Source organism: Paracoccus aeridis (assembly GCF_004923205.2).
GTDB classification, from domain to species: domain Bacteria; phylum Pseudomonadota; class Alphaproteobacteria; order Rhodobacterales; family Rhodobacteraceae; genus Paracoccus; species Paracoccus aeridis.
Genome location: NZ_SELD02000018.1, coordinates 112,000 through 167,871, shown reverse-complemented (window position 1 = coordinate 167,871; position 55,872 = coordinate 112,000). Strand labels below are relative to the sequence as shown.

At 69.3% G+C, this 55,872-nt stretch carries 54 protein-coding genes, 1 tRNA gene and 1 pseudogene (1 of these 56 only partly in view); 26 read left to right on the top strand and 30 right to left on the bottom strand.

The window, feature by feature from the left end; genetic code table 11:
• Positions 1–92 precede the first annotated feature (92 nt).
• The 3 genes from mgtE (at position 93) to ELI80_RS07485 (ending at position 6,074) form a co-directional block, all read left to right on the top strand.
• A complete protein-coding gene (mgtE, locus tag ELI80_RS07495) occupies positions 93–1,475 on the top strand; it encodes a magnesium transporter (RefSeq protein ID WP_136650486.1) in 1,383 nt (460 codons plus the stop codon).
• On the top strand, positions 1,472–2,014 hold the full coding sequence (locus tag ELI80_RS07490) for a 5-formyltetrahydrofolate cyclo-ligase (protein WP_136650485.1): 543 nt from the start codon (positions 1,472–1,474) through the stop codon (positions 2,012–2,014). The genes mgtE and ELI80_RS07490 overlap by 4 nt, the downstream gene beginning before the upstream one ends.
• 403 nt (positions 2,015–2,417) lie before the next feature.
• Positions 2,418–6,074, top strand: a complete 3,657-nt coding sequence (locus ELI80_RS07485) for a vitamin B12-dependent ribonucleotide reductase (RefSeq protein ID WP_136650484.1) — start codon at positions 2,418–2,420, stop codon at positions 6,072–6,074.
• A 583-nt stretch (positions 6,075–6,657) separates the two neighbouring features.
• Here the strand turns inward: ELI80_RS07485 and ELI80_RS16025 are convergent.
• The 3 genes from ELI80_RS16025 to ELI80_RS07475 form a co-directional block, all read right to left on the bottom strand.
• Entirely contained in the window at positions 6,658–6,816 is a 159-nt protein-coding gene (locus tag ELI80_RS16025) for a hypothetical protein (RefSeq protein WP_161596437.1), read from the bottom strand.
• Positions 6,817–7,203: 387 nt separating this feature from the next.
• Positions 7,204–7,279 (bottom strand) — tRNA-Ala (locus tag ELI80_RS07480).
• Between the two features lie 169 nt (positions 7,280–7,448).
• Positions 7,449–7,766: a TIGR02300 family protein gene (locus ELI80_RS07475; protein WP_136650483.1), complete on the bottom strand. Its 318-nt coding sequence runs from the start codon at positions 7,764–7,766 to the stop codon at positions 7,449–7,451.
• Positions 7,767–7,882: 116 nt separating this feature from the next.
• Between ELI80_RS07475 and ELI80_RS07470 the strand changes: the two genes are divergently transcribed.
• Entirely contained in the window at positions 7,883–8,593 is a 711-nt protein-coding gene (locus ELI80_RS07470) for a M48 family metallopeptidase (protein ID WP_136650482.1), read from the top strand.
• A gap of 31 nt (positions 8,594–8,624) precedes the next feature.
• Entirely contained in the window at positions 8,625–9,299 is a 675-nt protein-coding gene (locus tag ELI80_RS07465) for a GntR family transcriptional regulator (protein WP_136650481.1), read from the top strand.
• 10 nt (positions 9,300–9,309) lie between these two features.
• On the opposite strand, the gene ELI80_RS07460 is transcribed toward ELI80_RS07465, so the two are convergent.
• The 6 genes from ELI80_RS07460 to ELI80_RS07435 form a co-directional block, all read right to left on the bottom strand.
• Positions 9,310–10,596, bottom strand: a complete 1,287-nt coding sequence (locus ELI80_RS07460; RefSeq protein WP_136650480.1) for a homoserine dehydrogenase — start codon at positions 10,594–10,596, stop codon at positions 9,310–9,312.
• A gap of 134 nt (positions 10,597–10,730) precedes the next feature.
• Complete coding sequence (locus ELI80_RS07455; RefSeq protein WP_136650479.1) at positions 10,731–11,243, bottom strand: hypothetical protein; 513 nt, start codon at positions 11,241–11,243, stop codon at positions 10,731–10,733.
• Positions 11,231–12,046, bottom strand: a complete 816-nt coding sequence (locus ELI80_RS07450) for a glycosyl transferase (protein WP_136650478.1) — start codon at positions 12,044–12,046, stop codon at positions 11,231–11,233. The genes ELI80_RS07455 and ELI80_RS07450 overlap by 13 nt, the downstream gene beginning before the upstream one ends.
• Positions 12,047–12,167: 121 nt before the next feature.
• Positions 12,168–12,902 (bottom strand): triose-phosphate isomerase, encoded by a 735-nt coding sequence (tpiA, locus tag ELI80_RS07445; RefSeq protein ID WP_136650477.1) that lies wholly within the window; start codon positions 12,900–12,902, stop codon positions 12,168–12,170.
• An 87-nt stretch (positions 12,903–12,989) separates the two neighbouring features.
• Positions 12,990–13,358 carry a HesB/IscA family protein gene (locus tag ELI80_RS07440; protein ID WP_136650476.1) on the bottom strand — a complete coding sequence of 123 codons (369 nt, stop codon included), beginning with the start codon at positions 13,356–13,358 and terminating at the stop codon, positions 12,990–12,992.
• A 65-nt stretch (positions 13,359–13,423) separates the two neighbouring features.
• Positions 13,424–13,657 (bottom strand): DUF3072 domain-containing protein, encoded by a 234-nt coding sequence (locus ELI80_RS07435; RefSeq protein ID WP_136650475.1) that lies wholly within the window; start codon positions 13,655–13,657, stop codon positions 13,424–13,426.
• Between the two features lie 97 nt (positions 13,658–13,754).
• On the opposite strand from ELI80_RS07435, the gene dusA reads away from it, so the two are divergent.
• The gene (dusA, locus tag ELI80_RS07430; protein WP_438943057.1) at positions 13,755–14,777 is read left to right on the top strand and encodes a tRNA dihydrouridine(20/20a) synthase DusA; all 1,023 of its coding nucleotides are present in this window, start codon (positions 13,755–13,757) and stop codon (positions 14,775–14,777) included.
• 150 nt (positions 14,778–14,927) lie between these two features.
• On the opposite strand, the gene mazG is transcribed toward dusA, so the two are convergent.
• On the bottom strand, positions 14,928–15,725 hold the full coding sequence (gene mazG, locus ELI80_RS07425) for a nucleoside triphosphate pyrophosphohydrolase (RefSeq protein WP_136650474.1): 798 nt from the start codon (positions 15,723–15,725) through the stop codon (positions 14,928–14,930).
• Positions 15,726–15,803: 78 nt separating this feature from the next.
• Between mazG and ELI80_RS07420 the strand changes: the two genes are divergently transcribed.
• Positions 15,804–16,979, top strand: coding sequence for a M20 aminoacylase family protein (locus tag ELI80_RS07420; protein WP_136650473.1), 1,176 nt, complete (start codon positions 15,804–15,806; stop codon positions 16,977–16,979).
• Between the two features lie 63 nt (positions 16,980–17,042).
• On the opposite strand, the gene ELI80_RS07415 is transcribed toward ELI80_RS07420, so the two are convergent.
• From ELI80_RS07415 to ELI80_RS07370, 10 genes are all read right to left on the bottom strand, one after another.
• Positions 17,043–17,585: a DsbE family thiol:disulfide interchange protein gene (locus ELI80_RS07415; RefSeq protein ID WP_268939854.1), complete on the bottom strand. Its 543-nt coding sequence runs from the start codon at positions 17,583–17,585 to the stop codon at positions 17,043–17,045.
• Positions 17,578–17,724, bottom strand: a complete 147-nt coding sequence (ccmD, locus tag ELI80_RS07410; RefSeq protein WP_136650472.1) for a heme exporter protein CcmD — start codon at positions 17,722–17,724, stop codon at positions 17,578–17,580. The genes ELI80_RS07415 and ccmD overlap by 8 nt, the downstream gene beginning before the upstream one ends.
• 68 nt (positions 17,725–17,792) lie before the next feature.
• Positions 17,793–18,518 carry a heme ABC transporter permease gene (locus ELI80_RS07405; protein WP_136650471.1) on the bottom strand — a complete coding sequence of 242 codons (726 nt, stop codon included), beginning with the start codon at positions 18,516–18,518 and terminating at the stop codon, positions 17,793–17,795.
• 42 nt (positions 18,519–18,560) lie between these two features.
• Entirely contained in the window at positions 18,561–19,217 is a 657-nt protein-coding gene (gene ccmB / locus ELI80_RS07400) for a heme exporter protein CcmB (protein ID WP_136650470.1), read from the bottom strand.
• A 13-nt stretch (positions 19,218–19,230) separates the two neighbouring features.
• Complete coding sequence (ccmA, locus tag ELI80_RS07395) at positions 19,231–19,866, bottom strand: heme ABC exporter ATP-binding protein CcmA (protein ID WP_136650469.1); 636 nt, start codon at positions 19,864–19,866, stop codon at positions 19,231–19,233.
• 14 nt (positions 19,867–19,880) lie between these two features.
• Entirely contained in the window at positions 19,881–20,234 is a 354-nt protein-coding gene (locus ELI80_RS07390; protein ID WP_136650468.1) for an Mth938-like domain-containing protein, read from the bottom strand.
• Positions 20,234–21,229: a protein translocase subunit SecF gene (gene secF / locus ELI80_RS07385; protein ID WP_136650467.1), complete on the bottom strand. Its 996-nt coding sequence runs from the start codon at positions 21,227–21,229 to the stop codon at positions 20,234–20,236. The genes ELI80_RS07390 and secF overlap by 1 nt, the downstream gene beginning before the upstream one ends.
• An 11-nt stretch (positions 21,230–21,240) precedes the next feature.
• A complete protein-coding gene (secD, locus tag ELI80_RS07380) occupies positions 21,241–22,905 on the bottom strand; it encodes a protein translocase subunit SecD (RefSeq protein WP_136650466.1) in 1,665 nt (554 codons plus the stop codon).
• A 15-nt stretch (positions 22,906–22,920) separates the two neighbouring features.
• A complete protein-coding gene (gene yajC / locus ELI80_RS07375; RefSeq protein WP_136650465.1) occupies positions 22,921–23,250 on the bottom strand; it encodes a preprotein translocase subunit YajC in 330 nt (109 codons plus the stop codon).
• A gap of 250 nt (positions 23,251–23,500) precedes the next feature.
• A complete protein-coding gene (locus ELI80_RS07370) occupies positions 23,501–24,637 on the bottom strand; it encodes an OmpP1/FadL family transporter (protein WP_136650464.1) in 1,137 nt (378 codons plus the stop codon).
• 277 nt (positions 24,638–24,914) lie between these two features.
• Here ELI80_RS07370 and guaB point away from each other — a divergent pair, with 277 nt between their 5' ends.
• The gene (gene guaB, locus ELI80_RS07365; protein ID WP_136650463.1) at positions 24,915–26,363 is read left to right on the top strand and encodes an IMP dehydrogenase; all 1,449 of its coding nucleotides are present in this window, start codon (positions 24,915–24,917) and stop codon (positions 26,361–26,363) included.
• Positions 26,364–26,546: 183 nt separating this feature from the next.
• Here the strand turns inward: guaB and arsB are convergent.
• The 3 genes and pseudogenes from arsB to ELI80_RS07350 form a co-directional block, all read right to left on the bottom strand.
• A pseudogene (arsB, locus tag ELI80_RS07360) lies at positions 26,547–27,619 on the bottom strand (ACR3 family arsenite efflux transporter).
• Between the two features lie 15 nt (positions 27,620–27,634).
• On the bottom strand, positions 27,635–28,060 hold the full coding sequence (arsC, locus tag ELI80_RS07355) for an arsenate reductase (glutaredoxin) (RefSeq protein ID WP_136650462.1): 426 nt from the start codon (positions 28,058–28,060) through the stop codon (positions 27,635–27,637).
• A gap of 2 nt (positions 28,061–28,062) precedes the next feature.
• Positions 28,063–28,422, bottom strand: a complete 360-nt coding sequence (locus ELI80_RS07350; protein WP_136650461.1) for an ArsR/SmtB family transcription factor — start codon at positions 28,420–28,422, stop codon at positions 28,063–28,065.
• A gap of 578 nt (positions 28,423–29,000) precedes the next feature.
• Here ELI80_RS07350 and ELI80_RS07345 point away from each other — a divergent pair.
• Both ELI80_RS07345 and ELI80_RS07340 read left to right on the top strand, forming a co-directional pair.
• On the top strand, positions 29,001–29,990 hold the full coding sequence (locus ELI80_RS07345) for an SDR family oxidoreductase (RefSeq protein ID WP_136650460.1): 990 nt from the start codon (positions 29,001–29,003) through the stop codon (positions 29,988–29,990).
• 62 nt (positions 29,991–30,052) lie between these two features.
• On the top strand, positions 30,053–31,009 hold the full coding sequence (locus tag ELI80_RS07340; RefSeq protein WP_136650459.1) for a patatin-like phospholipase family protein: 957 nt from the start codon (positions 30,053–30,055) through the stop codon (positions 31,007–31,009).
• A gap of 101 nt (positions 31,010–31,110) precedes the next feature.
• Here the strand turns inward: ELI80_RS07340 and ELI80_RS07335 are convergent, their stop codons facing one another.
• Both ELI80_RS07335 and ELI80_RS07330 read right to left on the bottom strand, forming a co-directional pair.
• Positions 31,111–32,562: an MFS transporter gene (locus tag ELI80_RS07335; RefSeq protein WP_136650458.1), complete on the bottom strand. Its 1,452-nt coding sequence runs from the start codon at positions 32,560–32,562 to the stop codon at positions 31,111–31,113.
• Positions 32,563–32,588: 26 nt separating this feature from the next.
• Positions 32,589–32,948 carry a DoxX family protein gene (locus ELI80_RS07330; protein ID WP_136650457.1) on the bottom strand — a complete coding sequence of 120 codons (360 nt, stop codon included), beginning with the start codon at positions 32,946–32,948 and terminating at the stop codon, positions 32,589–32,591.
• Between the two features lie 153 nt (positions 32,949–33,101).
• On the opposite strand from ELI80_RS07330, the gene ELI80_RS07325 reads away from it, so the two are divergent.
• Positions 33,102–33,698 (top strand): TetR/AcrR family transcriptional regulator, encoded by a 597-nt coding sequence (locus ELI80_RS07325; protein WP_136650456.1) that lies wholly within the window; start codon positions 33,102–33,104, stop codon positions 33,696–33,698.
• Between the two features lie 87 nt (positions 33,699–33,785).
• Positions 33,786–34,415, top strand: coding sequence for a LysE family translocator (locus ELI80_RS07320; protein WP_236641377.1), 630 nt, complete (start codon positions 33,786–33,788; stop codon positions 34,413–34,415).
• Positions 34,416–34,448: 33 nt separating this feature from the next.
• Here the strand turns inward: ELI80_RS07320 and ELI80_RS07315 are convergent, their stop codons facing one another.
• Positions 34,449–34,991 (bottom strand): AAA family ATPase, encoded by a 543-nt coding sequence (locus tag ELI80_RS07315; RefSeq protein ID WP_136650455.1) that lies wholly within the window; start codon positions 34,989–34,991, stop codon positions 34,449–34,451.
• 213 nt (positions 34,992–35,204) lie between these two features.
• Here ELI80_RS07315 and ELI80_RS07310 point away from each other — a divergent pair, with 213 nt between their 5' ends.
• Positions 35,205–36,272, top strand: a complete 1,068-nt coding sequence (locus ELI80_RS07310; RefSeq protein ID WP_136650454.1) for a glycosyltransferase — start codon at positions 35,205–35,207, stop codon at positions 36,270–36,272.
• Positions 36,273–36,289: 17 nt separating this feature from the next.
• Here the strand turns inward: ELI80_RS07310 and ELI80_RS07305 are convergent, their stop codons facing one another.
• Both ELI80_RS07305 and ELI80_RS07300 read right to left on the bottom strand, forming a co-directional pair.
• The gene (locus ELI80_RS07305; RefSeq protein WP_136650453.1) at positions 36,290–37,201 is read right to left on the bottom strand and encodes a glycosyltransferase family 2 protein; all 912 of its coding nucleotides are present in this window, start codon (positions 37,199–37,201) and stop codon (positions 36,290–36,292) included.
• Positions 37,202–37,375: 174 nt separating this feature from the next.
• A complete protein-coding gene (locus ELI80_RS07300; RefSeq protein WP_136650452.1) occupies positions 37,376–38,893 on the bottom strand; it encodes a lipopolysaccharide biosynthesis protein in 1,518 nt (505 codons plus the stop codon).
• Between the two features lie 327 nt (positions 38,894–39,220).
• Between ELI80_RS07300 and ELI80_RS07295 the strand changes: the two genes are divergently transcribed.
• The 9 genes from ELI80_RS07295 to ELI80_RS07250 all read left to right on the top strand — a co-directional run bounded on the left by ELI80_RS07295 (position 39,221) and on the right by ELI80_RS07250 (position 50,211).
• A complete protein-coding gene (locus tag ELI80_RS07295; protein ID WP_161596436.1) occupies positions 39,221–40,018 on the top strand; it encodes a polysaccharide deacetylase family protein in 798 nt (265 codons plus the stop codon).
• A gap of 165 nt (positions 40,019–40,183) precedes the next feature.
• Positions 40,184–41,593, top strand: coding sequence for an O-antigen ligase family protein (locus tag ELI80_RS07290; RefSeq protein WP_136650450.1), 1,410 nt, complete (start codon positions 40,184–40,186; stop codon positions 41,591–41,593).
• A 92-nt stretch (positions 41,594–41,685) separates the two neighbouring features.
• A complete protein-coding gene (locus ELI80_RS07285; protein ID WP_136650449.1) occupies positions 41,686–42,684 on the top strand; it encodes a glycosyltransferase family 2 protein in 999 nt (332 codons plus the stop codon).
• A 199-nt stretch (positions 42,685–42,883) separates the two neighbouring features.
• On the top strand, positions 42,884–44,056 hold the full coding sequence (locus tag ELI80_RS07280; RefSeq protein WP_136650448.1) for a glycosyltransferase family protein: 1,173 nt from the start codon (positions 42,884–42,886) through the stop codon (positions 44,054–44,056).
• Positions 44,053–45,066, top strand: a complete 1,014-nt coding sequence (locus ELI80_RS07275) for a glycosyltransferase family 2 protein (protein WP_136650447.1) — start codon at positions 44,053–44,055, stop codon at positions 45,064–45,066. Before ELI80_RS07280 ends, ELI80_RS07275 begins: the two co-directional genes overlap by 4 nt.
• Positions 45,067–45,074: 8 nt before the next feature.
• Complete coding sequence (locus tag ELI80_RS07270; RefSeq protein WP_136650446.1) at positions 45,075–46,091, top strand: glycosyltransferase family 2 protein; 1,017 nt, start codon at positions 45,075–45,077, stop codon at positions 46,089–46,091.
• Complete coding sequence (locus tag ELI80_RS07265) at positions 46,091–48,541, top strand: Wzz/FepE/Etk N-terminal domain-containing protein (protein ID WP_161596435.1); 2,451 nt, start codon at positions 46,091–46,093, stop codon at positions 48,539–48,541. Before ELI80_RS07270 ends, ELI80_RS07265 begins: the two co-directional genes overlap by 1 nt.
• Positions 48,542–48,627: 86 nt before the next feature.
• Positions 48,628–48,876: a hypothetical protein gene (locus ELI80_RS07260; protein WP_136650444.1), complete on the top strand. Its 249-nt coding sequence runs from the start codon at positions 48,628–48,630 to the stop codon at positions 48,874–48,876.
• A 648-nt stretch (positions 48,877–49,524) separates the two neighbouring features.
• Positions 49,525–50,211, top strand: coding sequence for a sugar transferase (locus tag ELI80_RS07250; protein ID WP_236641376.1), 687 nt, complete (start codon positions 49,525–49,527; stop codon positions 50,209–50,211).
• A gap of 69 nt (positions 50,212–50,280) precedes the next feature.
• Here ELI80_RS07250 and ELI80_RS07245 read toward each other — a convergent pair whose 3' ends face one another.
• Positions 50,281–51,120, bottom strand: coding sequence for a family 16 glycosylhydrolase (locus ELI80_RS07245; RefSeq protein ID WP_136650443.1), 840 nt, complete (start codon positions 51,118–51,120; stop codon positions 50,281–50,283).
• A 104-nt stretch (positions 51,121–51,224) separates the two neighbouring features.
• On the opposite strand from ELI80_RS07245, the gene ELI80_RS07240 reads away from it, so the two are divergent.
• Positions 51,225–52,406, top strand: a complete 1,182-nt coding sequence (locus tag ELI80_RS07240; protein ID WP_136650442.1) for a glycosyltransferase family 2 protein — start codon at positions 51,225–51,227, stop codon at positions 52,404–52,406.
• 20 nt (positions 52,407–52,426) lie between these two features.
• On the opposite strand, the gene ELI80_RS07235 is transcribed toward ELI80_RS07240, so the two are convergent.
• Positions 52,427–53,359, bottom strand: a complete 933-nt coding sequence (locus ELI80_RS07235; RefSeq protein ID WP_201740578.1) for a sugar-binding transcriptional regulator — start codon at positions 53,357–53,359, stop codon at positions 52,427–52,429.
• A 91-nt stretch (positions 53,360–53,450) separates the two neighbouring features.
• Here ELI80_RS07235 and ELI80_RS07230 point away from each other — a divergent pair, with 91 nt between their 5' ends.
• From ELI80_RS07230 to ELI80_RS07220, 3 genes are all read left to right on the top strand, one after another.
• Positions 53,451–54,767, top strand: coding sequence for an ABC transporter substrate-binding protein (locus tag ELI80_RS07230; protein WP_136650440.1), 1,317 nt, complete (start codon positions 53,451–53,453; stop codon positions 54,765–54,767).
• Positions 54,768–54,865: 98 nt separating this feature from the next.
• Positions 54,866–55,735 carry a carbohydrate ABC transporter permease gene (locus ELI80_RS07225; protein ID WP_136650439.1) on the top strand — a complete coding sequence of 290 codons (870 nt, stop codon included), beginning with the start codon at positions 54,866–54,868 and terminating at the stop codon, positions 55,733–55,735.
• An 8-nt stretch (positions 55,736–55,743) separates the two neighbouring features.
• Positions 55,744–55,872, top strand: the beginning of a protein-coding gene (locus tag ELI80_RS07220; RefSeq protein ID WP_136650438.1) for a carbohydrate ABC transporter permease. It continues 702 nt past the right edge of the window; the window shows 129 of its 831 coding nt (coding positions 1–129); the start codon lies at positions 55,744–55,746; the stop codon falls past the right edge of the window.

The window sequence follows — 55,872 nt, the reverse complement described above, 5'->3', positions numbered from 1 at the left end:
CGTTGCCGGGCCGCGCCGGTGCTTCTATGGTCCGGCCGACCGGACGCCCTGCGCCCGGCAATCAGCCACAGCCGAACCGAACGAGGTGCCGCATGACCGATCCGCGCCCCCGCGAACCCGAGTCCGAGGACGACTTCGCCCCCGCGCGGACCGTCGTGGCCGGCATCGACGAGGCCGTGGACACCGGCGACGCCGCCCGTCTCGACAACCTGCTGGAACCGCTGCACCCCGCCGACATCGCCGACGTGATCGAGCAGCTGACCCCGCGCCGCCGGGGCGAGTTCGTCCGTCTGTACTCGCGCGAGATCGACGGCGAGATCCTGTCCGAGATTGACGAATCGATCCGCGACGAGGTGATCGAGGCGCTGCCCGTCCACGTCCTCGCCGACGCGGTGCGCGAGATGGACAGCGACGACGTCGTGGATCTCGTCGAGGACATGGAGGGGCCGGAGCGCGAGACGATCCTCGCCGCGCTGGACGAGCCGGACCGGGTCGCGGTCGAGCAGTCGCTGACCTATCCCGAATACTCCGCCGGCCGCCTGATGCAGTCCGAGGTCGTGGTCGCGCCCGAGCACTGGACCGTGGGCGAGACGATCGACTTCCTGCGCGGCGAGGATTGGCTGCCGGACCAGTTCTACCACGTGATCCTGATCGATCCGCGCCGCCACCCGACCGGCTACGTCACGCTGGGCCGGCTTCTGTCCGCGCGCCGGGGCGTCAGGCTGCGCGACCTGACCGAGGACAGCTTCCGCACCGTCAACGTCCTGCAGGAGGAAGGCGAGGTCGCCTATGCCTTCAACCAGTATCACCTGATTTCCGCCCCGGTCGTGGACGCGGACGGCCGCCTCGTCGGGGTCATCACCATCGACGACGCCATGAACGTGCTGGACGAGGAGCACGAGGAGGACATCCTCCGCCTTGCCGGGGTGGGCGACGAATCCTCGCTGTCCGACAGCGTGATCGAGACGCTGCGCCAGCGACTGCCGTGGCTCGCGGTGAACGTCTGCACCGCGCTGATCTCGGCCACCGTGATCTCCGTGTTCGAGGCGTCGATCAGCCAGCTGGTCGCGCTGGCCGTGCTGATGCCGATCGTGGCGTCGATGGGCGGGAACGCGGGCACGCAGACGCTGACCGTCGCGGTGCGCGGCCTTGCCACCAAGGGCCTGACGCCCGGCAACGTGCGCCGCGTCATGCTGCGCGAGGTGCTGGTGGGGATGCTCAACGGTTTGGTGTTCGCGCTGGCGCTGGCGGCGATCGCCTATGTCTGGTTCGGCGGCGTGCAGCTGGCGCTGGTGATCGCGGTGGCGATGCTCATCAATCTGACCGTGGCGGCGCTGGCGGGGATCGCGATTCCCCTGGCGCTGGACAAGGCGGGCGCGGACCCGGCGCTCGCGTCGGGCACCTTCGTCACGACCGTGACCGACGTGATCGGGTTCTTCGCGTTCCTGGGGCTGGCGACCTGGGTCCTGCTGTGACGGACCCGCTTGGCGAGAAGGCCGCGCTTCGGGCGCAGGCGCTCGCGGCGCGGGCGCGGGGCGGCGACCAGGCGGCGCTGGATCGCTGGCTGTCGGCGGCGCTGTCGCGGCACGCGGGCCGGGTGCTGGCCGGCTACTGGCCGATGCGGGGCGAGCCCGATCCCCGGCCCGCGATGGCGGCCCATGACGGGCCGGTCTGCCTGCCGGTGGTCGTGGCCCCCGCGACCCCGCTTTGCTTCCGCCGATTCGACGGCGCGGTCGAGCCGGGCGCCTTCGGCACCTCGCACCCGCCCGAGACGCACGAGATCATGGTGCCGCAGGTGCTGATCGTGCCTCTGGTGGGGTTCGACCGCCACGGCAGCCGGCTCGGCTACGGGGGCGGCTTCTACGACCGGACCCTGTCCGACCTGCGCCGGGCGGGGCAGGTGACGGCGATCGGCCTAGCCTGGGGCGCGCAGGAACTGCCGCTGATCCCGGTCGAGCCGACCGACGAGCCGCTGGACGTGATCGTCACCGACCGCGGGGTCATCGCAATCTGACGGCTGCGCCCGGTCTGGCTGGGGACAATCCTGTGGAACATCGGTGAGATCTCACGGCGAAGCATCTGCGGTGCGCAGGAAATCCGCTTTCTTCCACAGCGCGTGCGAGCCTTCCTTAACCATTTGTTAACCAAACGAGTCGGGGCCCGTCCCGTTACCTGAACCGGAAAGTCAAAGGAATTACTCGCCTCCCGGTTACAAAAATGGTCTTGCAGCGGTCTGCTCGGCGGTTCATTTTGTGTGAACGGGGCCGGCGGACCACCAGATCTTGTAAGATCCAGTCACCGCGGACCCAACCAGAACAGCGAACGCGCCTTGGCACCATGCCGGGACGCAGGCGGCCTTGCGGCCCCTGCGGGCCGGGCCCTGCACGACGGCGCACGGACAAAGGGACAGGCGAGAGATGAAGATCGAACGGCGCTTCACCACCCCGGACACCAATGCCGACTCTGGCGCCTATGGCGGCATCGCATTCTCCACGACGGTCAGCGAGATCCGCAACCCGGACGGCACCGTGGTGTTCCGCAACGACGCCGTCGAGGTGCCCGCGGGCTGGAGCCAGGTCGCGTCCGACGTCATCGCGCAGAAGTACTTCCGCAAGGCCGGCGTCCCCGCTGCCCTGAAGCGCGTCAAGGAAAAGGGCGTGCCCGAGTTCCTGTGGCGGTCCGTGCCCGACGAGGCGGCGCTGGAAAAGCTGCCCGAGGGCGAGCGGATGGTGGGCGAGACCTCGGCCCGCCAGGTCTTCGACCGGCTGGCCGGGGCGTGGGCCTACTGGGGCTGGAAAGGCGGCTACTTCACCGCCGAATCCGACGCCCGCGCCTATTACGACGAGATGCGCCACATGCTTGCCCGCCAGATGGGGGCGCCGAACTCGCCGCAGTGGTTCAATACCGGGCTGCACTGGGCCTATGGCATCGACGGGCCGAGCCAGGGGCATTTCTACGTCGATTACCAGACCGGCAAGCTGGTCAAGTCCGACAGCGCCTATGAGCACCCGCAGCCCCACGCCTGCTTCATCCAGTCGGTCTCGGACGATCTGGTGAACGACGGCGGCATCATGGACCTGTGGGTCCGCGAGGCGCGGCTGTTCAAGTACGGCAGCGGCACCGGCACCAACTTCTCGTCGCTGCGCGGCGAGGGGGAAAAGCTGTCGGGCGGCGGCAAGTCGTCGGGGCTGATGGGCTTCCTCAAGATCGGGGACCGGGCGGCGGGCGCGATCAAGTCGGGCGGCACCACGCGGCGCGCGGCGAAGATGGTGATCTGCGACATGGATCACCCCGACATCGAGGCCTTCATCAACTGGAAGGTCATCGAGGAACAGAAGGTCGCCTCGCTGGTGGCGGGTTCCAAGCAGCACGAGGCGAAGCTGAACGACATCTTCGCCGCGATCCGCCAGTGGGACGGCTCGCCCGAAGGCGCGACGGACCCGGCGCAGAACGCCGCGCTGAAAGGCGCGATCCGGTCCGCCAAGAAGGCGATGATCCCGGAAACCTATATCAACCGCGTGCTGCAATACGCCCGGCAGGGCTTCGACTCGATCGAGTTCCCGACCTACGACACCGACTGGGACAGCGAGGCCTATGCCTCGGTCTCGGGCCAGAACTCGAACAACTCGGTTCGCGTCACCGATGCCTTCCTGCAGGCCGTGCGCGAGGATGCCGACTGGGAACTGGTCCGCCGCACCGACGGCAAGGTCGCGAAGACGGTGAAGGCGCGCGAGCTGTGGGACCAGATCGGTCACGCCGCCTGGGCCTGCGCGGACCCCGGCATCCAGTTCCACGACACGGTGAACGCCTGGCACACCTGCCCGGCGGACGGGCCGATCCGCGGGTCGAACCCGTGCAGCGAATACATGTTCCTCGACGACACGGCCTGCAACCTGGCGTCGATGAACCTGCTGACCTTCCTGAAGGGCGGCCGCTTCGACGCGGACGGCTATGTCCACGCCACCCGCCTCTGGACCGTCACGCTGGAGATCAGCGTGCTGATGGCGCAGTTCCCTTCGAAGGAGATCGCGCAGCGCAGCTACGATTTCCGCACCCTCGGACTCGGCTACGCCAACATCGGCGGGCTGCTGATGAACCTCGGCCTCGGCTACGACAGCGACGAGGGGCGGGCGCTCTGCGGTGCGCTGACGGCGCTGATGACCGGCGTTTCCTACGCGACCAGCGCCGAGATGGCGGGCGAGCTCGGGCCCTTCCCCGGCTACCGGCGCAACGCCGACGCGATGCTGCGGGTGATCCGCAACCACCGCGCCGCCGCCCACGGCACCGGCGCCTATGACGGCGTCAACGTGAACCCGGTCGCGCTGGACGTGGAAAACTGCCCCGACCTGCGGCTGGCGCAGATGGCGCGGGCCGCGTGGGACGAGGCGCTGACGCTGGGCGAGGAGCATGGCTTCCGCAACGCGCAGACCACGGTGATCGCGCCCACGGGCACGATCGGCCTTGTCATGGACTGCGACACCACCGGGATCGAGCCCGACTTCGCGCTGGTGAAGTTCAAGAAGCTGGCCGGCGGCGGCTACTTCAAGATCATCAACCAGTCGGTCCCGGCGGCGCTGGAAGCGCTCGGCTACGGCTCGGCCCAGATCGAGGAGATCGTGGCCTATGCCGTCGGCCACGCGAGCCTCGGGAACTGCCCCGGCATCAACCACGCCGCGCTCGTCGGCCACGGCTTCGGCCCGCGCGAGCTTCAAAAGGTGGATGCGGCGCTGGCCTCGGCCTTCGACATCCGCTTCGTCTTCAACCAGTGGACGCTGGGCGAGGATTTCTGCAAGGGCACGCTGGGCATCCCGGCCGAAAAGCTGGGCGACCCGTCCTTCGACCTGCTGCGCCACCTCGGGTTCAGCAGGGCCCAGATCGACGCCGCCAACGACCACGTCTGCGGCACGATGACGCTGGAAGGCGCGCCGTTCCTCAAGCCCGAACACTACGCCGTCTTCGACTGCGCCAATGCCTGCGGCAAGAAAGGGACGCGCTATCTGTCGGTGGACAGCCACATCCGCATGATGGCGGCGGCGCAGTCCTTCATCTCGGGCGCGATCTCGAAGACGATCAACATGCCGAACTCGGCCACGATCGAGGATGCGCTGGCGGCCTACGAGCTGTCGTGGTCGCTGGGCATCAAGGCCAACGCGCTCTACCGCGACGGCTCGAAGCTGTCGCAGCCGCTGGCATCCGCGCTGGTCGAGGATGACGACGAGGCTGCCGAGGTGCTGGAAACCGGGTCGGCCCAGGAGAAAGCGACCGTCATCGCCGAGAAGATCGTCGAGCGGATCATCGTGAAGGAGGCCGTGCGGTCCAGCCGCGAGAAGCTGCCGGCCCGCCGCAAGGGCTATACGCAGAAGGCGATCATCGGCGGCCACAAGGTCTATCTGCGCACCGGCGAATACGACGACGGCAAGCTGGGCGAGATCTTCATCGACATGCACAAGGAAGGCGCGGGCTTCCGGGCCATGATGAACAACTTCGCCATCGCGGTGTCGGTCGGCCTGCAATACGGCGTCCCGCTGGAGGAGTTCGTGGACGCCTTCACCTTCACGCGGTTCGAGCCGGCGGGGATGGTGCAGGGCAACGACTCGATCAAGAACGCGACCTCGATCCTCGACTACATCTTCCGGGAACTGGCCGTTTCTTATCTCGACCGCACGGACCTTGCGCATGTGAAGCCCTCGGGCGCGGCGTTCGACGATCTCGGCGACGGCGAGACGGAAGGGCGCAACGTCGCGGCGGTGAGCGACGAGAAGTCGAAGAGCCTCGAGATGCTGCGCCAGATCAGCTCGACCGGCTACCTCAGGAAGCGGCTTCCGCAGGAGCTGATGGTGCTGCAGGGCGGCGCATCGGTGATGGCGGTCGCGTCGGGGATGTCCGAGGCGCGGGCGAGTTTCCAGGCGGCGTCGGTCGAGACGGTGACGACGGTGTCGATGGACATGCGCGCCAAGGCGAAGATGCAGGGCTACGAAGGCGACCCCTGCGGCGAATGCGGCAACTACACGCTGGTGCGCAACGGCACCTGCATGAAGTGCAACACCTGCGGCGGCACGAGCGGGTGCAGCTGAGGAATTGGGTTGGGGCGCAGAACTGGACCTTCTGCGCCCCGGCCGTCCCACACGAAAGCACCGGGTGGGACTTCAGACGATCGGAATCGCCGTCATTGTGGCAGGACATCGGTCGCTGGGAAGCAATGGGCGCCTAAATCGGCCTCAGAATAATTCAATATTTCTGACGAGTACTGTGGAAGTTTCGCGATGGGCGGAGACGCTCACTTTGATTTGCCGATGCAAGGGGAAGTCGCCACGGCGGCGTTGTTCCGGCAAGACAAGCGGCGAATTGTCCCGGTTGCCACGTTCGTCGAGTAACGGCGTTTCCAGACCACAGCTAATCCGGATCGTTCCGAACGCGAAGATCTGGGCTGAGATCCCATATTCTGGGATATGGCGAGAAGAAACCGAGCAGCATAAAACTGCCGCGCATCGCAAGGTGCGCGGTCATTTCTTTGTATCACGGGGCCGGTGGTCCGGCTCGCGCGCGAGCCGCGAGCATGTCTGCGACCAAGACCTCCCGCCCAAGCCTATGGGCCCGCAGGTGACCCGCTGAACGGAAGGCGGCGGGAACGCTCGCCCCGCCGCCCTGCGAAACCCATCAGCTGCGATTGCTGTCGCTGCCGTTGCGCCGTATCTCGTCGCTCTGGCCCTGGTCGGGACGGTTCTGATCCGGGTTGCTGCCCGGCCCGCCACGCTCCCGCTGCTCATCGTCCTTCTTGTCTTTCTTCTGACCGGACGGCTGCTGATTCTCTGCCATTGGCTTTCTCCCTTACGGCGCGCGTTGGTTGACGCTGACACAGAAGGAGAACGCCCGGCCTCTGCTTCGGTTGCTAGCGGGACTGCGACTGCTCTTTTCCGATGCGCTTCCGGCCCACACTGGACTGCACGCCGAGGTTGCCGCGTTCTTCAAGCTTGCGAACGGTCCGGCAGACGCGCACCCTGAAGGATGGCCCGCAGAAAGACTGGCTGAAGACCTGAGCGGCGAAGGCTGTGGTCCCTGCGGCCGATCCCGAGAGCCGGAAGCCTCGGAGGGTGCCGTCCAGAACCGTCGGGAGCGCTACTATTCTGCGGGGACAGACTGTAGGCCGGCTTCCGCTCGGCGCAGGCCAAGCTGCCGTCTGCAGGCGAAAACAAGCCGCAATACTGGTGGAGCCAAGGGGAGTCGAACCCCTGACCTCTTGAATGCCATTCAAGCGCTCTACCAACTGAGCTATGGCCCCACCGGAGGTCCGGGAGGCATCGTCTGCCGCCCGCGTGGGGGGTCGTATATGGGCAGCGCCGGACCCGTGCAAGCGGAAAATCGGGGTTGCCGGCCGTTCGCCCGCGGCATGGAAAAAGGGGCCCTGCGGGGCCCCTTCGTCGCAGTCCTGGTCCGTGGCGCGGGCGCGGTCAGTCCTCGTCCGGCTCGGCCACGTCGGCGATGTCGTCCAGCGACACGTCGCCGTCATCGTCGCTGTCTTCCAGCAGGTCGTCGTCGAGCTCGGTCGAATCCTCGTCCAGGTCCTCGTCGTCCAGGACCGCGTCCTGGTCGGTGTCCAGCGCGGCGCTCTTCTCGGCGATCATGGCCCGGGTGCGGCCGTTCTGCAGCGCCTCGACGGTGTAGACCGCGCCGCAGGACGGGCAGGTCATCGGGTCGTTCTGCAAGTCGTAGAAACGGGTCGAGCATTGCGGGCACAGGCGCTTGGTGCCCCATTCTTCCTTGGGCATGGTCTTGTCTTTCTGTCGGGGTCAGGTAAATCCGGTGTCCCCTGCCATAGGCGCCGGGACGTGTAAAGACTTTCCGCGGCGCCGGGAACGACAGGGCCCGGAAGCGAGGAGCGCGGATGCCGCCGGGCGGACGGATCATCACCATCGACGGCGACATCGCGGTCACGCTGCGCCGAAATGCGCGGGCGCGACGGATGACGCTGCGGGTATCACGGAGCGGCGGCGAGGTGGTGCTGACGCTGCCGCCGCGCGCGTCGGAGGCGGACGGGGCGGCCTTCGCCCTGTCCCGCGCAGGGTGGATCCGGGGGGCGCAGGCGGCGATGCCCGCGGCGCAGGCGGCGGTCTTCGGCGCGGCGCTGCCGGTTGAGGGGCGGCCGCTGGTCCTGACGCCGGCCCCCGTCCGGGCCGCGCGGATCGCCGGGGACGCGCTTCTGCTGCCGCAGGCGCGACCGCCGGGGACCGTGGCGGAGGCCTGGCTGAAGCATCTCGCCCGCGACCGCCTCGCCGCGGCCTGCGACCGGCATGCGGCAGCGCTGGGGCGAACGTTCGCCGCGATCGCGCTGCGCGACACCCGATCCCGCTGGGGCAGCTGCACGCAGGACGGGCGGCTGATGTTTTCCTGGCGGCTGGCGATGGCCCCGCCCGAGGTCCTCGACTACGTCGCCGCGCACGAGGTCGCGCATCTGGCCCACATGGACCACTCGCCGCGGTTCTGGGCCGCGGTAGCTACGCTGATGCCGGGCTATGCCCCGCGCCGTGCGTGGCTGCGGCGGAATGGGGCCGACCTCATGGCCTGGTCGTTCAGGGCAGGCGGGGACGATGCTTGACGCGGGCGGGCCTGTGATCACAAGGTCCGGCATGGCAACCCGCACGACCCCCGCAGCTTCCCCTTCGCCCGCGCAGCCGGCCACGCACGAGCGCGTGTACCGCGCGCTGCGCGGCCGCATCATGCTGGGCGAACTGCCCCCCGGCCGGGCGCTGACCCTGCGCGGGATCGCCGCCGACCACCGGGTCAGCATGACGCCCGCGCGCGAGGCGGTTCGCCGGCTGGTGGCCGAAGGGGCGCTGACGCTGTCGAGTTCCGGCCGGGTCGCCACGCCCGAACTCTCGGTCGAGCGGATCGAGGAACTGGCCGCGCTCCGCGCGTTGATCGAGCCGGAACTGGCGTCCCGCGCCTTGCCGCGCGCGCATTTCGCGCTGATCGACAGGCTGGCCGCGATCAACGCCTCGCTGGGGGATGCGGCGCAGAACCACGACGCGGTGGGCTATATCCGCCTGAACCTCGAATTCCACCGCACGCTCTACCTGCGCGCGCAGGCGCCAGCGATGCTGGCGGTTCTGGAAACGATCTGGCTGCAGCTGGGGCCGACGATGCGCGCCGTCTACCAGCGGATGCGCCGGAACGAGCCGCCGCGCCATCACCGGCTGATCCTCGCGGCGCTCAGGGCGGGGGACGAGCCGGGCCTGCGGCTCGCGGTGCGCGCCGACGTGACGCAAGGGCTGCGCCACCTGATGAGCCAGGACGCTCGCTGAGGCGGGTCCCTTAGACTTCCTCGATCCGCAGCTCCACCGGCTCGCCGACGATGACGCCGGTGCGGGGCAGGGCGGCGATGGCGAAGTCGATCGCGTCGGGGGTGGTCTTGTGCGTGACGATCAGCACCGGCGCGTCGCCGCTGGAATGGCAGTACTGCCGCATCCGGTCGATGGAGATGCCGGCGTCGCCCAGCACCGTCGCCACCTTGGCGAGCGCGCCTGGCTTGTCGGCCAGCGTCAGCCGCAGGTAGTAGGCGGCAGGCACGGCGGTGCGCGCCGGGTGCGCGGACTGCAGGCCGGTCGCGGGCTGGCCGAACACCGGCAGCCGCACGCCGCGCGCGATTTCCACGATGTCGGACAGGACCGCGCTGGCGGTCGGGCCTTCGCCCGCGCCCGGGCCGCGCAGGACCAGCTGGCCCACCGCGTCGCCTTCGATCACCACCATGTTGGTGCCGCCCTCCAGCTGCCCCAGCGGGCTGTCGCAGGGGACGAGGCAGGGCGACATGCGCTGTTCAAGCCCGCGCGCCGTCATCTGCGCCACGCCCAGCAGCTTGATGCGATAGCCCATGTCGGCGGCGCGGTTGATGTCGTCGATGCTGACGCGCTCGATCCCCTCGATCTCCACCCCGTCGAAGGCGGGCCTGGTGCCGAAGGCGATCGCGGCGAGGATGGCCAGCTTGTGGCTGGCGTCGATCCCGCCCACGTCCAGCGTCGGGTCGGCCTCGAGATAGCCGAGCTGGCGCGCCTCCTCGAAGACGGTGTCGTAGGGCAGGCCCGCCGACTGCATCCGCGTCAGGATGTAGTTGCAGGTGCCGTTCATCACGCCCATCACGCGGCGGATGCTGTTGCCGGCCAGGCTTTCGGTCAGCGTCTTGATGACGGGGATGCCGCCCGCCACCGCCGCCTCGAACCGCAGGGCGCGGCCCAGTTCCTCGGCCCGTTCCGCCAGCGCCTGCCCGTGCATGGCGAGCATCGCCTTGTTGGCCGTGACCACGTCCTTGCCGCTTTCCAGCGCGATCAGCGTCGCGTCGCGCGCGACCCCTTCCTCGCCCCCGATCAGTTCGACGAACACATCCACGTCGTCGCGCCGGGCAAGGTCGGTGGCGCTGTCCGCCCAGGCATAGCCCGACAGGTCCGCGTCCCGGTTGCGGTGCCGGTCCCGGGCGCAGACGGCGGTGATCTGCACCGGCCGGCCGCAGCGCGCGGCCAGCAGGTCGGCGTGGGACTGGATGATCTTGACGACGCCGATCCCGACGGTGCCAAGGCCGGCGATGCCGAGACGGAGGGGGGCGGACATGGGGGCCTCGTGGCTTGGGGTGGGGCTGGTCGCTAGAACGGGCCCGCGGTCGGGCCGGGTCGGTGTTATCCCGCCCGAGCGGGGGATTGCAACGACGGGCGGGCGCAGGCGGGATCGCGGCCGCCGATCCGATGTCAGTCGCTCGGGCCGCCGTCGCTGCCGGGCAGTCCCTCGGCCAGCCGCGCCACGGCACGGGCGGTCCCAAGAGTCCGGTCGCGGATCTGCTGCAACTCGCCCTGCTGCATCGGGCTGTCCACCACCGCCCCGTTGCTGCCGGAAAACGCCGGAACCCAGCCATCCGGCGTCGGGTGCCAGGCCGCGTGGCACAGCACGTTGCGCCAGTTCTTGATCGCGCCGAGTTCGCCGATCAGCCCGGCATCGACCCGGGCCGCGCGCCGCAGGGTCTGGTCCAGACGCTCGATCAGGTTGCCGAGCGAATCCGTCTCGACATGCTCCATCCGCCGCAGCCAGGCGCTGAACTCACGCTCGGTGATCTCGCCGGGCAGGCCGTCGCGTTCCAGTGCGAAGATCGCGCGCTTGAGCATGTCCTCCAGGTGACCGAAGGCGGCGATGGTGCGGCCCAGTTCGGCCGCGAGCGGATCGGGCAGCGGGTGCCAGACCGACGGGGCGGCGGTCAGTCGCGCCACAGCTTTTCGACCCACGGGGTTGGGCGGACGTAGTGGCGCAAGTGGCGCGACAGGCTTTCGCGCCGGGTGCCGTCGAAGGCCGCGCGCAGATGCTCGCGGGGGGCGCGGGGGGTGTCGTCCTCGCTCCACCTGCCGGCAATGGCATCGGGCGGGTTCAGGCTGCCGGCGAAGATGACGATCTTCGCGCCCTCCGGCACCTTCGGTGTCTGCCAGTAGCGCATGGGAAAGGCGGGCACGCAGTCCGCGCGGAAGTGGACCACCCAGCCCCTGGGCCAGAACTTCACGCCGCCCGGCGCGCGGCGGGTGACGAAGCGCTGCTCGAACCGGTATTCGTCCGCGACCGCCTGCGGGTCGGCGCGGAAGATGTCCTGCAGGGGCGCGAGCTTGCCGACCCGCATCCGGTAGACCGAGGTCTGGCCCAGCTTCTCGAACGGCTTGATGCGCGCGGGGTTCGTGGCCAGCACCGTGTCGTCGGGGTCGCCGAAGGTGAAGAAGTCGTCGAGGTTGCCGGTGACGATGACGTCGAGGTCCAGGAACAGGACCGTGCCGGTCACGTCGCCCAGATCCCCCCAGAGGCGCGACTTCGGCCACTTGCCGATCGTGTTCCGGGGCGGCTCGTAGTCGAACCGGGGCAGGGGGCGCACGACGATGTCGCCATGCAGCCCCGCGCCGTCGTCGGTGAAGCAGATCAGCCGGAACGGCGGCGTGATGCTGCGCGAGATCATCCCGTTCAGACGGTTGACGTATTCGGGGCCGAACTTCGTGCCCCACTTGATGCAGATGATCTGCTTCGCCTCGGTCATGCCCGCCTCGTCTCGGCCCGGCCTGTTGTCGCCCGCCCCGCCCCGGCGCGTCCCGTGCCGTTGCGGCCGAGCCTTTCACGCATGGGCGGGCGCGGCAAGCGACCCGCCCGCCCGGGTGCCGTCACGCCGCGTCCAGCGCCGCGACGATGGGAGCGAAATCGGCCGCCTTGAGGCTCGCGCCCCCGACCAGCGCGCCGTTGACGTTCGGGATCGCGAAGATCTCGGCCGCGTTGCCGGGCTTCACGCTGCCGCCGTAGAGCAGGCGGAAGTCGTTGCCGTCGGCGAAGCGGGCGGTCAGCGCGCCGCGAATGGCGCCGTGGACCTCGGCGATCTGGTCGTTGTCGGGGGTGCGGCCGGTGCCGATAGCCCAGACGGGCTCGTAGGCGACGACCGTGTTGCCGGCCGTCGCGCCGTCCGGGATCGACCCGGCGAGCTGGCGCGCGATCACGTCCAGCGTCTCGCCCCCGTCGCGCTGCGCCTCGGTCTCGCCCACGCAGACGATGGCGGTCAGCCCGGCCTGATGCGCGGCCCGCGCCTTGGCGGCGACGGAGGCGTCATCCTCGGCATGGTCGGTGCGGCGCTCGGAGTGGCCCACGATGACATATTCCGCGCCCGCGTCCGCAAGCTGCGCCGCTGCGAGGTCGCCGGTATGCGCGCCCTTCGCCTCGGCATGGCAATCCTGCCCGCCGACGGCTACCGCCTCGCCCGCGATGCGCGCGACCATGGGATGGATAAGCGTCGCGGGCGGGCAGATCAGCACCTCGCAGTCGCGATCGGCGCCCAGCAGCGCGTCGATCTCGGCCAGCGACGCCAGCGTTCCGTTCATCTTCCAGTTGCCGGCGGCGAGCTTGCGCATCCTGTCCAGTCCTTCGTTTCCGTTGTGGAAACGGCTTAGGCGAGGACGGCGGTGCGGATCAAGCCGCAAGCCATCCGGGCGGACGCATCACGCCCCGGCGGTGCGGCCCGGGATGGCGAAGCTCACCGATTCGCCGCAGCCGCAGCTGTCGGTGACGTTGGGGTTGCGGAAGCGGAAGCCGCTGTCGAGCAGCGCGGTCTCGTAGTCGATTTCCGTCCCGAACAGGAACATCTGCGCGGTGGGGGCGATCATTACCCGCGCCGCGCCCTGTTCGACGACCTCGTCCCCGGGGGCAGGGGTCTCGGCCATTTCCATCGTGTATTCCATCCCCGCGCATCCGCCCTTCTTCAGGCCGATCCGCAGGCCCGCCGCGCCCTTGCCGGTCATCAGCCGGGCGATCTGCGCCTCGGCCGCGGGGGTGATGGTGACGGGGGACTTGCCGGGGATGGAGAACATGGTCGGACCTTTCGCTTGCCCGCAAGATAGGGGCGCGGGCGCCCCCGCTCAAGCGGGCCGCGATCCTATTGCAGACCCAGCTTTTCCTTGAGGTGGTCGATGCGCTTGGACGCCTCGGCCTTGCTCAGCCCTTCCTCGTAGGCGTCGGGGTCGTCGGCCTGCTCGCCCAGCGTCTTGAGATAGGACGCCTGCGCCCCGGTCATCGGATCGTCGCCGCTGACCCAGTCGTCGGGATCCTTCTGCGTGTTCGAGCCCTGGGTGTCCTGGTCCTGGGTCTTCGGGTTCTGTTCGTCGGCCATGATGATCTCGCTCGTGTTGCGATCCTGAACACGCGGGCGGGGGCGGAAGTTCCCGTTTTGTGCCGTGCGAGTGGCGGACCGGTACGGGAATTGCTACATGGCGCAGATGACCACGCCCGCGCCTTGCCCCCTCACCTGCACCGTCCGCGACGCGGCCCGCCTGTCAGTTGCACCCATGATGGACTGGACCGACCGCCATTGCCGGGGCTTCCACCGCCTGCTGAGCCGGCGGGCGCTGCTGTATACCGAGATGGTGACCTCGGCCGCAATCGTCCACGGCGACCGTGCGCGGCTGCTGGATCATGCGGCGGGCGAGCATCCGGTTGCGCTGCAGCTTGGCGGGTCGGACCCGGCCGAGCTGCGCGAGGCGACTCGGATCGCCGCCGACTGGGGCTATGACGAGATCAACCTCAACGTCGGGTGCCCCAGCGACCGGGTGCAGTCGGGCTGTTTCGGCGCCGTGCTGATGAAGTCCCCCGACCTGGTGGCCGAGTGCGTGACGGCGATGGCCGGGGCGAGCCCGGTCGAGGTCACTGTCAAGTGCCGCATCGGCGTCGATGACCAGGACCCGGCCGAGGTCCTGCCCGCCTTCCTGGCCCGGATGCAGGACGCGGGCGTTCGCCGCGTCACGATCCATGCGCGGAAGGCATGGCTGCAGGGGCTGTCGCCCAAGGAAAACCGCGAGGTGCCGCCGCTCGACTATCCGCTGGTGCACGCGATGAAGGCGGCGTTCCCGGACCTGCACCTGTCGATCAACGGCGGGATCGCGACGATGGAGGCTGTCCGCGACCAGCTGTCGCACATGGACGGGGTGATGGTCGGGCGCGCCGCCTATCACCAGCCCTGGGACATCCTGGGCACGGCCGACACGCTGTGGGGAGAGGCGCCGCGCCTGTCCTCGCCGCTGCAGGCGGCCGAGGCGATGCGCGAGGTCGTCGCCCGCTACCTCGCCGAAGGCGGCCGGATGCACCAGATCACGCGGCACATGCTGGGCCTGTTCCACGGCCGCCCCGGCGCGCGGGGATGGAAGCGGACGCTGTCGGAACGGGGGTCTTCGGGGACGCTCGCGGACTACGACGCGGCGCTGGAAGCGGTGCGGGGTGGCGCGCTGGCGGCCTGAGGACATCCCAGGCGGTCGCCACGGTGATTGCCCCTCAGCAATCAACGCCGCTACGGAAAACTGGCCACATGCCTGTTTCCGGGCGGTCCGACCTGTCGGGCTTGGCGGGGGATTCGTCGGTGCAAACCGCCGACCGCTGAGCCGGGCGGGTCACCCCCGCTCCGCCGCCTTCGCCGCGTCCCAAAGGGCGTCCATCTCCTGTAGCGTCGAATCCTGAGGCGTGCGGCCCTCTGCCGCCAGTGCCGTCTCGATCGACCGGAAGCGGCGGGTGAACTTGGCGTTGGCGGCCCGCAGCGCCTCCTCGGGGTCGATGTCGAGGTGGCGGGCGAGGTTCGCCATCACGAACATCAGGTCGCCCAGCTCCTCGGCCATGTGGGCGCGGTCGCCGCTGTCCTTCGCCGCGACCAGCTCGGCCGCTTCCTCGCGCAGCTTGTCGAGCACCTGATCGGTCGCCGGCCAGTCGAAGCCCACCCGCGCCGCGCGGTTCTGCAGCTTCACCGCGCGGGTCAGCGCCGGCAGGCCCATCGCCACCCCGTCCAGCACGCCGGACTCGGCCTTGGCGGCGCGCTCGGTCGCCTTGATCGCCTCCCAGTCCCTGACCTGCTGGGCGGCGGACTTGTCGCGGTTCTCGTCCCCGAAGACATGCGGATGCCGGCTGACCAGCTTGTCCGAGATCGCCCGCGCCACGTCGGCGAAGTCGAACATGCCCGCCTCCGCCGCCATCTGCGCGTGGAACACCACCTGCAGCAGCAGGTCGCCCAGCTCGCCCGGCAACTCGCCCCATGCCTCGCGCTCGATCGCGTCGGCGACCTCGTAGGCTTCCTCGATCGTGTAGGGCGCAATGGAAGCAAAGTCCTGCTCGATGTCCCACGGGCAGCCGGTCTTCGGATCGCGCAGCGCGGCCATGATGTCGATCAGGCGGCGGGTTTCGTTGCTTGCGTCGGACATTCGGCCCCCCGATGGACAAAGCGTCCCGGTTGGGACTGAATGGCCGCACGAAACACGCACCTCGCGAAAGAGTCCACCATGCCCGTCCTGAACCGCATCGCCGCCTACGCCGACGACATGACCGCCTGGCGGCGGCACCTGCACCAGCACCCGGAACTGCAATTCGACCTGACCGAAACCGCCGCCTTCGTGGCCGAGCGGCTGCGCGAGTTCGGGGTGGACGAGCTGCACGAGGGCATCGCCAATACCGGCATGGTCGCGATCATCAACGGGCGCGACGCGGGCGACGGCGGCCCCACCATCGGCCTGCGCGCCGACATGGACGCGCTGCCGATCGAGGAGGCGACGGGCAAGGATTATGCGTCGAAGAACGCGGGCGTCATGCACGCCTGCGGGCACGACGGCCACACGGCGATGCTGCTGGGCGCCGCGCGCTACCTGGCCGAGACGCGCAACTTCTCGGGCCGGGTCGCGCTGATCTTCCAGCCGGCCGAAGAAGGCGGCGGCGGTGCCAAGGTCATGGTGGACGAGGGTATCATGGACCGCTTCGGCATCACGCAGGTCTACGGCATCCACAACTCGCCCAACGTCGAGCCGGGGCTGTTCGAGACCAATCCGGGCGCGATCATGGCCTCGGTGGACACGTTCACCATCAGGATCGCGGGCCGGGGCGGGCATGGCGCGAAGCCTCACGAGACCGCCGATCCGCTGGTCGCCGCCGTGGGCATCGTGCAGGCGATCCAGACCATCGTCAGCCGCAACCACTACGCGATGCAGGACCTCGTGGTGTCGGTGACGCAGATCCATTCCGGCTCGGCCGACAACGTGATCCCCGACACGGCCTTCGTGCAGGGCACGGTGCGCAGCTTCGATCCGGACGTCCGCGAGATGGTCGAGCGCCGCATGACCGAGATCGTGGCGGGGCAGGCGGCGGCCTACGCCGTCACCGCCGAGCTCGACTTCGCGAAGGGCTACCCGGCGACGATCAACGACGCCGACCGCGCCGCCTTCGCGGCGGACGTGGCGGCCGAGGTGTCGGGCGAGGACCGCGTGAACCGCGACAGCGAGCGCGAGATGGGGGCCGAGGATTTCAGCTACATGCTGCAGGCGCGGCCGGGGGCGTATCTGTTCCTGGGCCAGGGCCCCGGCGCGGGGCTGCACCACCCGGCCTATGACTTCAACGACGAGATCGCGCCGGTGGGCGCGAGCTTCTTCGCCCGGCTGGTGGAACGGGCGCAGCCGGCGCGGGGCTGACGCACCCGGGCGAACGCCGCGACCGCGGCCACACCTGCGGATGGGCCGCGCTCGGCGCGCGGCTCAGTCCGCGGCCAGCGCCTTTTCCAGTTCCGGGCGGAAGCGGTGCTCGTAGTCGGCATCGACCAGGGGGCCTGCGTGGCGGTAGAGGATGCGGCCCTCGCCGTCCACGATGAAGGTTTCGGGCGGGGCGGTCACGCCCCAGTCGATCGCGGCACGCCCCTGAGGGTCGGTGGCAAGGCGCTGGAACGGGTTGCCGTGCTCGTCCAGGAACCGCTGCGCCGCGGGCTGGGGGTCCTTCAGGTCGATCCCCATCACCGGCACGCCGGATTGCGCCAGCGCGGTCAGGGTCGGATGCTCGGCCCGGCAGGGCGGGCACCAGCTCGCCCAGAAGTTCACCAGCTTGACGCCCGGCGCCTGCAGGTCGGCGTCGGTCAGCTGCGCCGCGCCGGGAAGCGTCGTCTGCGGCACGGCGGGCGCCTGCCTGCCGATCAGCGCCGACGGAAGGTCGTCGGGGTTGTCCCGCCCCATGCCCCACAGGAACATCGCGGCGATGCCCGCGAACAGCACCGGCGGCAGCAGCACGAGGGGGGAGATCCTAGCCACGGCGACGCTCCACCGCGTCAAGCTGCCTGCGCGCGCGCGCGCCCGCAATCCAGGTCTGGATCACCAGCGCCAGCAGCAGCGCGAGCGAGATGCCCCACGCGGCCAGCACGGGGACGGCATGTCTGCCAAGGTCGATCATGCGTCATCCATTCGGCAACGAACCTTTCAGGAAGGGCCTCTCGGGAACGGGCCTTTCAAGGGGGCCTCTCAGGAACGGGCCTCGCGCGCGATCAGCGCGGCGGCGCGGCGGCGGCGGATCTCGGTGCGGGTGCGGGCGAGGACAAGGGCGATGAAGAGCAGGAAGAACGCCAGCATGCACAGGTACAGCGGATACTTGTAGGTGCCCGCCATCCTCTCTCCCGCCTGAACCGACAGCGATGCGCCCTGGTGCAGCCCCTGGTTCCAGAACAGCGCCGCGTAGCGCGACAGGATCGCGAAGACCGAACCCACCAGGCACATGACCGAGGTGAGGTCGGCGGCGCTGTCGGCATCCTCGATCGCCGACCACAGCGCGATGTAGCCGAGATAGAATAGGAACAGGACGAGAAAGCTCGTGAGCCGCGGGTCCCATTCCCACCACGTGCCCCAGGTCGGCTGGCCCCAGATCGCGCCGGTCACCAGCGCGATCACGGTCATGACCGCGCCAACCGGGGCGGCGGCGCGGGCGGCGAGCGCGCTGACATGGTGGCGGCGGATGATCCAGACGAGCGATGCGACCAGCATCATCATCCAGGCGTTGATCGCCATCATGGCCGCGGGGACGTGCAGGAACATGATCCTGACCGTCGCGCCCTGCCGGTAGTCGGGGGGCGTGGAAAAGCCCCAGGCCAGGCCCGCGACCAGCGTCACGGCGGCGGCGGCCGACACCCATGGCAGCACCGCGCCCGACAGGCGCATGAACTTCACGGGGTTGGCGTATTCCCACAGCGACATGGTGCGTCCCTTACCCGCGAGGGCGCGCAGGGTGAAGCCCGCTCACCTGAGATTGACCCTGAGCGCCGCGGCGGCGGCGAACGGGATCGCGGCCACCACCGCCAGCGTGATCCCGGAAAGCAGCGCGAGCGGCGTGGTCGGCGCCTGCCCGGCAGCGCCCATCCGCACGACCTCGGCCCCGAAGATCAGCGTCGGGATGTAGAGCGGCAGGACCAGCAGCGACAGCAGCAGCCCGCCCCGGCGCACCCCGACCGTCAGCGCGGCGCCGAACGCGCCCAGCATCGACAGGGCGGGCGTTCCCAGCGCCAGCGACAGGACCAGCCACGGCAGCGCGGGCGCGGGCAGGTGCAGAAGCAGCCCGAACACCGGCGCCGCGACCACCAGCGGCAGGCCGGTGGTGATCCAGTGCGCGGCGGCCTTGGCCAGCACCACGCCTTCCAGCGGGACCGGCGCGGTGGCGAGCAGGTCGAGGCTCCCGTCCTCACGGTCCAGCGCGAAGACCCGGTCGAGCGACAGGAGGCACGCGAGCAGCGCGCCCACCCACATGATCCCCGGCGCGATCCGCGACAGGACGTCGCCCCCGGCGCCCACGCCGAAGGGGACCAGCGTGCAGACGATGAGGAAGAAGGCGAGGCCCAGCCCGAAGCCGCCGCCCGCGCGGGTCGCGAGCTGCAGGTCGCGAAGCAGGAGCGCCTTCACGGCTGCGCGCGCGTCACGCGAACGCCTCGTCGAAGCTCGCCGGGCGGCCGGCGCGCGCCCGGTCGGCCCGCGCGCGGAAGGGGGCGAGGTCCAGCACCGCCGCCTCGGGCAGGCCCAGATCGACGTGGGTGGCCAGCAGCGCCGCGCCGCCGCCGGCCAGATGCCCGCGGACCACGCCCGCGAACAGCGCAACCGAGGCATCGTCCAGCGACACCGTGGGCTCGTCCAGCACCCACAGCGGCCGTCCCAGAACGACCAGCCGGGCGAGGCCCAGTCGCCGCTTCTGCCCCGCCGACAGCAGCGCGGCCGGGCGCGACCCGAGGTCCGACAGGTTCAGGGCCGCAAGCGCCGCGTCGACCGTCGCAGGGGCGGCGCCGAAGATCCGGGCCCAGAAGCGCAGGTTCTCGGCCACGCTCATCGCGCCCTTCAGCCCGTCCGCGTGGGCCGCATAGGCGACGCTGCCGGATGCGCGCTCGATCCGTCCCGCGGCAGGGTCCTGCAAGCCCGCGATGGTCCGCAGGAGCGTCGTCTTGCCGATGCCGTTCGGCCCCCGCAGGATCAGCGCGTGCCCGGGCCGAAGCTCGAAGCTCACCCCCTCCAGCGCCCGCCGTCCGCCGCGCGAGACGGCGACGTCCGCGACCGTCAGCAACGGCTCCACCCCTGTCAGACCGGGACCAGCGCGCAGGCCACGCGCCGCCCTTCGGCGAGCGTCACGTTGTAGCTGCGCGCGGCCGACGGGCTCGACATCGTCTCGACCATCAGCCCGGCCGCCCGAAGCCTTGCGGCGACATCGGTGGGCAGGCGGCCGATCTCGGCCCCCATGCCCACGAACAGAAGGTCTGCTTCATCCGCGACGGCCAGCAGCCCGGCGTCGTCACGCAGCCCGCCCCAGGGCCGGACGGCCTGTCCGGTGACGATCACCGGCCCGTGGTGAACGTTGCCGCCGACCCGGAAGAAGCCCGGCCCGTAACCGTCGACCGAAAGCGCACCGGCGAAATCGGTCGGGTTCATCGGCATCAGGGCATGTCCTTGAAGGGCGTTCCGGCAAGGTCGTCGCGTTCGCCCGGCGCGGTCTTGACCGGCTTCGACCAGTCGCGCTTCACCCCCAGCCACAGCACCACCGACTTCGCGAGGTAGACCGTCGAATAGGCCCCGACGATCACGCCCCACAGCATGGCGAAGACGAAGTTGCGGATCACGTCGCCGCCCAGCACCAGCATCGGCAAGAGCGCGAGGATCGTCGTGACCGCGGTCATCACGGTGCGCGACAGCGTCTCGTTCACGGTCAGGTTCATCACGTCGATCAGCGGCCGCGTCTTGAACTTGATGAGGTTTTCCCGCAGCCGGTCGAACACCACGACGGTGTCGTTGATCGAATAGCCGAGGATCGTCAGCAGTGCCGCGATCGTCGTCAGGTCGAACTTCAGCTGGAACAGCGAGAAGATCCCGAGCGTCAGCAGCACGTCGTGGATCAGCGCGGCCACCCCGCCCAGCGCGAACTGCCATTCGAACCTGAGCCAGATGTAGAGCAGGATCCCCAGCGTCGCCGCCGCGACCGCGTAGACGGCGGTCATCACCAGCTCGTTCGATACCTTGGGTCCGACCGACTCGACGGCGGCGAACGAGACGTTCGGATCCACCTGCTTCAGCGCGGCCTCGTATTCGTTCAGCTGCGCGGGCGTGACCGAGCCCGCCTCGTTCGCCAGCCCGATGCGGATCTGCGCGACGTGGCGGTCGGGGCCGAAGGTCGGGTCGAACACCTCGGTGATGGACAGGTCGCCGTCCACCACCGGTTCCAGCGCGGCGCGGTAGTCGCCCACCTCGAAGTTCGTGCTGCTCTCGGCGCGGATCGTGGTTCCGCCCCGGAAGTCGATCCCGAGGTTCAGCCCCATCGTGAGGACCAGGATCACCGACGCGATCATCGCCGCGATGGAGATGCCGGTCGTCAGCGCCTGCCAGCGGAAGAAGTTGATGCGGGTGACGTCGGGGACGAGTTTGAGACGGAATGCCACGGTGGTTCCCCTTACAGTTCCAGCGTCGCCGGGCGGCGCCTTTGCAGCCAGAACACGATCATCAGCCGCGTCAGGTAGATCGCGGTGAAGACCGAGGTGACGATGCCGATCACCAGCGTGACCGCGAAGCCCTTCACGGGCCCGGAGCCCAGGAAGAACATGACCAGCGCCGCGATGAACGTGGTGACGTTGGCGTCGATGATCGCGCTCATCGCCTCGTTGAAGCCGTCGTCGATGGCGGCGACGACCCGCTTGCCCGCGCGCAGTTCCTCGCGGATGCGTTCATAGATGATGACGTTCGCGTCGACCGCGGTGCCGACGGTCAGCACGATCCCGGCGATGCCGGGCAACGTCAGCGTGGCCCCGTTCATCGACATGACCGACAGGATCAGGATGACGTTGACGATCACGGCGATGGACGCGAACACACCGAACAGCCCGTAGCTCGCGACGATGTAGCCCACGACCAGCACGGTCGCCACGACGGTCGCCAGCGCGCCCGCGTTGATGCTGTCCTGCCCCAGTTCCGGGCCGATCGTCCGTTCCTCGAGGAAGGTCATCTGTGCCGGCAGCGCCCCCGCGCGCAGGAGGACGGCGAGCCGGTTCGATTCGTCCACCGTCATCGCGCCCGAGATCTGGCCCTGGCCGCCCGGGATCGCGTCGCGGATCACGGGGGCCGAGATCACTTGGTTGTCCAGCACGATCGCGAACAGCTGGCCCACGTTGGCGGCCGTGTAGGCCCCGAAGCGCCGCGCGCCGGTCGGGTTGAAGCGGAATTCGACCGCCGGCTGGCCGTTCTGGTCGAAGCTGGGGCGCGCGTCGGTCAGTTCCTCGCCGGAAACCACGGGCGCCTCGGTCAGCGTGTAGAAGACGCCCGGCTGTTCCAGCGACGGGACGATGATGTTGCCGGGGCCGGGGCGCGCGTTCGCGTCGGTGCCCTGGCCCACCACCGGGTGGAAGGTCAGCCGCGCGGTCGTGCCGATCAGCGCCTTCAGCTCCTCGGCCGAGCCGATGCCGGGAACCTGGATCAGGATGCGGTCGGCGCCCTGGCGCTGGATCGTGGGCTCGCGGGTGCCGACCTCGTCCACGCGGCGTCGGACGATTTCCAGCGACTGCTGGATGGTGCGGTCGTCGGTCGCGGCGCGCTCGGCCTCCGACAGGCCGACGATCAGGGTGCTGCCGCTCGCCGTGATCGCAAGGTCGCTGGACCCCGCGCCCGACAGGCTTGCGACCGGCGTCGCAAGGCCGCGGGCGATTTCCACGGCGCGGGCCATCTGCGAGGGCTCGCCGATCTCGACATGCAGCTGGTCGGGGGGGCCGGGCGCGCGGCGCACGGCGCCGATCACGTCGCGTTCACGCGCCAGCGCCTCGCGAAGGTCGGGCCAGAGCGCGTTCATCCGCGACCTGTACACGTCGGCCACGTGAACCTCGCCCAGGAGATGGGCGCCGCCGCGCAGGTCGAGGCCGAGGTTGACGAGGTTCGACGGCAGCCAGTCGGGCCAGCCCGCGCGCGCCGCCGCCTGCTCCGGCGTCTCGAAACCCGCCCGCTCGACCTCGGCGACCGCGTCGTTGTGCCGCTCAACCCGTTCGTAGAACAGGTTGGGCATGGCGAACAGCAGGCCGATCGCGACCAGTCCCAGGATCAGGACGCGCTTCCAGACGGGGATCTGCAGCATGGCGCCGGTGCTTTCTCAGCTTTTCGCGGCCGGCGCGGCGGCGGGGCCCACCACCTGCGAGATCATCCCGCGCACGACGCGGACCTTGACGCCCTGCGCGACCTCGACGTCGACCTCGTCGTCGCGGACGGCCGCGACGCGGCCGATCAGGCCGCCGTTGGTGATGACCTGGTCGCCCTTCTTGAGCGCCGAGACCATGTCGCGGTGCTGGCGCAGCTTCTTCTGCTGCGGACGCAGGATCAGGAAATACATGATCGCAAACACCAGCAGCAGCGGGATGAACTGCGCGAAGGCGGCGGTTCCGCCGGGGGCGGCTGCCTGGGCGTAGGCGGGGGTCACGAACATCGGCGTTCCTTCGTCGGTGGCCTGCGAAAGCCGGGCAGGCGGAATGCAGCGGAAGCGGGAGGCTCCGGCGGATTGGCGCGCAAACTAGCGACGGGCTCGGGGGATGTCCAGAAACGCGCTGCCCTTGCCCGCCTGCGGCCCCGGCCAGCCGTGGGTCGGCGCGCGATGCGGTCCCGGACCCCATGCGAAAGCAGCAACGCGAAGGCCCCGCTTTCGCGGAGCCTTCGTCATTGCAGTCTCAACTGGCGGATCAGAACGTGTAGCCGATCTTCATGCCGATGCCGATGGCGTCGTTGCCTTCCATCTCGGCCCGCGCCACGTCGGGGGGGCCTGTTTCCGCGCGCGCATCGCCCAGCTTGAAGTAGCTGATCCCGGTCGTGACCTTGAACTTGTCCTGGGTATAGATCGCGGCCAGCGAGATGCCCTTGCGGCCGTTCGTCGGCGCGAGCGGGGACACGAGGTCGTCGTCCTCGGACTTCTCATAGGTGATCGACGCGGCGCCCGACCAGTTTTCGGTGAACTTGCGGCCCACGCCCAGCGTGAAGGTCGTGCTGTCCTCGAGCTCGACCAGACCGTCGGTGACGCCGAAGCCCGCCGGCGGAGCCGAGACGAGCACCTGCGGGTTCACCTTGAACTCGGACCATTTCACCCAGCGGATCGAGCCGAAGACCAGCGTCCCCGGCGCCACTCCGGTCTGGCCCTCCAGGTTCCAGCTGCGCGGGGTGTGGACCTTCGTCCGCGATTCGCCGCCCAGCGGGAAGCCGCCAAGGCTTTCGCGGGTGTCGAACTCGTGCTCGATATCCGAGTTGTAGGTCAGCGACACGCGGGCGGCGATCTCGGGCTTCTCGTAGCTGACGCCGACGACGTAACCGGCGGCCCAGTCGTCATCCAGCCTGACGTTGTAGCCGCTGAGCGGGCCGTAGGCCGCGCCCTGCAGGTTCACCTCGCCGTCCGCGCGCGACCCGCGCAGGCCGCCGTGGACGCCGAAGCCGTTGTCCATGGTGTAGCGCAGCAGCGCCGTATAGGTGGTCGAGTTCACCTCGGCCGAGGTGCCGCCCAGCGCGATCGAGTCGCCCACCGGGTATTCGATGTCGGCGCCGTAGGGCTGTTCCACGATGAACGCGGCAGACAGGTTGTCCTGCAGCTGCTGCTTGTAGGCGAAGCCCACGAAGCCGTAGGCGTCGGCTACGCTGCCCGTGTCGCGGCCGCCGAAGATCGGCACGTCGGTGCCCGAGACGTCCGGCTTGACGCGGCCGAAGTTCACTTCGGCGTAGTTGCCCGGTTCGAACAGCGCGCCCAGCGACTGCGGCGCCCGCTCGATCCCGCCCGCGAGCACCGGCGCGGTGCTCAGCAGCAGCGCTGCCGTGACGGCGAAACTCTTGTTCATGTCCGTTCCTCCCCCCGCCTGCAGTGGCGGTCTCTCGCCGACATTGGCGCGCCGAACCCCCCTGACGCAAACGTGACGCTGCGTTGAGCTTGCGAAGCGTTGAAATCGTGCCGCACACGCAACGGTAGAAGGATGCGGCACCCTTCGCGATGCCTTCCGGTCGGTGATCCGCGCGGTTTCATGGCAGTCGGCAACGGCTTCCCCCCGGGTGCTGGACTTTGCACCCGCGCCGTGACAGGGGGACTTGCCAAACGAAGCCCTGACAGGATCGATTCCCATGCAGATTCGCGAGGCGCTGACCTTCGACGACGTCCTTCTCGTTCCGGCCGCTTCCAGCGTGATGCCGTCGACCGCCGACGTGGCCACGCGTCTGACGGCCCGGATCGCGCTGAACATCCCGCTGATCAGTTCCGCCATGGACACGGTGACCGAAAGCCGGATGGCGATCGCCATGGCGCAGGCGGGCGGGATCGGTGTCATCCACCGCAATCTCTCGACCGAGGCGCAGGCGGACGAGGTCCGGCGGGTCAAGCGGTTCGAAAGCGGGATCGTCTACAACCCGATCACGCTGCGGCCCGATCAGACGCTCGCCGACGCGAAAAGCCTGCAGGAACGCTACAACGTGACCGGGTTCCCCGTGGTGGACGACGAAGGCCGCATCCTCGGCATCGTCACCAACCGCGACATGCGCTTCGCGAGCGACGACAGGACCCCGGTGCGGGCGATGATGACCGCCGACAACCTCGCGGTCCTGCGCGAGCCCGCCGACCGGGCCGAGGCGCTGAGCCTGATGAAGGCGCGCCGGATCGAGAAGCTGCTGGTCACCGACGAGCGCGGCCACCTGACCGGCCTCCTGACGCTGAAGGACAGCGAGAAGTCGGTGCTGAACCCGCTCGCCTGCAAGGACGACAAGGGCCGCCTGCGCGTCGCCGCCGCCTCGACCGTGGGCGACGAGGGGCACGAGCGCAGCCTCGCGCTGGTCGACGCGGGCGTGGACCTGGTGGTGATCGACACCGCGCACGGCCATTCCGAAGGCGTGGCGCGCGCCGTCGCGCGGCTCAAGGCCGAACATCCCGACGCGCAGGTCTGCGCCGGCAACGTGGCGACCGCCGCCGCAGCCCGGGCGCTGGTCGATGCCGGGGCGGATGCGGTGAAGGTGGGGATCGGCCCCGGTTCGATCTGCACGACGCGGATCGTGGCTGGCGTGGGCGTGCCGCAGCTGACCGCGATCATGGACGCGGTTGCGGGCGCGGGCGACGTGCCGGTGATCGCGGATGGCGGCATCAAGTTCTCGGGCGATTTCGCCAAGGCGATCGCGGCCGGCGCAAGCTGCGCGATGGTCGGCAGCGCCATCGCCGGGACCGACGAAAGCCCGGGCGAGGTGATCCTGTACCAGGGACGGTCGTTCAAGTCCTATCGCGGGATGGGCAGCCTGGGCGCGATGGCGCGCGGCTCGGCCGACCGCTATTTCCAGAAGGACGCCGCTTCCGACAAGCTGGTCCCCGAAGGGATCGAGGGGCAGGTGCCGTACAAGGGCACGGCGGCGGCCGTGATCCACCAGATGGTAGGCGGGCTGCGGGCCGCGATGGGCTATACCGGCAACGCCACGATCGAACAGATGCGCGGCGGCTGCGAATTCGTCCGCATCACCGGCGCGGGGCTGAAGGAGAGCCACGTGCACGACGTCCAGATCACGCGGGAGTCGCCGAACTATCGGCTGGGGTGAACGACGAGTCACGGGATTGTCGGTGCACCTGTCTCGACTCTGATCGGCCGACTGACGCGGGTTCAACAGGGCTGGTCTTTCCTGGTGCAGGGCCGGGCGACGTTCTGCCGCTCGCCGATGCTGCCGGTCGCGTTGGCTAGAGCGCGGGCAGGGCCGCGGAATACGGGATCGGCAGATCGGCGATCACGCGCGGGCCTCCTTCAGCGCATCTTCGGAAAACCAGCGGCGCCCCAGTCGCAAGGCCACGTTCACCAGCCCGATCAGCACCGGCACCTCGACCAGCGGGCCGATCACGGCGGCGAAGGCCACCGGCGAGGCCAGGCCGTAGGCGGCGATGGCCACGGCAATCGCCAGCTCGAAGTTGTTGCCGGCGGCGGTGAAGGCGATGGCGGTGGTGCGCGGATAGTCCCTGGCGACCAGCCGGCCCATGGCGAAGCTCACCAGGAACTGGATGGCGAAATACAGCACCAGCGGAATGGCAATCCGGAGGGCATCGAGCGGCAGGCGCAGCACGTCGCCGCCTTTCAGGCTGAACATCGCGACGATGGTGAAGAGCAGCGCCAGCAGCGTGATCGGGCTGATCTTCGGCAGGAACACCTCCCCATACCACTCCGCCCCCATGCGGGCGATCAGGATGCGGCGGGTCAGGAACCCGGCCAGGAACGGCAGGCCCAGGTAGATCAGCACGGCCTCGGTCACGGTCCGGAAGCCCACGTCGACGACGCTGCCCTCAAGCCCGAAGAGCGGGGGGAGCACGGTCAGGAACAGCCAGGCGTAGGTGGAGAAGAACAGGATCTGGAAAATCTAATTGAAGGCCACCAGCCCCGCGACATACTGGCTGTCGCCGCGCGCGAGTTGGTTCCAGACCAGCACCATGGCGATGCAGCGCGCAAGGCCGATGAGGATCAGGCCCGTCATGTATTCCGGCTAGTCGCGCAGGAAGATCACGGCGAGGACGAACATCAGCACTGGCCCGATGATCCAGTTCTGCACCAGCGACAGCAGCAGCACGCGCCTGTCGGCGAAGACGCGGTGCAGTTCCTCGTAGCGCACCTTCGCCAGCGGCGGATACATCATCAGGATCAGGCCGATGGCGATCGGGATGTTGGTCGATCCGATCGACAGGGCATTCAGGCCATTCGGCAGGCCGTTGAAGATCGGCCGAGCCCGATGCCGAGCGCCATGGCCGCGAAGATCCACAGCGTCAGGTACCGGTCGAGAAAGAAAAGCCGGCTCGCCGGACGCGGAGAGGTCATCGCGATAACCTTTGCTTAGGCAGGGCGGGTGCGGTTGCCCTGGGCATCCACGACCCATTCGGCGTCTTCCTTGCTGAAGGCAGCCCGTTGCGGCGGCAGCAGGTCCAGCACAGCCTCTGAGGGACGGCAGAGCCGCACGCCCCTGGGGCTGACGACGACGGGGCGGTTGATCAGCACCGGATGCGCCATCATCGCATCGAGCAGCGCCGCTTCGGACAGGGACAGATCGTCCAAACCAAGCTCGGTGTAAGGCGTTTCCTTCTCGCGCAGCAGGTCGCGCGGCGTGATCCCCATGCGGGTGATCAGCTGCACGAGCAGCGCCCGGGCGGGCGGCGTCTTCAGATACTCGATGACATGCGGCTCGACGCCGGCATTGCGGATCATCGCCAGCGTGTTCCGCGAGGTGCCGCAGTCGGGGTTGTGGTAGATGACGACATCCACGGTCAGGCGCTTTCGGTGAAGCCGGGATCGGAGGCGCAGTCGAGCGCCGCGATGGCCGGGGCGCAGATCTCCGGGTGGGCCCGGCAGCAATCCTTCATCAGGAAGCCGACAAGCCCGGCCAAGGCGGGATAAACGGCGCGGTAGATGATGAAGCGCCCCTCGCGCCGGGACTGGATCAGCCCGGCATGTTCGAGATGGGTCAGGTGGAACGACAGCCGCGACGTGCTGGCGCCACCCACAGCTTCCCCGATAGCGCCGGCGGCCATGCCGTCAGGCCCGGCCTGCACCAGGATCCGCACGACCTGCAGCCGCGTGTCCTGGGACAGGGCCGTGAAGGCGGCTAGAGCTTCGGACTCGTTCATCTCATCACCTCAACGTCTGATGAGATTATGAGTAATCTGCTGGGAAGGTCAAGGTGCTTGAGCCTAGGCTTGGAATTTGGCCGCGTTGAACGGGGGCCGCGTTCACATGGCAGAGGTTGCAGGCGCAAAGCTGCCGCCGCGGTCAACGTCCGTCCGGCAGACGATGTCGCTGCGCATCATTACGGGCCAAGGTCAGGTCGGGTTGCTATTCTTTTTGTGTCACTTGCGGGCTGGGCCGCGAACTGAAGCCGCCATCCCAACACAAGCGAGCCACAAATGTTATCGCAACTGCCATGTCGGCAGGGCGTTAGCTGGCAGATCCCCGTCGCCGAGCTCTCGATGGCGGTTGATCGAAGGGCCGCGTCTTGCTGCATCGCAGTCTTCCCATCGGGTTCGCCGCATGCGAGGCGCTGCAAGGACAGGAACATTCATGATCGACGCTGTCCTCTTTGACATCGACGGGACGCTCGCTCACCGCCGCGAAGGACACGTCACTGCATGGGTCGCCGTGCCGGGGGCGATGGGCCGGAGATGCAACCGCCAAGCTGACCAACCCCCCGCAGAAACGGAGTTCCACGATGCAGAAGCCACTGTCTGAACAGGTGATCGTCATTACCGGGGCGACCAGCGGGATTGGTCTTGCCACGGCGCGGCACGCAGCGGGGCAGGGCGCCCGGGTGGTGCTCGCCGCCCGGTCCGAAGGCGTTCTGCAGGACGTCGTCCGCGAGATCAGCGACGCTGGCGGCGACGCGCTGGGCGTCCCGACCGATGTGGGGGTGCGCGCCCAGGTCGAGGCGCTGGCTCAGGCCGCGATCACGCGCCATGGCCGGATCGACACCTGGGTCAACAACGCGGGCGTGTCCCTGTGGGGCCGGCTTGACCAGGTTTCCGAGGAGGACATGCGCAAGCTGTTCGAAACGAACCTCTGGGGCGTCGTGAACGGCAGCCTCGCCGCGCTTCCCCACCTGCGCGAAAGCCGGGGGACGCTCATCAACCTCGGCAGCATCGCGTCCGAAGTCGCGTTTCCCGTGCAGGGGATCTACGCGGCCTCCAAGCACGCGGTGAAAGGCTTCACCGACGCGCTGCGCACCGAACTGCTGCACGACCGGGCGGGGGTCACGGTGACGCTGGTCAAGCCCGCGTCGATCGGCACGCCCCTGACGCGGCACGCCCGCAACATCACCGGCCGGGCGGCGCGACTGCCACCGCCGGTCTATGCGCCGGGCGAGGTGGCGCGGGTCATCCTGCGCGCCGCCGTCCACCCCACGCGCGAGGTCTATGTCGGCGGTGCCGGCCCGATGCTGGGCGCCATGGCCGCGCTCGCCCCCGGGCTTTTCGACAAGCTGGGTGCCTCGGCGGTTTACAGCGCCCAGCTGGGCCAAGCTGAAGCCCCGCAGGCGGGCAACCTTCACGCGCCGCTTTCCGAGGCGCAGGAAGACGGTGAGCAGGTCGGGTGGCCCAGCCTGTACTCGCGCGCCGCGAACGGCCCTGCCGCGCCCGTGCTGGCGCTCGGCCTGGCCGCTGCGGCTGCGATCCTGCTGACCCAGCGGCGCCACCGACGCCACTGACAGGGTCGCTTCCGGCCGCGGCTTCCCACGTCGTCGCCACATCTTGAACACGGAGTTGCAGAATGGCTGACGAAGCAGACCACCGCGAGCACATCGTCTGCCTGGGCGGCGGCAATGCGCTTGGCGCGTTCTATGGCGGGGTGGTTCAGGCTTTCAGCGAACGGGACGTCGTTCCGGTCCACATTTCCGGGACTTCGATCGGGGCCATCACCGCAGCGCTCTGGATGGGCGGCGCGCCCGACGGCGCGGTCGACCGGCTGAAGCAGTTCTGGAACGCCGCCGCCGACAAGGCCGTCTGGGGTGCAGCGTCGATCTGGCGGCGCAATGCCGTGGTCCGCGCCTTGCTCTACGGCCGGCCCGCGCTGTTCCACGCCAGCTTCCCCGGCATGCTGGCGGCGATGCCCGGTGTGCCCCCGGATGACCATGTGTTCGACACCGCCCCCATGCGGCGTCTGCTGCTGGGACTCATCGACTTCGACGCGCTGAACGCGTCCGCCTGCCGCATCACCATCTCGGCCATGGACCAGACCACGGCCGAAGTCCTGCGCTTCGACAACCGCACGGGCCACCTGACCGTCGACCATGTCCTGGCCAGCGCCTCGATTCCCGTCGCCTTCCCGCCGGTGATGCTGGAGGGGCGCCCGCTGATCGACGCCGGCCTTGGCGACAACTGTCCGGCGTTGGCGCTGCTCGACCGGCCGATCGAGGGTCCGACCTGCGCCTGGATCGCGGACCTGTGGCCCGCGCGGGCCGAGCGCGCGGGCAGTCTCGACCTGATCCTGCGCCGCAGCCAGGACATCGCCTTTGCGGCGCAGAGGCTTCGGTCGGTCGGCGAGCTTCGAAAGCACCTGGCCGAGCGATCCGGCGAGCCGCCGCCGGTCACGTTGACCGAGATCGTCCACGATGGGGCCGGGTACGAGATCGGCGGCAAGGCCTTCGACTTCACGCAAACGGCCCTCGCGCGCCGATGGGCGGCGGGCCATGAGCAGACGCGGCGGGCACTGAACAGCGTTGCCTGAGGGCAGCGCTATGAACGGGATCGATCGTCTGCCGACCAAGGGCGGGCGGCGCTCTGCCGCCCGCTGTTTCGACGCCGCCGGTGCGGCAACAGCCCTGCCGCTCAGCCGGGGTCAGGAACTGCCGCGTCTTGTGCGCCAACCGTCGCGATCCCCGCCGCCAGCACCCCGATCAGCGTCAGCACCGCGATCCCCAGGCTGACATACCGCGCGGATTCCATGACGGACCCGCCCCCGGCCGCCATCAGCGTTCCCGCCAGCGCCGAGGTGATCGAAAACGCGATCAGCTGCGTGGTGGTGATGGCGGCGGCAGCCTTTCCGCCCTCGGCAGGATCGTCGGTGCTGCTCATCGCGGCGACGCCCAGCAACGGCCAGGCCAGCCCGATGCCGACCCCCGCCAAGGCAAGCGCAGCGGCCCAGAGCGTCACGGTCTGCCAGCCCGCGCCGGGCGACTGCAGCAGGCCGTAGACGATCAGGCCGGCCGTCAGCAGCACGGGGCCGAGACGGATGGCGCGGCGGCGCCCGGCCTCGGACGAGACCGAGACGACGAACAGTTGCGCGATGACCCAGGCCAGCGACAGGACCGCGCCCAGCAGCCCGGCGACCAGCGGGCTCAACCCGGCAAGCTGCTGGCCGAACAGCGGGATGAAGTTCTCGACCATCACCCCGGCGCTGAGCGCGGCGACCGTCAGGTAAACCCATTTCAGCGCATTGCCGCGGCGATAGGTCATCTTCGGCAGGATCGTGTTGTCCGCCCGCCGCTCGATCAGGACGAACAGGCCCAGCAGCACCAGCCCGACCCCGACCGCGGCGAGCGTCGGCCAGCCGATCGGCACCACCGCGCTGACGCTGATCGCCACCGTGGCCAGGATCAGCGCGATCAGCGCGGCCGCGGGCACCGGCGCCGGACGCCCCGACCCGGCCATCCCCGCGAACGAGCGCCGCGCCAGCAGCGCGAACAGCAGCGACACCGCCGCCAGCGCCCCGTAGGACCAGCGCCACAGACCGAGTTCCGCGAACAGGCCGCCAAGCGCCGGGCCGAACAGGGTGCCCACGCCCCACATGGCCGAGACGACCCCGGTCGCCCGCGCCCAGTGCCGTTCCGGCAGGGCGGTGCGGATCACCGCATAGCCGAGCCCCGCCAGAAGACCGCCGCCCAGCCCCTGGACGACGCGCCCGGCGATCAGAACCTCCATCGTAGGGCTGGCCGCATTGCCGGCGGCGCCGAGGGCGAAGGCCGCGAATGCGATCAGATAGGCGGTTGCCGGTCCTCTCTGATCCAGAACGCGGCTGACGAACAGCGAGGCGACGATGGCCGAGATGACGAACGCCGTCGTGACCCAGGCGTAATACCGCTGCCCGCCGATGTCGGCCACGATCGAGGGCATCAGCGCCGCCGTGAAATACAGGTTCATGGCGTAGAGCAGGATGCCGCTGGCCATGACCGCGACGATGACGAGGTGGCGGCCGGACAGAAGGTCCGCCCAACCGTCGCGGTGCGCGTGCGTTGTCCCGGCCGGTCCGGTCATGCCGGCCGGATCGCTGGTCGTGTTCATGATGGATGCTCCGTAGGAAAGAAGGATCAGGCAGTCCTGCGGGCCGCCAGCGACAGGGCCAGCACCCCGAGCGAGACGGCAAGGACGATGGCGGGGGCGGTCGAATGGCCGTAATCGCCATGCACCACCGTGGTCAGCGTGGCGGCCGCCATCACCAGCGCCCCCAGTGCCGCCCCATGGGGCCGCGACGCGGCCCCGATCAGCAGCACGGCGGCGGTCAGTTCCAGCAGCGCGGTGACATAGTGGAACCAGGCCGGGTAGCCCCATGCCGCGTAGGCCGCGGCGTTTTCCGCCGACAGGAAGAGATTGCCCCAGGCGCCGAACAGGAAGAAGGCCGCCAGCAGCCAGCCAAGCAGGTGTGACAGGATGGGAATGGTTCGCTTCATCGCGCCTCGCATGATTCCGGACCGGGGAAGCCGCTTTCTCTGGCGCAGGGCTCGACGTGGCGGGCGTTCCGTCATAGATTGAGCGAACACTCTAACATACTGGCCGCGAGGTCAAGATAGTTAGAGCGTGCGCACTATTTTTCCGGAGGCCGCATGGCGCGCAAGCTCGTTCCCGAACAGCACGAGAGCAAACGCAGGGAGATCCTGGCGGCCGCGCATCGCTGCTTTCTGCGCCACGGACTGCAGGGCGCTTCGGTCGCGGTGATCTGCAACGAGGCGGGGATCAGTCCCGGCCACCTCTATCACTACTTCCCGAGCAAGGAGGCGATCGTCGAACAGATGGCCGACGACTACCTTGCCGGCCTGCACGCCCATTTCGCCCGGCACACGCAGGGCGAGCCGGTGGCGACCGTTCTGCTGTCGGAACTGTGGAGCATGGAGGGCTGGGACGATCTGGCCCATTGCCGCATCCTGTTCGAACTGCTGGCCGAAGGCGGCCGCAACGACAAGATCCATGCGATCCTGCAGGCCAACAGCGAGGGTGTCCGCAAGCTGCTGGCCGCCACGATCACGGCCGGGCAGCAGCGGGGCGAGGTCGATCCCGGCCTCGACGCCGATCAGACGAGCGCGGTCCTTCTCGCCGTGCTGGACGCCGCCCCGATGCTGCCGCTGATGACGGCGGGGCTGGATTTCGAAAGCTGCCGCGCGCTGATCACGACGATGGTCGGCCGCTTCCTGCGGCCCCAGTGACGGCTGCGCGGATCACCATGCACAGGACAGGCGGATGAGCGACACAGCGGCAAGACGATCCGGGGCAAAACGATCGGGGCGGCATCCATGACGCCCGAAACGACGACGGCCGGCCTTGCGATGGCCCAGACGATGCTCGCCCTGAGCCTCTATACGGTCGTCACATCCATCACCCCCGGACCGAACAACATGATGGTGCTGGCGTCCGGCGTCAATTTCGGCATCCGCAGGACGGTCCCCCATATCCTGGGCATCAGCGTCGGCTTCGCGGTCATGATCGTCCTCATGGGCACCGGGCTGGGCGCCGTGTTCGAGGTCTATCCCTGGCTCAACACCGTGCTTCGCTGGGTCGGCGGGGGCTATCTTCTGTATCTCGCCTGGAAGATCGCAGGCTCGAACGCGCCGGACGCCCCCGACGGCGCGGCGGGAAAGCCGCTGGGCTTTGTCGGGGCGGCCGCGTTCCAGTGGGTCAATCCGAAGGCATGGGTGATGGCCCTCGGGGCGGTCGCGACCTATCTGCCGGCCCATCCCTCGCTGTCGTCGGTCGCCACGGTGGCGCTGCTGATGGCGGCGATCAATGCCCCGTGCGTCGGGATCTGGGCCGCGTTCGGCGTCGGGCTGCGGCGTTTCCTGACCGAGCCGTCCCGGCTGCGGGTCTTCAACGTCACGATGGCGGGACTGCTGGTCCTGTCGCTGTACCCGATCTTTCTGAACTGACGCGTGGCGCGCTTCCGGGGCGGGCGGGGGCGGTCAGGCAGCTCGCAGGCGGGCGGTCACGAAATCGGCGCGCTGCTCGATCCCGGCCAGTGGAAGCTCCATGATCCGGTAGCCGAGACGGCGATAGGTCTCGGCCATGACCCTGCCGGTCGCCTCGGCCTCGGCCCGATCCTGCTTTCGCTCGGCATCCTGCGTGAAGATCGCGTCCCAGTAGGGGGCAAGGAACACCTGCCTGTTGTAGGCATGAACCTTCGCCGCCCGCTCGACATGATCCGGGACGGGCAGGCCGCACAGCGTCAGATACCCGACGACATCGGGAATCCCGCGATCCATCAGGACGGGCGAGGCGATTGCAAGCGCCTCGCGATGGGACCGCATCTCCCAGCCGAGCATGAGTTCCGCGAAAAGCGCGCGGTCCGCCCACGGCAGGGCCGACCCGCCGATCGCGACCTGATCGCGGATGATGGCCCGCCCGGCCTCGGGCATCGTGCGGTATCCACGGGCCGCCAAGGCGTTGATTAGGCTGCTTTTCCCTGAGCCGGGGCCGCCGGTGATGATGAAGAGGTGTTCTGACATTGGAAGTCCTTTGATGGGAGGAGGGCTGTTGACCTAAGATCGCCAATCGCGGCCGCGCGGCGGTTTCAGCAGGCAGGCCCCCCTGCGTTTCGGCGGAAAACGCCCGCGGCTGTCACGGGGCGGCCGGGCCATGTGGGCAAAGAGGGCGCGGCGCGCTACACGGGGCCGCGGCAGCCGCGTCGTCTGTGCGTCGTGCTCAAGTGGAAAGTGCCCATGAAGATCCTCCTTGCCAATGCCCACCCCTACATTCCGCAGATGGTCGGGGGCGCGCAGTCCAGCATCAACGATCTGGCCAAAGAGTTCGCGGCACGCGGGCACGAGGTCAGCGTTCTCGGCGGCCTGACGGGCAAGGGGCGGCTGGGGGCGATGAGCCGGGTCAAGCTCAAGCTGAATCGGCGCGGCTATGTCGTGGACCGGACGCTGGGCTACCCGGTCTATCGCGCCTGGTTCCCGTGGGAGGTCGCGGCCGACGTCGCGCGCCGCGTCGGCGCGGACGTGGTGGTGCCGCAGTCGCTGTTCCCGGTGAAGATCGCGCAGGCGCTCGACGGCGTGGATACCCGCGTCGTCATCTACCTGCGAAACGCCGAGGTCGAGGATCTGGGCGGCAGCCTTCACGGGCTGAAGGGGGTGACCTACGTCGCCAACTCGAACTTCACTGCCCGCCGGTTCCGCGAACTGTTCGATGTCCACGCCGAAGTTGTCTATCCCCTGATCCGGCGCGAGACCTACGAGACCGAGACGACGCGCGAGAACGTGACCTTCATCAACCCCCACCCCCGCAAGGGGCTGGAGGTCGCGCTGGGTGTCGCCGCGCGCTGCCCCGAGATCCCGTTCGTGTTCGTCGCGGGCTGGATGCTCGAATCCGACGACAGGGCCAGGCTGATGGAACGGCTGGCGGCGCTGCCGAACGTCACGCTGAGGCCGTCCACCAGCGACATGAAGTCGGTCTATGGCAAGGCGCGGATCGTCCTTGCCCCGAGCCAGTGGGAGGAGGCGTTCGGCCGGATCGCGGTCGAGCCGCAGTTCAGCGGAATCCCGGTCGTCGCATCGGACCGCGGCGGCCTGCCCGAGGCGGTGGGACCGGGGGGCGTGCTGATCGACCCCCACGCGCCGGCGGATGTCTGGGCCGACGCGGTTCGCAGGCTGTGGCACGACCGCGACTACTACGACGCGACCTCGCGCGCGGCACGCGACTTCTCGTCCCGCCCCGAGATGGACCGGGGCGCGCAGGTCGACAAGCTGCTGTCGATCTTCGCCGGAAAGGGCGGCGTTCCCGCCTGAGGGTTCGCGCGGGCGCCCTAGGCCCGGAAGGGCGGGCGCCCGGCCGACAGGCGCAGCACCTCGGCGTGGGTGGACAGCAGCAGCAGCCCGATCACGCCCAGGACGGCGACCTTGGTCGGCATGCCGCTGTCGGACCGCATCGTCGCGCGCGCCTGGTTGACCGCCTCGCGCGTGAACAGCTTCAGCGTCGGCACCACCCCGCGCTGCCGCAGCCCGTCGGCGTGCCAGCGTCCGCCGGTGACCCGGCGGCGCTTGCGGATCAGCTCGCCGATGGACGCGCGGGTCGGGTGCCGCACGATCATCCGCGGAGAATAGGACAGCCTGTGCCCCGCGGCGACCATGCGGCGCGAGCATTCGGAATCGCCCGCCGACAACAGGTCGGCATCGAAGCCGCCGATCGCGCGCAGGTCGTCGCGGCGGCAAAGCCAGTTGGCGGTGATGCAGAAGCCCCCGATCTCGACATTGCCCTTCTGGTTGAAGGTGTGCGTCTTTTCATAGCTCGATGCGATGGCCCCCGCCCCGTTCTCGCGAAACAGCGTGACCTCGCCCGCGACGACGCCGAGATCAGGCTTCTCGCGGGTTTCCGCCAGCGCCTGTGCGATCCAGTCCGGGTCGGGGACGCAGTCGCCATCGGTGAAGAGGACGTATTCGCCGCGCGCCGCGGCAAGGCCCCGGTTGCGCGCCCGGTAGGAACTGGGGATCGGTTCGGACAGCACCTGCGCGAAACCGAAGCGGCGCGCCGCGTCCGCCGTGCCGTCGGTCGATCCGTTGTCGACGACGATGACCTCGAACAGGTCGCGGGGGGCGGTCTGGCGGGCAATCGCCTCGAGCGCCATGGCGATGCGGCGTTCGCTGTTCCAGACCGGGATGATGACGCTGATGAGCGGGGATGGGGCAGGGAAGGATGCGGGTTCGGCGGTCGTAACCATGATGCAATCACTCGCGAATAGACAGGGGCCGGGGCGCGGCAACCCCGCGCACCGGCTGTTCAGCCCGAAGGCGTTTCACGGCCCGCTGCGGCGGGCGGCTTCCTTGACGTGACTCAGTGAAGCATCGATCCGCCGAGCGATCCACGGCCAGGAAGGCGGTCGGCGCCGACCCGCCTACGCTTGCGCGGACCCGGCGCCCCGCGGCGCCTGGCGCCGGTTCGCGAGCCTTGCCACCAGCATGCCGGCATCGCGCAGCGCCTCGCGCCCCGCCGGGAACAGCGCCGCCACGGCGCAGGTGCCGACATAGGCCCCGGCGGTCGCCAGAAGCAGCGCGGGCAGCGCGGTGTCGGGCAGCAGGGACCTTGCCGCCCACAGCAGCGCCACGACGACGTGGGACCCCGCCATCCACGGCAGCGCGGCACGCAGGACATGGTCCGCCTGCACCGGACCGCTGCGGCCGAGATAGCTCCACAGGAGAGGCGTCCGCAGGTATTCGCTCACGGCATAGGCGGCGGCCACGCCGGTCGCGCCGTAGGGCAGGCCGATCGAGAAGGCCGCGACCGAGGTGACGGCGGTGAAGATGCCCCAGCGCATGAACTCGGTCGAGCGGCCCTGGCTGATGAAGAGCCAGCCGACCGGGTTGTTCAGCGGCTGCATGAGCCCCGCGAAGCCCAGTGCCTGGAAGATTCGGGCGCTTTCGGCCCATTCCTCGCCCAGCGCGAACGGGATCAGGACGTCAGACAGGGCGATGCCCACCGCGACGCCGGGCAGGGTCACCATCAGCACCATCCGGATCACCCGCACGAAGGCGTGACGGTAACGCTCGGGTTCCTCGTTCAGCCGCGACAGCGCGGGCACCATGACGCGGGCGAGAGGATTGGTGATCTGCTGCAGCGGGAACAGCAGCAGCTTGTAGGCGCGGTCGTAGAAGCCGAGCTCGCCCACGCCCCAGTAGCGGCCGATCAGCACGTTATCGAGGTTGCGGGTGAAGAAGTTGGCGAAGTTGAACCCGGTCAGCCCGGCGCCGAACCGCACGAGCCCGCTCGCTTCGGGGATCCAGCGCGGCAAACCCGGGCGCCAGCCCGACAGCAGCCACATGCCCGAGCAGCCGCAGACGGCGGTGGCCAGCGCGCCCGCGTAAAGGGCCCAGAAGGTCGGGTCGAACAGCGCCCAGACGATCGCGGTGCCCAGGCCCGCGACGGCGGCGACGCTGTCGATCACGGCGGTCCAGCCGAACTCCATCCGTCGCGCCAGGATCGCGTAATGCTGCGACGTCGCCGATCCGACGACCATGTTCACGCTGGTCGCGGCAAGCAGCACCCCCGCCGCCGGCTGCCCGTAGAAGCCCGCGATCAGCGGCGCGACCGCGATCATCAGCCCGGACAGGACGACGCTGATGAACATGTTGATCCAGAAGAGCAGGTTCACCTCGGCATGGGTGATGGTCTTCCTCTGGATGGTGGCTTCGACCAGGCCGAGGTCCTGGAACAGCCCGACAAAGGCCAGGACCGGAGCGGCCATCGCGACGATGCCGAACTGTTCGGGCGGAAGCAGCCGCGACAGCACGATGACCGACGCGATCTGGCACCCCAGCCTGACCGCCTGCGCCCCGCCGGTCGTGACCGCCCCCCAGCCGACCGCCCGGCCAAGGGACCCTTCTGCGGGTTCGAATAACGACCTGCGCGCGCGCATGACCCCGCCTTTCCCAGTTCAGGCGAGCGCCCGCCGCGAGGCGTTCGTTCGCGGACGATCCCCGGCCGGATCGGGCCCGCCATCGCGAATCCGGATACGTCCTGTCCCGCCAGCTAATCAGGGTGATTTCCGCTTGCAAGATTTTTTCAAGTTGACTTCGATCCCAGTTTGGTATCGTGCCCGAAAAGACGCTTCTGGTTGCGTCCGGCTGCCAAACGCACTATCCGAAAGAACAGGTTGGGCCGTCTTTACAGGCGGCATCCCGCTGGTTGAGCATTCGCCCCGCGCGTACGCTTTCTCGGTTGTCTTTTGCGGATGGTAGATGCGATGTCTCTGAAACGGCGGCTTGATTACGTCGCCGCGCGGCACCTTGCGCGGCGTCCGGCGAAGATCAGGCTCGACCGCGCGATCATCAGCTTCAGCTTTGACGACTTTCCGAAAAGCGCCGCGACCACGGGCGCCAGGATCATGGACGACCGCGGCGTCCGCGCGACCTTCTATGCCAGCGCCGGCAACATGGGCCGCACGGTGGACGGGCTGCGGCAATACGACGCCGAGGATCTGATCCGGCTGTCGGATGCCGGTCACGAGATCGGGTGCCACACGGCCACCCATGCCCGCCTCACCAAGGCCTCTCCGGCGCGGATCCGCGGCGAATATGCTTCGAACCGCGACCTGCTGCGCGCGCTCGGCGTCAGCCAGACGCTTCGCACCCACGCCTATCCCTATGGCGACGTAAGCCCGGACCTCAAGCGCGAGGCGGCGCGCTGGTTCGGCGCCAGTCGCGGGATCTGGCCGGGGCTGAACGTCGGCACCATCGATCTCGCCGCTCTTCGCTGCGTCAGCCTGGAGCCGCATATCCTGGCCGAGCGGTCCGCCCATGAATGGATCGACCTCGCCGTCAGGCGGAACGCCTGGCTCATCTTTCTCACCCACGATGTCGCCAAGGATCATTCGCCCTTCGGCGTAGACCCTGCGGCACTGGCGAGAATCGTGGACCATGCGCTCACCGCCGGGGCGAATGTCCTCCCGGTCGCGGACGCGCTGGACCGGGCTGCCAGCAAGGCCGCGGCCGCCGACGTCGGCTTGCCGTCCGCGCCCGTGCTCAAGTTCTCGCCACGTTGATCGCGGCCGCGTTGCCCCGCACCCCCGTGAGGTGCTAAGTGGCGGCGCACGCTGGCGCATGATCCGGGGCCACGGGTCGCGCCAAGCGGACAGGACAGGCCGCATGCACACCGATCCCTTACCCCGGCATTCCGCAGCCGCCGGCCATCCGGCCGGGTGCCCGCGATGAGCGTCGGCGCCCGGCTGGCGCCGGACGCCACGGGGTATGCGCGCCCGGCCCGGCGTCAGCCTCGGCGGGGGCTGGTGATCACCTACCGGCCGGCGGTGCTGATCGCGCTCGTCTGCCTGCTGGGCACGGCGCTGCTGCCGATGCTGGCCTCAAAGGGCGCGCTCGTCTTCCTGCTGGCCGGATCGGTCCTGGTCGCCATGCGGCCCGGCGAGGTGCTGGCCGCAATGCGGCGCAACTGGCTGGTCGTGGCGCTGGTGGCCTGGTGCCTGGTCTCGGTCACCTGGTCCGACTATCCCGCGGTGACGGTGCGCTACGGGGTGCAGCTGCTGCTGACCATGCTCATTGCGATGGCGCTGGCCGACCGGCTGCCGCCCGCGCTTTTCGTGCGCCTGGTGCTGGTCGCGCAGCTCGCGGCGTCGCTCGCCAGCCTCGCGTCGGGACGGACGCGCAGCGACGGCGCCGGTTATCTCGGCATCTATGCCAGCAAGAACGCGCTCGCCGCGTCGAGCGGCCTTCTCGTCATCGTGGCGGTGGCAATTCTGTTCGACCGGCGCTCGCCGCGGCTGTGGCGGCTGACCGCGCTGATGTCGCTGGGGATCGGCTTCGTGCTGCTGGTCATGGCCAAGTCCACGGGCGCGCTGATCGCCGTCGCGGGCACCGTGGCGGCGTTCGGCGTCCTTTACGTCCTCAGGCGGTTGGAAGGGCCGCTGCGGTTCGCCGTCGTCGCGATGGCGCTGATCCTGATCGCGGCCGCCGCCGTCATCCTGTCGGGCATGTTCGCCGAGCTTTCGCAGGCATTCCTGGGCACCACCGGCAAGGACCTCACCCTGACCGGGCGGACCGACCTGTGGGCCACCGCCTTTGCCGAGATCGCCCAGCGCCCGTTCCTGGGCACCGGCTACCAGGCGTTCTGGGTGGTCGGAAACCCGGGGGCGGAGGAGCTGTGGTCCGAGTTCGGGATCGAAAGCCGCAGCGGCTTCAACTTTCACAACACGCTGATCTCGAACGCGGTCGAGATCGGTCTCGTCGGCGCCGCCATGCAGGCGGTGCTGTTCTTCGGCGCGCTGTGGGGGGTCCTGTCGTGGACGATCCGCAGCCCCGGTGCCGCGTCGATCTTCTTCGCGCTGTTCATGGTGCGCCAGTTCGTGCTGATGCAGGTTGAGCTGGTGTTCTTCACGCAGTTCGACTTCACCACGGTCATTACCCTCGTCGCGATCTTCCACGCCGCGGGCTTCCGGCAGGCGGCGCGGGCGATGGACGCCCCGACGGCGAGACGCGTCCCGCGCGGCTGGACACAGGTCGCGCCGGTGGCGCCCACGCCGCAGGAATGGCCGCGCGCGCGCAGCCCGATCCGTCCCCGGCGGGTGTTCAGCGGCCCGCGCCTGCATGGGTCGGACCGCGCCTGAGGCCGAACTCCGCCGACGCGGGTTGCGGCCATGTTGAGCCATGCGCGCCCGAGGCGTATGAACCGCGCAGACCTGCGGATCGGAAAAGACCCATGCCCGACCAAGCCTCGCCGTCGGTTTCGGTGATCATCACCGCCTACAACGCCCAGGCGACGATCGCGGACGCCGTGCGCTCTGCCTTGGCGCAGCCCGAGGTAGCCGAGGTGATCGTCGTCGACGACGCCTCGTCCGACGATACCGCGGGCGCGGCGACGGCCGCCGCGGCAGGCGACGCGCGGCTGGTGATGATCCGGGCCGGGCGGAACGGCGGTCCGGCCGCCGCGCGCAACCTTGCGCTGGGCGTGGCGCGCGGCGGGTTCGTCGCGATCCTGGACGCGGACGACTTCGTCCTGCCGGGCCGGTTCGCGCGGCTGCTGGCGGTGGCCGACTGGGACCTGGTGGCCGACAACATCCTGTTCGTGACCGAGGCGACCGGCCCCGGCGACCTGCCGCCCGTGCCGCAGGCCACGGGCACCGGGATCATCGACATCGACCTGAACGCCTTCGTGCGCGCGAACCTGTCCGGCGGGGATTCGAACCGGCACGAATGGGGCTTTCTCAAGCCGCTCATCCGGCGCGACTTCCTGACCCGGCACGGTCTTGTCTATGACGAGACGCTGCGGCTGGGCGAGGATTACGACCTCTATGTCCGCATGCTGCAGGCGGGCGCGCGGTTCAGGGCCATCCGCGAGGTCGGCTACGCCGCCCGCTGGCGCGACGATTCGCTGAGTTCGCGCCACCGGACCGCGGATCTCGCCGCGCTGTGCCGCGCCTCCGAAAGCCACCTCGCCGCCTACCAGGCGGCGCATGACGGCCCCGACCAGGCGGCGGCCGCGCTGTCCGATCACAGGCGCGACCTGAGGCGGCGCTACGTGCTGCGCGACTTTCTCGACTGCCGCGCCCGGCGCGGCAGGGCGGGCGCGATCCTCTCGGCGCTGCGCCACCCCGGCCGAATCGTTCCCATCGCGCGCGGAATCCTGGCCGACAAGCTGGCGGCGCGGCACCCCCGGACCCGCCCCACCCGCATCGGCCGGCTGCTGATCGAGGACTGACAACGACCGACGCCGCCACGTCACACCGGCCGGTCACGCGAAGTTTCCTGTCTGTTTGGCCAGTCGCCACCGCAGACTGTTTTCTGATGCCGCAAAGTCGGTTATGGCGCAGTCGGTTCAGTTTTATCGAGTATGAGCTTGTTTCCCGGCACCTGTCCGTCCGGAATACGGCTGCCGAGACCGGAGAACATGTTTGCGCGTGACCTACCTTGCCCATGATCTTGACGACCCGTCCGTGTGGCGGCGGGTGGACATGCTCAGGCGCGGCGGCGCGGGCGTGACCGTCGCCGGGTTCCGGCGGGGCGAAGGCGCGCTTCGCGAGCCTGCGGTCGTGCTCGGGACTACCGCGAACGGCCGCATGGTCCAGCGGGTCCGCGCCGTGATGGCGGCGCTGCCGCGCATCGCCCGGCTGGTGCCCGCGCCCGAGCACGGGACCGAAGTGGTGCTGGCCCGCAACCTGGAAATGCTGGCGCTCGGCGCGGCGCTGCTGAAGCGGCGGCCGGGGCCCGGGCGGCTGGTCTACGAACTGCTCGATATCCACGGCATGATGCTGGGGCAGGGGCCCGCGAGCCGGGTCCTCCGCCGGGTCGAGGCGGCGCTGCTGCGGGCCAGCAGGCTCGTCGTGATCTCCTCTCCCGCGTTCGCCGCGCGCTACCTGCGGGACTTCGGCCAGCCCGACACGCCGACGCTGCTGGTCGAGAACAAGCCCTTCGCGCGCTCCGCCGGGACCCCCGCCGGGACAGTGACGGCCACCCCGGCGCCGGGCGGGATCGAGGACGGCGGACCGCTCATCGTGGGCTGGTTCGGGATGCTGCGCTGCCGCTGGTCGCTCATGACCCTGGATGCGGTGACCCGTGCCCAGCCGGGGCGGATCAGGGTGCGCCTGCGCGGCCGTCCCGCCCTTGACGTGATGCACGATTTCCACGCCATCGTGGAGGCCAACCCCGACCTCGAGTTTCTCGGCCCCTACAGCTGGCCTGACGACCTTCCCCGCATCTACGCCGAGGTGGACGTGGCCTGGCTGATCGACCGCTATCAGGCCGGCCAGAACTCCGACTGGCTGCTGCCGAACCGGCTTTACGAAGGCTGCCTGAACGGCGCGGTTCCGGTCGCGCTGGACGGGACCGAGGTGGCGCGGCGGGTGCAGTCCTGGGACTGCGGCGTGATCGTGCCGGGCGCGGGCGGGGCTGACCCCGACCCGGCGGCCGTGGCCGATACGCTGCTGGCGATCGACGCCGCCGCGCTTCGCCGCCTGCGCGCCGCCGTTGCGGCGATCCCGCGGGGCCGGCTGGAAATGGACGACGCCGAATGCCACCTGCTGACGCGGGCGATCTGCGGCGCGGCGCCCGTGCCGGCGGAGCAGCCGACATGAGGTCCGTCATGCCCGAACTCGGCGCCGGCAAGGTGCTGATCGTCATTCCGACGCTGAACGAGGAAGCCCACATTGCGCAGGTGCTGGACGGCATCGCCGCCTTTGCGGACCGTCGCGATGCGCTGGTCGTGGTGGCCGACGGCGGGTCGCGCGACCGCACCTGCGAGATCGTGCGCGCCCGCGCCGCCCGCGACCCGCGGGTGCGCCTGCTCGACAACCCGCGCCGGCTGCAGGCGGCGGCGGTGAACCTGGCGGTCGAGCGGTTCGGCGACGATCATCCCTGGCTCTTGCGGCTCGACGCGCACAGCGCCTATCCCCCCGACTTCGGCGACGTGCTGCTGGCCGAGGCCGAGCGCACGGGCGCAGACAGCGTCGTCGTGTCGATGGAGGCGCAGGGCGACGCCTTTCTGCAGCGCATCATAGCCGACGCGCAGAACTCGCGGATCGGCAACGGCGGCTCGGCGCACAGGCTGGCGGGCGGCGGGGTGTGGGTGGATCACGGCCACCACGCGCTGATGCGGACGTCCGCGTTCCGGGCGGTGGGCGGCTACGACCCGACCTTCAGCCACAACGAGGATGCGGAGCTGGACCGCCGCCTGGTCGCGGCCGGCTACCGGATCTGGCTGACGGGAAAGACGCGGCTGATCTATTTCCCGCGCCGGCAGCTGCAACCGCTGATGCGCCAGTACTTCAACTTCGGCCGCGGCCGGGCGCGCAATCTCATCAAGCACGGCGCCCGGCCCGGCCTGCGGCAGGCGGTGGTGGCGATGCTCGCCCCCGCCGTCGCGCTGGTGGCGTTGTCGCCGCTGAGCGCGATCTTCGCGCTGCCGCTGCTGATATGGGTGCTGGCCTGCCTTGCCGGCGGCGCCGGCATCGCGCTGCAGACCCGCAGCGCGGCGGGGCTGCTGTCGGGCTTCGTCGCGGGGTCCATGCACATGGCCTGGTCGGTCGGGTTCTGGCGGCAGTGGCTCGCCCCGCGGCCCGCCCCCTCGATCGCCGCCGCAGGATGAGAACGCCCATGCACGGACAAGACCCCGAACTGCTGATCGGCATCTGCACCTTTCGCCGGCCGGAACTGGCCCGAGCGCTGGAATCGCTCGCCCGCCTGCGCCCCTGCGGCATGACGGTCGGGATCGCGATCGCAGACAACGACACGACACCCTCGGCGCAGGCGCTGGTGGCCCGGATCGCGGCCAGCCACCCGCTGCCGATCACCTACCTGCACGCGCCCGAGCGCAACATCTCGATCGCGCGAAACGCGCTGCTGGACCACGCCCGCGCGACGGGCGCGCGGCTGCACGTGTCCTTCGACGACGATCAGACGGCCGAACCGGAGTGGCTGGAACAGACCGTGCAGACCTGGCGCGAGGGGCAGCGCGACCCCGCCGGACCCTTCGGGGTCGTGCTGGGGCCGGTGCGCGCGATGTACCAGCCGGGCTCGCCCCGGTGGCTTGAACGCGGCGGCCTGCACGACACGCTGCCGGTGACCGACCGCAAGGGGACGATCATCTCGGGCTACACGGGCAACACGCTGTTCGACATGGCGGACCCTGCGCTGCAGGGCCTGCGCTTCGACGTGGCCCGCGGGCGCACGGGGGGCGAGGACACGGCCTTCTTCTCGGACTACCTCGCCGCGGGCGGGCGGATCGCCTTCGCGCCCGGCGCGGTCGTCCACGAGGTCGTGCCGCAGGACCGGGCGAGCCTCAAGTGGCTGCTGAAGCGCCGCTACCGGATGGGGCAGACGCACGCGAGCCTCGTTGCCCGGGGCCGCAGCCGCGCGGGCCGGCTGCGCGCAGCAGGGATCGCTGCGGCCAAGGCGGCGGCCTGCGGCGGGATGGCGCTGGTCGGTGCGGGCGATCCGGTCCGGCGCAATCGCCAGCTGATGCGGGCCGCGCTGCACGTGGGCGCGGGCGCCTACCTTGCGGGCGCGCCCAGGATCGAACTTTACGGGACCGCGCCGGAAGGCGCCACACCCGCCGCGCCCATCGCGGCGGACGGAATCGGGCCGAACGGGATGGGGCCGAAAGGAACATGATGTCGCGCGAACTCAGACCCTATGAACCCGTCAACGCCTACGGCGTGACGCCGGGATCGCAGGTACAGACCATCGACCTGCGCCGGCTCATGGTCGCGCTGCGCCGGCAGCGGATGACGATCCTCGCGCCCGCGATCCTGATGGGTGCGCTGGGGCTCATCTACGTCAAGTCCAAGCCCGACACCTACGACGCCTTCGCGAACCTGCTTCTGGACAGCAACCAGAACAGCGCGGTGCGGCAGGCGGGCGGCATGGACACGGTGCTGACCGCCGACATGATCGAGAATGCGCGCGTGGTGCTGGGGTCCGACAAGCTGGCCTACGACGTGCTGGACGTCACCGGGCTGGACACCAACCCGCAGTTCCTGGACCCGCCCTCGTCGGGGCTCGCCACGGCCGTGGGCGGCGTGTTCGACACGATCTTCGCGCCGGTGAACTGGCTGCGCGACCAGGTCAACACCCTCGTCTCTCCGCCCGACACGGTGACGGGCGGGCTGCCGGGCGGCGCGGGGCCCGAGGTGGCCGCGACGGGCGCTGCGGCGACGGCCGTCGATCCGCAGCGGCAGCTGGCGGCGATGAAGCTCAAGGACGCCGTCGAGGTGTTCAGGGTCGCCAAGAGCACCGCCGTCGCCATCCGGGTCACGTCCTACGATCCGGTCATCGCGGCGGATGTCGCGAACGCCTATGCCGACGCCTACATCCAGGACATCCTGACCTCGAACGCCGAATCCGTCGGCCGCACGAACGCCTGGATGCAGGCGCGGCTGGACGACCAGCAGCGCCAGGCGCGCGAGGCCGCCGACGCCGCCGAGCGGTTCGCGACCGAGAACGGGCTGGTCGCGTCCTCGACCGGCGCCCTGCTGACCGAACAGTCGCTGGCCGAACTGAATGCGAGCCTGTCCGAGGCGATCAGCGAGGCCGCGCGCGCCCGCGCGGTGCTGGACACCTATGACCAGGCGATCGCCGGCGGCGTCGAGGGGCTGACCGAAGGCAACGCGCTCTCCATCGGCGGCGAGATGTCGGATGCGCTGGTCGCGCGGCTCGACACCTACAACGACGTGCGCGCGCGCCTGCAGGGGCTGATCCAGGCAGGGGGGCCCAACCATCCGCAGGTGGCCGGCCTGCGCCGGACGCTCGAGACCACGGCCGAGCGGTTGTTCGTCGAACTGCAGGGCCAGCGGCAAGAGGCGCAGAGCGCGCTCAACGTCGCCGAGGCGCGCGTCGGGGCGCTGCAGACGAGCGTTGCCGAGGCCACCGAACGCAACACCGGTCAGGCCGCCAACTTCGTCCGCCTGCGGGCGCTGCAGGAACGGGCGGCGACGCTGTCCCAGCTGTACCAGACGACCCTGACCCGCTCGCAGGAGATCGAGCAGCAGCAGTCGTTCCCGGAATCGAACGTCCGGATCCTGTCCTATGCCCAGGTGCCGCCGAAGCCGTCGGGCCCCAGCACCATCCGCGCCGTGCTGGCCGCGACCCTGCTGGGCCTGTTCCTGGGTGCGGCTGTCGCTGCGCTGCGTGAAAGCCGTGAACGCTTCATGCGGACGGCGGCCGACGTGACCGACTATTCCGGCCTGCGCTTCCTGGGCCACCTGCCGATCCTGCCCCGCGGCGCGCCGCCGCGCGCGGTTCGCCAGCCCGTGCCGGCGCAGCCCCCGCGGGTGCCGACGCTGAAGAAGCCGACCGGCGAGACGCTGCCGGTCCTGAAGCGGCCGCAGGTGCCGCTGATCCGCACCTTCGTGCCGGTGCTGATGTACCCGAACTCTGTCTACGCCGAGACGCTGCGCCATGTCCGCCTCGCCTCTGCCACGCGGGACCGGGGCGTGCAGGTGACGGGTGTCACCTCGTTCCACCCCTATGCGGGACGGGCGGCGGTGTCGCTGAACCTGGCCGCGCAGCTTGGGCTGGGAACGGAATCCGTGCTGCTCATCGACGCCGACGGGCGCGGCCGCGCGCTCAGCCGCATGCTGCGGCTGGACCGCAAGCCGGGGCTGACCGACGCGGTCACGCGCAACGGCAACTGGCGCGACATGCTGGTCGGCATCGCCGACACGAACATCGTGATCCTTCCCTGCGGGCTGGCGGGGGGCGGCGCATCCGACGACCTGCTGACGGACCAGCTGCTGCGCGATCTGCTGGCCGATGCGTGCAAGACCTTCAGCTCGGTCGTGGTCGACGTCCCGCCGCTTTACCCGGTGGCGCAGGGCCGGGCGATCCTGCACGAGCTGCAGCAGTTCATCGTGGTCGGCGAATGGGGCCGCACGCCCCGCAGCATGGTCGAGACGACCCTGGGCGATCACCCGGAACTGCAGCAGAAATGCCTGGGCGTCGTCTACGACCGCGTCAACCTGCGTCGGCTCCGGTCCTTCCTCGTTCCGGAAGCGATGGAGAACTATCTGAGTCGCTCGAAAGGATATCTGTCGTTGCGACCGAAAAGAGACAATTCCGTTTAGCTTTAGGCACAGCCAAGTAAAAGTTAATCAAATGGATGCTGGATCGGTCTGGACAGCAGGTCTACCCTTGCGTGCAAGGGGGACCCATGTTCGTGATTCGATTCCTTGTCTTCGAGGTTGCCGTGCTCGTGGGCACGTTGATCGCGGGCGCCCTCGCCCGGCTCCCGCTCACGGTCATCGCCCTGCTGTCCTTCGGAATGCTCGTCGCCATGCAGATGATCCTGCTGGCCTGGATCGCTTTCGCGGCGAACGGCCGGGTGCGGCCGCGGGCCCGCAGACGCGCCCGCCAGCCTGACCGGATCATTGTTACCGAGCACGGATCCCTGCTGCCCTGAACAGACCGCGGCCCGTACCGGGCCCTGAAGCACTCTTGGCAGTCGCCGCGGCTCTAAACGTGCCGTGGCGCAGGGCGGGCACCAAGATAGCGGACCAGGGTCGAAGGGCTGCAGCCCTGACGCCTGAACCGAATCTCTCTCAAGCGGGGATTCGCCACCGGCTGGCCACACACGCCAGAGACGTGCAACTCCGCAGGTCGAGTCTTGTTACGGGCGAGTTTCGACAGGAATTGCTGTTGAACAATTCGTGCGTTGAAGTACGGCGGCTTTACCAGAGACCCTGCGAGAAAAGTCACAATCGCGTCATTCGCGATGTAATAGCCCGCCTTCATCTGCTTCATGAAAGTCGACATCCGCTTTTCGCAGCCGAGTTCCCGCCGAACGCGCGCACCCAATGATATCACTCAACCTATACGAGAAGAATGGCTGGCGGAACGCCACGTCCTTTTGCAGGCATGCAAGTCTGGATTTCGCCTTGAATGCAGAGCTATTTAAACACATCTTACGCTCGTCTTTTTGGCGGCCGTTCTCGTCCTCCGTTGAGGGCGCGTGTCTGGGTGGTTCCGAGGGTTTGGGTAAGCAGGTGTGATGATGCAGTTAGTTTCGGTCGACGAGTTCAGTTCCGTTCACAAACAGGAAGTGCCTGCAATGGCTCTGGGCAAGGTTGCAAGCCCGCGCGACGTGATGCCGCAGCCCGCGGTCATGCCGCTGGCGTCGGCTCCGGTCGGGGGGACGCCCAAGCGGATTCTCGACATCCTGCTTGTCGTCCTCAGCATCCCGTTCCTGCTGCCGCTGGTGATCGGGGTCGCGGTCATGCTGAAGCTGACCGATCCGGGGCCCCTTCTCTACGGTCATCGCCGCATCGGCTTCCGGGGACGCGAGTTCCGCTGCTGGAAGTTCCGCACCATGGTCGTGAACGGCGACGAGGTGCTGGCGCAGCACTTCCGCGACAATCCCGCGGACGAGGCGACGTGGAAGCTTAAGCGCAAGCTGGTGAACGATCCGCGCGTGACGCCGCTGGGCGCGATCCTGCGCAAGCTGAGCCTGGACGAGCTGCCGCAGCTTCTCAACGTGCTGTCGGGCGAGATGAGCCTCGTCGGTCCGCGGCCCGTGGTGAACGCCGAGCTCGACTACTACGGCGCGTCGGGCAAGTACTACCTCGCGACCCGTCCGGGCCTGACCGGGCTCTGGCAGATCAGCGGCCGCAGCGACACGACCTACGCCGAGCGCGTGCGGCTCGACCGGTTCTACGTCACGAACTGGAGCCTGCTCCGCGACATGCGGATCATCGCGCTGACCGTGCCGGCGATCCTGATGTCGCGCGGCGCGCACTGAAAAAGCACTGACCGGACGACTGGCAAGACCGCCGCAACCGCGGCGGTCTTTTCCGTTTCGGCTGTGCGCTCACGGCGCTTTGCAGGTCACTGACTCCGGGAACAGGCACGCCTTGTCCAGTGGCGTGTAGGCGACCCAGTCGATCTCGTAGCTTTCGATGCCGACGTCCTTGCGCAACGGCCCCATCCAGTCCACCAGCTTCGTCGTGCTCCACAGCGACATGTAGAGCTTCTGCGGAAAGTCCGGCAGGGTCGCACCGGGCGCGGTGCGGTAGGTTTCCTCGCCGTCCGTGTACCAGGTGATCCCGTCAGGCCCCCACCGGAAGGCGACGTCGTGGAACGCCTCGTCGATCGGCGGCGCGACGGGCACGGTCTTGCCGTTCATCGGCTTGCCGTCCACGAAGGTGTTGTACGCCAGTTCGCCGGGGTTCCGGGTCAGGATCTCGATGTCGATCTCGCTGTGCGGGTAGTCGTGCACCGGCCCGGCATAGGTGAACACCGAGGCGTTCATCCCCGACGCCTTCGGCGTACGGATCCGCGCCTCGAACGTGCCGTAGCGGAAGAAACCCTTGGTCTGCACCTCGCCGCAGCGGGGCGGAAGGGACTTGCCGCTGGCAGGCGCGGGCGGGGCGGGAATGCGGAACAGCGTGAGCTTGCCGTCCTTCACCTGCACCGCCCCGGCCGACCAGTGGCAATCCTGGTGCTCGCCGTTGGTCCAGCCGTCGGACACATACCAGCGGTCCTTGTCGAGACTGTCGAAGTCATCACGGAAGCCCGCCTGTTCAGGCGCTTCCGGAAACGGCGCCGACGGATCGGTCGCGATCGCCTCCTGCGCGGACGGGGCGCCGGCGAGCGCCGCGCATATCAGGACCGCAAGCGGCAGCGGATGGATCGGGTTCGGTGCATTCATCGGTGGTTCCTTGTCTGCACGGCCTCTGGAAGTCCGGTTGTCGCCCCGGGCCGCGCGCGATACAAGCCGCGCAGCCCTGCTGGTCTGCCGGCAGGCGAGCGGGCATGGAAACCGGTGGCGGCGTCACGATGAACCTGGACGGCCAGACATCACAGGACCATGGCGATGGGCCGTCGCCGGTCGTTTCCGTCATCATGGCGAACTACCGCGGCGCGCGCTACCTTTCGGTGTCGATGCAGGCGGTCCTTGCGCAGTCCGAGCGGCGGCTGGAGCTGATCGTCGCCGACGACGCGTCCGACGACGACAGCGTGGCCATCGCGCGCAGTCTGGCCCGGACCGATCCGCGCGTGCGGGTGATCGCCTCGGCGCGGAACGGCGGGCCCGGCGTGACCCGTAACCTTGCGCTCGACGCGGCGCGGGGCGACTGGATTGCCGTGGTGGACAGCGACGACCTGATCCACCCGCAACGTCTTTCGCGTCTGATCGAGGCGGCGACGGACGCTGGCGCTGACATCGTGGCCGACGACCTCGTCTTTTTCGGCGCGGCCGAGCAGGCAGGCGGCCGGACGCTGCTGCAGGGCCTGCAGCTTGCGTCGCCGATGCCGCTGACGCTCGACCTCTGGCTGCGCGGCAACGCGCCGGGGGCGGACCTGCCGTCCTTCGGTTACCTCAAGCCGGTGATCCGGCGGTCGGTGCTGGGCCGCCGCCGCTACGACCCGACGCTGCGGATCGGCGAGGATTACGACCTGGTCCTGCGGCTGCTGATCGACGGGGCGACGTTCCTGCTGCTGCCCGATCCCCTTTACGCCTATCGCCGCCACGCGGGCTCGGTCTCGCACCGGCTGTCGGTCGAAACTGTCGAAGCGATGCTGGCGGCACACGACGCGCTGCCGACGATCGCCGATCCGGTGGCGCGGCGCACGGCCCGGACGATGGGGCGCGATCTGCGGAACGCGCTGCGCTACGAAAGGCTCGTCGCGGACATCAAGGCGCGCCGGGTGGGCGCGGTGCTGCCGCGGCTGGTGCAGCCCGAGATGCTGCGGCGGCTGGCGGGAAGCGTCATCGACCGCCGGCGGCGCAAGGCGGCAGAGACGGGCGCGACCCCACCGGCCGCCGACATGGCCGCCCCGCCGCAGATGCCCCCGCCCGGGTCGGACTGGCCCGTTGCGCCTGCAGCGTCGGCGGCGCTTGTCGCGGCCCGTGCGTCGCGCGGCGAGCCGCCGGGCCTTGCGGCGGACGCGCCCGACTGGGCGGCATGGCTCGCCCGCGCCGCGTCCCCGGACTGACGCTCGGCCCGTACCGGCGCTCAGCCGGTGTGGTCCAGCAGCCAGGCCGCGGTATCCTCGTCGGTGAAGATCGCGTTCAGCCGCCCGGTCCGCAGCGCGCCCAGCATCGCCTCGCGCTTGGGCTCGCCCCAGGCTGCGGCGGCGACCAGCGCGCGGCCCGGGTCGGGCAGGGGGGCCGAGGCGACGCGGTCGTCCTGCGGCAGGAACGCACCTTCGACGGTATAGGCGTGGCCCAAGATCTCGCCCACGGCGCCGGCGGCCTGGCGGTCGGCGATTTCCTCAGCCGTCAGGAACCCGTCCTTTCGCAGCGGCGCGTCGGGGCCGAAGGTGCCAAGGCCCACGATCGCGGTATCTGCGCCCGCCGCCATCTGCATCACCCGGATGTTGCCCGGCTGGCGGTGCAGCGCCGCCCGCTCTGCCGCGTTCGCGGCGATCACCGGCACCATCAGCGGAAAGCTGCGGGCGGTGACCAGTTCGGACAGCGAGAACAGCACGTTGAAATAGGCCGCCGATCCATCGGGGGCGATGTTGCCGCTGAGCGAGACGATCCGGTGCCGGGGGCAGTCGATCCGGCCCATCTGCTCGACCGCCGCGCGCAGGGTGCGGCCGGTTCCGACTGCAAGGGTGATCGGCTCCGGCCGCAGCAGCTCGCGTTCGATCATGTCGGCGACGGCGCGGGCCACGCCGGCCAGGCCAGTGCCGGACGGCGCGACCCCGGCCAGCCGCAACCCGAAGCGGTCCTGCAGCGCCGCGCCAAGGTTCAGGCACGCGGTGAGCGGGTGATCGATGCGGACCTTGACGATCCCCGCCGCCTGCGCCTGCGCCACCAGCCGCTGCGCCGCCTGCCGCGAAATGCCCATGTTCCGCGCGATCTCGTCCTGGGTCAGGCCGCCGACATGGGCGAGCCACGCCGCCCGCGCCGCCTGTTCCAGCCGTGCATGTTCCTCGGACACGGGGCGCCTTCCTTGAATCCGTTTGACAATCCTAGCACGGAGTGTGAGCATTTGCCCAGACTGCGGGCAAATGCCGCTTCGGGAGGAAGCCATGACCTACAAGATGCGTGCTCTCATGGGCGCTTGCGCGGTATCCGCGTTGGCGGTCCCTGTCGGGGCCGAAACGCTGACGATCGCCACCGTGAACAACGGCGACATGATCCGGATGCAGAAGCTGGCGAGCGACTTCACCACCAAGAACCCGGACATCCAGCTGGAATGGGTGACGCTCGAAGAAAACATCCTGCGCCAGCGCGTCACGACCGACATCGCCACGAAGGGCGGGCAGTACGACGTGGTGACGGTCGGCAACTACGAGGTCCCGATCTGGGCCCGGCAGAACTGGCTTCGTCCCCTGGACGCGCTGCCTGCGGACTATGACACGGACGACCTGCTGCCCGCGGTGCGCGCGGCCCTGTCGGTGGACGGCAAGCTCTACGCCGCGCCGTTCTACGGCGAATCGGCGATGGTGATGTATCGCACCGACCTGGCCGAGAAGGCCGGAGTCACCCTGGGCGACAGCCCCACCTGGGCGCAGGTGCTGGACGCGGCCGAGAAGATGACCGACCGCGACGCGGGCATTTCCGGGATCTGCCTGCGCGGCAAGGCCGGCTGGGGCGAGAACATGGCGCTGCTGACCGCCATGGCCAACAGCTACGGCGCATCGTGGTTCGACGCCGAGTGGAAGCCGCAGTTCGACCAGCCCGAGTGGAAGGAAGCGGCGACCGACTACGTCAACGCGATCACCAGGTTCGGCCCGCCCGGCGCGTCCTCGAACGGCTTCAACGAAAACCTCGCGCTGTTCCAGCAGGGCAAGTGCGGGATCTGGATCGACGCCACGGTCGCCGCGTCCTTCGTGACCGACCCCGGGGAGTCGACCGTCGCCGACAAGGTCGGCTTCGCACAGTTCCCGAACAAGGAAGGCGTGGACAACCACGGCAACTGGCTGTGGTCGTGGAACCTGGGGATCCCCGCTTCGACCGACGCCCCGGAAGCGGCCGAGAAGTTCGTGGCCTGGGCGACCTCCAAGGACTACACCAACCTCGTGGCGACCGAAGAAGGCTGGCGCGCCGCCCCGCCCGGCACGCGGACCTCGCTCTACGAGAACGCGGACTACAAGGCCGAGGCGCCCTTCGCGGACATGACGCTGATGTCGATGAACGCGGCGACGCCCGACAAGCCGTCGGTCAAGGACACGCCCTATACCGGCGGCCAGTTCGTCGCGATCCCCGAGTTCCAGGCGATCGGCACGGCCGTCGGCCAGCAGTTCAGCGCGGCCGCGGCGGGGCAGGTCAGCCCCGACCAGGCGCTGACGCAGGCGCAGGCCCTCGCCACGCGCGAGATGGCGAAGGCCGGTTACCCGAAGTGATCCGTCCTGAAATGATCCGGCCAGAAGCGGCGCGGGTCTGAGAAACGACCGGGGCGGGTTGATCCCGCCCTGCCAACCGAAGGAGCGGAGGGGGTCGCATGGCCACGCAGCATCAAAGATCGCTCGCGCGCCTGATGGTCGCGCCATCGGTCATCCTCCTGTTCGCCTGGATGATCGTGCCGCTGGCGATGACGCTGTGGTTCAGCTTCCAGCGCTACAACCTGCTCGACCCGACCCAGACCGGGTTCGCGGGCTTCATCAACTACACCTACTTCCTTGGCGATCCGGGCTTCTGGACCGCGCTCTGGAACACGCTTCTGCTGGTAGGGGGCGTCCTCGCGGTCACGGTCGCGGGCGGGATCGCGCTGGCGCTGCTGATCGACCAGCCGATCTGGGGGCAGGGGGTCGTCCGCATCCTCGTGATCGCGCCGTTCCTCGTCATGCCGACGGTGTCCGCGCTGGTCTGGAAGAACATGCTCATGAACCCCACGAACGGCCTGTTCGCCTATGCGGCGCAGTCGCTGGGGTTCCAGCCGATCGACTTCCTGGCCGAGATCCCGCTTCTGTCGATCATCATCATCGTGGCCTGGCAGTGGCTGCCCTTCGCGACGCTGATCCTGCTGACCTCGCTGCAATCGCTCGACAGCGAGCAGATGGAGGCGGCCGAGATGGACGGCGCGAGCGCGTGGTCGCGGTTCCGCTTCCTGATCCTGCCGCACCTCAACCGCGCGATCACCGTCGTGATCCTGATCGAGACGATCTTCCTGCTGAACGTGTTCGCGGAGATCCTCGTCACGACCAACGGCGGCCCGGGCTACGAATCCACCAACCTCACCTATCTCGTCTATTCGCTGGCGCTGCTGCAGTTCGACGTGGGCGGCGCATCGGCCGGCGGGATCGTCGCCGTCATCCTCGCCAACATCGTCGCGCTGTTCCTGATGCGCGGCATCGGCAAGGCACTGGACTGAGGGGCATCATGGCACGCAAGGTTTCCACCACCCGCAAGGCCGTGATGACCGCGCTCGCCTGGGGCATCGCGATCGTCATCTTCTTCCCGATCCTCTGGACGATCCTCACCAGCTTCAAGACCGAGGCCGACGCCATC

Bases quoted from the DNA above. Each gene is read 5' to 3' on its own strand.
- guaB (WP_136650463.1), top strand. From the start codon at position 24,915: ATGCAGATTCGCGAGGCGCTGACCTTCGACGACGTCCTTCTCGTTCCG.
- ELI80_RS07225 (WP_136650439.1), top strand. From the start codon at position 54,866: ATGGCCACGCAGCATCAAAGATCGCTCGCGCGCCTGATGGTCGCGCCA.
- ELI80_RS07460 (WP_136650480.1), bottom strand. From the start codon at position 10,596: ATGTCCGCCCCCCTCCGTCTCGGCATCGCCGGCCTTGGCACCGTCGGG.
- ELI80_RS07340 (WP_136650459.1), top strand. From the start codon at position 30,053: ATGGCTGACGAAGCAGACCACCGCGAGCACATCGTCTGCCTGGGCGGC.
- ELI80_RS07285 (WP_136650449.1), top strand. From the start codon at position 41,686: ATGCCCGACCAAGCCTCGCCGTCGGTTTCGGTGATCATCACCGCCTAC.
- ELI80_RS07320 (WP_236641377.1), top strand. From the start codon at position 33,786: ATGACGCCCGAAACGACGACGGCCGGCCTTGCGATGGCCCAGACGATG.
- ELI80_RS07475 (WP_136650483.1), bottom strand. From the start codon at position 7,766: ATGCCCAAGGAAGAATGGGGCACCAAGCGCCTGTGCCCGCAATGCTCG.
- mazG (WP_136650474.1), bottom strand. From the start codon at position 15,725: ATGTCCGACGCAAGCAACGAAACCCGCCGCCTGATCGACATCATGGCC.
- ELI80_RS07245 (WP_136650443.1), bottom strand. From the start codon at position 51,120: ATGAATGCACCGAACCCGATCCATCCGCTGCCGCTTGCGGTCCTGATA.
- ELI80_RS07350 (WP_136650461.1), bottom strand. From the start codon at position 28,422: ATGAACGAGTCCGAAGCTCTAGCCGCCTTCACGGCCCTGTCCCAGGAC.
- ELI80_RS07300 (WP_136650452.1), bottom strand. From the start codon at position 38,893: ATGCGCGCGCGCAGGTCGTTATTCGAACCCGCAGAAGGGTCCCTTGGC.
- ELI80_RS07295 (WP_161596436.1), top strand. From the start codon at position 39,221: ATGTCTCTGAAACGGCGGCTTGATTACGTCGCCGCGCGGCACCTTGCG.
- ELI80_RS07325 (WP_136650456.1), top strand. From the start codon at position 33,102: ATGGCGCGCAAGCTCGTTCCCGAACAGCACGAGAGCAAACGCAGGGAG.
- ELI80_RS07440 (WP_136650476.1), bottom strand. From the start codon at position 13,358: ATGTTCTCCATCCCCGGCAAGTCCCCCGTCACCATCACCCCCGCGGCC.
- ELI80_RS07230 (WP_136650440.1), top strand. From the start codon at position 53,451: ATGACCTACAAGATGCGTGCTCTCATGGGCGCTTGCGCGGTATCCGCG.
- ELI80_RS07405 (WP_136650471.1), bottom strand. From the start codon at position 18,518: ATGTCGCTGTGGGAATACGCCAACCCCGTGAAGTTCATGCGCCTGTCG.
- dusA (WP_438943057.1), top strand. From the start codon at position 13,755: ATGGCGCAGATGACCACGCCCGCGCCTTGCCCCCTCACCTGCACCGTC.
- ELI80_RS07260 (WP_136650444.1), top strand. From the start codon at position 48,628: ATGTTCGTGATTCGATTCCTTGTCTTCGAGGTTGCCGTGCTCGTGGGC.
- ELI80_RS07390 (WP_136650468.1), bottom strand. From the start codon at position 20,234: ATGCCGATGAACCCGACCGATTTCGCCGGTGCGCTTTCGGTCGACGGT.
- ELI80_RS07250 (WP_236641376.1), top strand. From the start codon at position 49,525: ATGGCTCTGGGCAAGGTTGCAAGCCCGCGCGACGTGATGCCGCAGCCC.
- ELI80_RS07335 (WP_136650458.1), bottom strand. From the start codon at position 32,562: ATGAACACGACCAGCGATCCGGCCGGCATGACCGGACCGGCCGGGACA.
- secD (WP_136650466.1), bottom strand. From the start codon at position 22,905: ATGCTGCAGATCCCCGTCTGGAAGCGCGTCCTGATCCTGGGACTGGTC.
- ELI80_RS07310 (WP_136650454.1), top strand. From the start codon at position 35,205: ATGAAGATCCTCCTTGCCAATGCCCACCCCTACATTCCGCAGATGGTC.
- yajC (WP_136650465.1), bottom strand. From the start codon at position 23,250: ATGTTCGTGACCCCCGCCTACGCCCAGGCAGCCGCCCCCGGCGGAACC.
- ELI80_RS07470 (WP_136650482.1), top strand. From the start codon at position 7,883: ATGCCGCCGGGCGGACGGATCATCACCATCGACGGCGACATCGCGGTC.
- tpiA (WP_136650477.1), bottom strand. From the start codon at position 12,902: ATGCGCAAGCTCGCCGCCGGCAACTGGAAGATGAACGGAACGCTGGCG.
- ELI80_RS07305 (WP_136650453.1), bottom strand. From the start codon at position 37,201: ATGGTTACGACCGCCGAACCCGCATCCTTCCCTGCCCCATCCCCGCTC.
- ELI80_RS07465 (WP_136650481.1), top strand. From the start codon at position 8,625: ATGGCAACCCGCACGACCCCCGCAGCTTCCCCTTCGCCCGCGCAGCCG.
- ELI80_RS07315 (WP_136650455.1), bottom strand. From the start codon at position 34,991: ATGTCAGAACACCTCTTCATCATCACCGGCGGCCCCGGCTCAGGGAAA.
- ELI80_RS07435 (WP_136650475.1), bottom strand. From the start codon at position 13,657: ATGGCCGACGAACAGAACCCGAAGACCCAGGACCAGGACACCCAGGGC.
- ELI80_RS16025 (WP_161596437.1), bottom strand. From the start codon at position 6,816: ATGGCAGAGAATCAGCAGCCGTCCGGTCAGAAGAAAGACAAGAAGGAC.
- ELI80_RS07240 (WP_136650442.1), top strand. From the start codon at position 51,225: ATGGAAACCGGTGGCGGCGTCACGATGAACCTGGACGGCCAGACATCA.
- ELI80_RS07290 (WP_136650450.1), top strand. From the start codon at position 40,184: ATGAGCGTCGGCGCCCGGCTGGCGCCGGACGCCACGGGGTATGCGCGC.
- ELI80_RS07345 (WP_136650460.1), top strand. From the start codon at position 29,001: ATGCAGAAGCCACTGTCTGAACAGGTGATCGTCATTACCGGGGCGACC.
- ELI80_RS07485 (WP_136650484.1), top strand. From the start codon at position 2,418: ATGAAGATCGAACGGCGCTTCACCACCCCGGACACCAATGCCGACTCT.
- ELI80_RS07330 (WP_136650457.1), bottom strand. From the start codon at position 32,948: ATGAAGCGAACCATTCCCATCCTGTCACACCTGCTTGGCTGGCTGCTG.
- ELI80_RS07270 (WP_136650446.1), top strand. From the start codon at position 45,075: ATGCACGGACAAGACCCCGAACTGCTGATCGGCATCTGCACCTTTCGC.
- ccmD (WP_136650472.1), bottom strand. From the start codon at position 17,724: ATGATCGACCTTGGCAGACATGCCGTCCCCGTGCTGGCCGCGTGGGGC.
- ELI80_RS07420 (WP_136650473.1), top strand. From the start codon at position 15,804: ATGCCCGTCCTGAACCGCATCGCCGCCTACGCCGACGACATGACCGCC.
- ELI80_RS07370 (WP_136650464.1), bottom strand. From the start codon at position 24,637: ATGAACAAGAGTTTCGCCGTCACGGCAGCGCTGCTGCTGAGCACCGCG.
- ELI80_RS07275 (WP_136650447.1), top strand. From the start codon at position 44,053: ATGAGGTCCGTCATGCCCGAACTCGGCGCCGGCAAGGTGCTGATCGTC.
- ELI80_RS07265 (WP_161596435.1), top strand. From the start codon at position 46,091: ATGTCGCGCGAACTCAGACCCTATGAACCCGTCAACGCCTACGGCGTG.
- ELI80_RS07450 (WP_136650478.1), bottom strand. From the start codon at position 12,046: ATGACCGAGGCGAAGCAGATCATCTGCATCAAGTGGGGCACGAAGTTC.
- mgtE (WP_136650486.1), top strand. From the start codon at position 93: ATGACCGATCCGCGCCCCCGCGAACCCGAGTCCGAGGACGACTTCGCC.